Genomic DNA, 54,394 nt, shown 5'->3' with positions numbered 1-54,394 from the left:
GCCAGACCGCTCCGGCGTCCTCGCCGTGCAGCGCGCAGGCGGGCGTGTCCGCGCACCAGGTGACGAACTCCTCGAACTTCTTCTCCCAGACGGCCGAGATCCGGAGCGTCTGGTCGTCGTATCCGGCGGCCTGGTTGATCACCCCGTCGACGTACAGGGCCCGGATCCGCTGCGGGAAGAGCCGGGCATAGGCGATGGAGGCCACCCCGCCGTAGGAGTGGGCCAGGAGGCTCAGCCGTTCCTCGCCCAGCCCCACCCGGATCGCCTCCATGTCCCTGGCCATCGCCATGTTGTCCAGGTGGGCGAACAGTCCGGTGGTGTCCGCCTTCTGGCAGGCGAGGAACGCCTTGGCCATCGCGGCGGCCTGGGCGTCGAACCGCCTGCGGCTGCGGGGGTCCTCCAGCGTGACGCCGGCCTTCTTGCAGATCGTGGGCATCGTCGTGAACCAGAGGTTGGTGCGCGGACGGTAGAAGACGAGATCGAAGCGGCGGCCCAGTTCCTTGAGATTCCTCGCGGCGTACTTCAGATCGGGGATGCCGCTGTTTCCCGGTCCGCCGGGCACGCCCAGGACGCTGCCGATCCGGCGGGCGGGCTCGGTGGCGGGCAGCCGGGCCAGGTCGAGCCGGATCTTCCGCCCGCCGGGCTCGGCCCAGTTCACCGGCACCTCGATGGACGCGCACTCCGTGGGCGCGGGAAGTGTCGTGTCCGAGCACGCGCCCCAGGTCAGCCGCCCGGCCTCGGCCGCCGCCGCGACCGGCGCCGGTGCGAGCGCCGCGATGGCCGCCGTGGCGGCGAGGATCGCGAACGTCCTCTTCACCGCACCCACCCCGGCGCCACGGATCTCGTCGCCCCCATGGGGATGTCCAGGGGATCCTTGTGTGATCATGACTTTCATCCTCCGCCGATCGGGACCGGGTCTCGTCGTCCGCGCGGAGGATTGTCGTCTGGGAGCCCGCTCCCAGACGCACTCCGGTGCGTCCGCCTGTCCACGGGGCGTCTACCGGGTCGGCTTGGCCTCGTCGGCCGGTCCGGCTTGCCCGCCGCCGAACACCTTCGTGAGGAGGTTGTCCCGCGCCTTCGGGAAGGCCTCCGCCAGATCGGGCGCGGCGTCGCCGTAGGTGATCGAGGCGGCGAGGGTGGTCCTGCCGTCGGGCGTGCCGTACAGCACCGACACGTAGCCCCCCGCGGTGCTGCCGTTGTGATGGAGGACGGTGCCGCAGTCCGGGCCCAGGTCCTGCACGTAGGTCCCGAGGCCGTACCCGCCGAAGGGGCCGGCGCTCCTCGGGTCCGTCCTTCGCATCTCGGTCAGCAGTTCGGCAGGCAGGAGCTCGCCACGGTTCAGCGCGGAGAAGAACGTGGCCAGATCCTCGGTGGTCGAGATCATGTCACCGGCGGCGGCCGTCATGGAGGGGTTCTGGCGGGTGACGTCGATCACCTTCCCCTTCCCCGCGGCGTCCTGGTAGCGGAAGTAGCCGTGGGAGTACGGCCGGGGAAGCTCGGGCGAGGAGCCCGGCAGCACCGTGTCACGCAGCTTGAGCGGACCCAGGATCCGCAGTTTCATCTCCTCGGCGAGCGAGTGGCCGGTGACCTCCTCGATCAGCAGTTGTGCCAGCGTGTAGCCGGTGTTGGAGTAGCTCCACCTCTCGCCCGGCTCGAACCTCGGCCCCTTGGACAGTCCGAACCGCACCAGTTCTTCCGGCCGATAGGTCGTGAACCGGGCGTCCGCCCAATCCGCGCCCCCCGCCGGGATCCCCGGCTCGACCGACCCGTCAACGCGAAACTCGCCGGTGTAGCTGTACAGACCGCTGGTGTGCTGCAGCAGCATCCGCGCGGTGATCCCCCGGTCCAGCTCGAACGCGGGCAGGTAGTCGGCCACCGGGCCGTCCAGCTCGATCTTGCCCCTGGCCACCAGTTGCAGCACCAGGGTCGCGACGAACGGCTTGGTGCTGCTGCCGATCCGGAACCGTCCGTTCGCCGGCGGCTTGGCGTTCTGGCCGAGCTTGCGCCGCCCGGCGCTGCCGGCCCACTCGCCCTGCTCATCGTTCACGCGCGCCTGCACACCGAGAAATCCGGCGTCGACGATCGCCTGGATGGCCTGCTGCAGTTCCGGGCGGTCCTGTCCGGCAGTGGCCTTCGGCACGTCTTCGCCGCCCGCACCGGTCAGCGGCGCCGCCTTCGGCGTCCCGCCTCCGGTGTTCTTGGCGGTGGGGAGGGATTCACTCATCGCCGTTCCTCGATTCACGATAGTACTCGTCTTGTGGTGATCGAAAGCTACGTTGCATTCGACATTATGTCAATCCAAAGGAATGCATAAGCGCAGGTAAAAAGCCATATATTGGAGCAATGACGCTGAGCTCGAACGCAAGACTGTTGCATTGACTGGCGGCGAAGACAACACTGGCGATATGCCAGGAGGACGATTGACCCAGCAGGACCGCGAGCGCATCGCGTCCGGACTCGCCGACAAGCTCTCCTACGGCGAGATCGCCAGGCGGCTCGACCGGCCGACCTCGACGATCACCCGGGAGATCGCACGCAACGGAGGTCCTACCGGGTACCGGCCCCAGCACGCACATCAGGCGACGCTCCAGCGAGCCCGACGCAGCGCACCGGCGCCCCCGCGGGCGGACACACCGCCCGACGGCCTGATGGAAGAGGAACTCCTGGAGAGGGCGGTCAGAGCGGGGATGCCGCGGATCACCGCGCGCGTGCACCACGACCTGATGCTGTCCGAGGACGGCAAGCGCACCGCGGCCGAGCTGGCCCACAGGCTGAAGGTCAGCCCGGCCTCCATCTCGGTGGCCGTGAACTTCCTGCTCCAGCAGGGATTCATCCGGCGCGAGCGCGATCCGCGGCGGCGGCGCGACATCTACGTGATCGACGACGACGCCTGGTACCACGCGATCATGATCAGCGAGCGGCAGACGCTCGAGTCGGCGCGGGCCACGATGGCGGCGGCCGAGAGGTACGGGCTCGACAGCCCCGTAGGGCGACGGCTGGCCAAGGCAGCGACCTACCTGGAACGCGTCAGCCTGGACATCATGGATTCGGCAGGCCGCTGGCGCACCCTCCTGAGGTGACGGGATCCAGCGAACCATCCGGCTGGCCAGCGGAGCTTTCACCCGTGCGGAGCCGCGAGATCGCGGCCGCCAGTCACTTCGCCCATTTATGCCATGCTTAGGTGCCATTTGGGCGGTTTGACACGCCTGTGACCAGTGAGCGGCGGCGTGTCAGCGGCCGTGTCAGTACGGCGACGGCCCTGTGTCAACGTGGTCGGCGATCGTCTCCTTCATGAACAGCGCGGCGATCGCGGCCTCCGGGCCCGGCGCCTGGCGAATCGAACACTGAACGCAAGGGGATCGATGATGGAACACGGTAAGAGCGGCTTCTCCGAGGCGGGCCTGCGCCGGGTGCGTGAGGTACTGGAGCGGCATGTCGAGTCCGGGAAGATCCCCGGGCTGGTCGCCCTGGTCAGCCGCGGCGATGAGACGCACGTGGAGACGATCGGGACGATGCGCCATGACGGCGGGGCGCCGATGCGCCGGGACACGATCTTCCGGATGGCCTCCACCTCCAAGCCGGTCACGATCGCGGCGGCGATGGTCCTGCTGGACGAGTGCGGGCTGCGGCTCGACGACCTGGTCCAGGAATGGCTGCCTGAGCTGGCCGACCGGCAGGTGCTCAAGAGCATCGACAGCCAGCTGGACGACACCGTCCCGGCCCGGCGGCCGATCACCGTCCGCGACGTGCTCACCTCCACCTTCGGGCTCGGCATGGACATGACCGTCCTGGGCACCCCGATCATGGGCGCGATCTTCGAGCGGGGACTCACGCCCAACCTGCCGACGCCGGTGCCCGAGCAGGACGAGTGGATGCGCCGCCTGGGCGAACTTCCGCTGATGCACCAGCCCGGCGCGCGCTGGCAGTACCAGATCAGCAGCGACCTCGTCGGCGTGCTCGTCTCCCGGGTCAGCGGACGGTCGTTCGAGGACTTCCTGCGCGAGCGCGTCTTCGAGCCGCTGGGCATGAAGGACACCGGCTTCCACGTGCCCGCCGACCAGATCGACCGCCTGCCGACCCTGTACGCCCCCGACCCGCAGACCGGCGAGTTCCAGGTGTGGGACGAGGCCGAGGGCGGACGCTGGAGCCGGCCGCCGGCGTTCCAGGGCGGCGGTGGCGGCCTGGTCTCCACCGCCGACGACTTCCACGCCTACTTCCGCATGCTGCTCAACGGCGGCACGCACGACGGCCGGCGCATCCTGTCGCGGCCCGCCGTACAACTGATGACCACCAACAGCCTCGCGCCCGAGCAGCAGGCGGCCAGGCACGCCATGGCCACGGAGAACGTGCACATCTCCTTCGGCCAGGGCCAGCAGGGCGGCTGGGGGTACGGCATGGCCGTGCGCACCCACCGCAGCGACTTCGCCCCCATCGGCCAGTTCGGCTGGGACGGCGGCAGCGGCACCTCCACCTACGCCGACCCGGAGACCGGGATCACCGGCATCCTGCTCACCCAGGTCGGCTACACCGTCCCGGCTCCGGCGCGGCTGATGACCGACTTCTGGACCACCCTCTACCAGGCCATCGACTAACCGCCATGGCCCTCGCGGGGCTCCCCTCCCGGCGGAGCCCCGCTCCTTCTCACCTTCCACCCCGAGGGTGGTGCGCCGGCCCCGCGAGCTCCCACCTCCAGAACGGCCGTAGGGCGCGTCACACGACGGCGTTGACGCGCGTTCTCCCGGGGCTGGACACCTGAAAGGCGATTGCCGATCACCAGGCAGGCTGACACGATTCCGGCATGATCACTGCTGGGACGACGGACTGCCTGATCGTGACGGGAATGCCGGGGGCCGGGAAGTCGACGGTGACCAGGCTCGTCACTGAACGCCTGCGGCGCGCGGCGCGGCTCGACGGCGACTTCATCAGCAGGCTGATCGTCAGCGGTCGAGTCGGGGCGCTCGGCGAGCCCGCCGACGAGGCGGCGCGGCAGGTCGAGTTGTGCAACCGCAACCTGTGCACGCTGGCGAACAACTTCTCCGACGCCGGCTTCACGCCTGTGATCGACTGGGTGATCCCCAGCCGCGAGCAACTGGACTTCTTCGCCTCTCTCCTTCCAGCTCGGCAGGTCCTGTTCGTCGTTCTCGCACCGGGCATCGAGGTGTGCCGGTACCGCAACACCATCCGTGACCCACGGGAGCGGTTCTCCTTCGACGGATACGAAGATCTCGAGGCCGGCATGAAGCGAGAGCTCGGCGATGCCGGCTGGTGGTTCGACACCGCGGACCTTACTCCCGAGGAGAGCGCCGACCGCATCATCCGGGAAGCTCCCCATCGCGCCCTGGTGTCGCGTTCTTCCTCCTAGAGGCGCACTGGTAGCCAATACGGCAGGGAGCCGGATCCGCTCTCGATGACAAGCGCTAACCTCTGTTCGTTATGAAACGAGTGTTACTGGTGGCAGCGGTGCTCATGCTCGCGGCAAGCGCCTGTACGGACGCCACCAAGGAGGCTCCGCCCAGCAGCTCACAGGCCGCCCCGAAGCCGGCCACGAAGTTCACCACCGTCGCCGAAGGGTGTGAGCTCCTCGATCGGGAGACCCTCGCCAAGTACCTCCCCGCGACGTCCTGCTCGCTCAAGCTCCAGGACAACTCCCGGACCCAGAACGGAGATGGCGAGCCCATCCTGGACAGACGGGGGCGCTATGAACCCACGGGCTCCGCTGGCAAGAGCGGATTCCACGCCGTCGCCGAGGTCGGCCTGAAACTCAACCTGGACACCTACGCCGACAGCCAGAAGTCGGCGGCCATGGGGAATTCCGGTGCAGGCTCCAGCGACCGCGCGGTCGCTGGGGTCGGCGACCGCGCGCACCTCTACTACCAGGCAGGAACCGAGGCGTCGAACAATCTCACCATGACCACCGGAGTGCTCGTGTCCAGCTGGGGCAACGCCTCCCTCACGGTCTACTACTGGCACTACCAGGCCGCCGCCATCGGCAACGGCGCCGGCCTCAGCGAGCAGAAGATGGCCAAGGCTCTCATCGCCATCACCCGGGACGTCTACGACGACCTGAGCTAGAGCTGGTGCGGTGCCTGATCGGGCTCCATGTCCAGGCCTCTCTGTCACTGGACACCTTTGGCTGATGATCAACTCGCCAGGAAGTGGAGACGAGGGTGGTGCCGGCTACATGTGGGACGGGGGGTGGCCGGGGGTTTCGGTATCTGCCGGTGCCTGCTGAGGTGGTCCGGGCGGGGGCGCGGCGAGGGTGGCGAGGCGGGTGCCGCTGGTGGGGTCGGCGGGTGTGAGGACGACCAGGTATTGGTCGGGGTCCTGCATGACGGTCAGGACCTGCCAGTGCAGGTGGATCTCGCCTGCGGTGGGGTGGTGCAGGCGCTTGCGGCCGATGGCGTTCCTGGCGACCTGGTGGGTGGTCCACCAGTGCTGGAAGTGGGGTTCGCGGCGATTGAGGTCGTCGATGAGGGTGGCGAGGCGTTCGTCGGTGGGGTAGCGGCTGGCGTCCATGCGCAGGAAGGCGATGCATTCGCCGACGGTGCGTTCCCAGTCGATGAGGCGTTCGCGCATGTTCGGGTCGAGGATGGCCAGGCGCAGGTAGTTGCGCCGGGCGGGCGGGACGGCGCCGAAGTCGGTCAGCAGGTCGGCGGCCAGCGGGTTCCAGGCGAGAACGTCCATGAAGCGGCCGAGCACGAGGGCCGGGATGGCCGTCAGCGACGCCAGCAGGACCTGGACCGGCGCGGGCACGCTCTGGCGGCGATGCGGGCGATGCCGTGCCGGGGCGTGGCCGGCCAGCAGCCGCAGGTAGTCGCGCTGGTCGGCGTCCAGCAGCAGCGCGGTGGCCAGCGCGTCCAGGACGCGGCCGGAGGGTGCGGGCAGCCGGCCCTGTTCGAGGCGGGTGTAGTAGTCGCTGCTGATGCCCGCCCGGCCGGCGACCTCCTCTCGGCGCAGTCCGGGAACCCGGCGTGGGTGGTCGGCGGTGTGCAGTCCCACGTCCTGTGGCGCGAGCTCGGCGCGGCGGGCGCGCAGGAACGCGGCGAACTCGCGCCGCTGCTGGTTCATCGGTTCCACATCTCTCACTCTGGCAGATACGGCACCTGCCCTGACCTGGGAGGACATTTCATTCCTAGGAAGGATGCTCCCTTCCTCCCCGGCCGCTTACGAGGCCACCATGGAAGGACAGGAGCTGGAGCCCGTTGCGATTCGGCACGAGGGGTCGCGCTCAGGTGCCGGTGCCGCGACGGCGGCTCGCGTTCCGGTTCGGGGTGAGCCACGAGGGGCACCACCTCAAGGGGGAACACATAGAGTCACGGCCGTCACATACCGTTACGACGGCGGCCGGGATCACGAATCTGCGGTTTCGCCTTATGCCACAGCTGATCATCAGAGGGTGGGGATTATGCCCATGCCGGACGACATCACCTTGCAGGTCAATGAAGTCGAGCGAACGTTGAGCGTCGATCCGCGCGCCACGCTGCTGGACGTGCTGCGCGAACAGCTCGACCTGGCCGGCACCAAGAAGGGCTGCGATCAGGGACAGTGCGGGGCGTGCACGCTCCACGTCGACGGGCGCCGCGTGCTGGCCTGCCTGACGCTGGCCTGCCAGGCCGAAGGCCGGGACATCACCACGATCGAGGGCCTGGCCGGCCAGGACGGGAGCCTGCATCCGGTGCAGGCGGCGTTCGTGGAGCACGACGCCTTCCAGTGCGGCTACTGCACGCCCGGTCAGATCATGTCCGCGGTGGCGTGCATCCGGGAGGGCAACGCCGGCTCGGACGCGGAGGTGCGCGAGTTCATGAGCGGCAACCTGTGCCGGTGCGGCGCGTACCCGCACATCGTCGCCGCCGTACGCCAGGCCGCCGGGCAGGAGGCCGCATACGACGCCCAACAGCAGGAGCGGGAGACCGGTTATGCGCGCGCTTGACTACACCCGGGCCGATGGATTCGAGGCGGCGGTCGAGATCCTGCGCCACGATCCCGAGGCCGAGCCGCTGGGCGGCGGTACCACGCTGGTCGACCTCATGAAGTGCGGGGTGGCCCAGCCCTCCCGCCTGGTCGACCTCACGCACGTGCCCGGACATCGTGCCATCGAGGCGGACGAGTCCGCGCTGCGGATCGGCGCGCTGGCCACCATGAGCGAGGTGGCCGTCCATCCCGAGGTACGACGGCGCTGGCCGGCCGTATCGCAGGCGCTGTTGAAGGGGGCCTCGCAGCAGCTGCGCAACATGGCGACCATCGGCGGGAACCTGATGCAGCGCACCCGCTGCGGCTACTTCCGCGATCCGAGTTTCGCCGCGTGCAACAAACGCGACCCCGGCTCGGGCTGCGCCGCCATGGACGGGGAGAACCGCGGCCATGCCGTCCTGGGAGTCAGCGAGTCCTGTATAGCGATGTTCCCCGGCGACCTTCCGGTCGCCCTCACGGCCTTCGACGCGCTCGTGCACGTGCTGGGGCCGGACGGCCCTCGAAGCGTCCCGATCGATGATTTCTACCTGCTGCCCGGTGACACCCCGTGGCGCGAGCACCCGCTGGAGCGCGGTGAGCTGATCACCGGCGTGGAGGTGCCCGCCTCACCCGCCGCGGCGTACTCGCACTATCTGAAGGTGCGCGACCGGGTCAGCTACGAGTTCGCCGCCGCCTCGGCCGCCGTGGGGCTGGAGATCGCCGCCGACGGCACCATCACCGATGCCCGCGTGGCACTCGGCGGGGTGGCGACCAAACCCTGGCGTGAGCCCGCCGTGGAGGCCGAGCTCATCGGGCGGCCCGCCACGCCTGAGGTGTTCCGGCGGGCCGGCGCGCTGGCCGCCGCCGGCGCCCGGCCGCGTGCGCACAACGGCTACAAGGTCGAGCTGGTGCGCCGTACCGTCACCCGAGCTTTGACCGAGCTGACGGAAGAAGGGACGCAAGGATGAGTATCGACGACAGGCCGATCGAGCCGGCCCCAGGTTCGCCGATCGGGCGGCCCACCAGCCGCCGCGACGCCCGCGACAAGGTCACCGGGGCCGCGCGCTACGTGGCGGAGTTCCGTCCCGAGGGGATGCTGCACGCGGTCCTGGTGACCAGTACGGTGCCCGCCGGCACGATCGGCGCCGTCGACACCACGCGGGCCGAGGCCATGCCGGGCGTGCGCCTGGTGCTCACCCACCACAACTCCGCCGCGCTGGCGCCGCCGCCGCTGTATCCGTTCGGCGCGGCGTTCCAGAGCCTGCTGCCGCTGCAGGACGACAAGATCCGCTTCAGCGGCCAGGCGGTCGGCCTGGTCGTCGCCGACACCGTCGAACAGGCCACCGACGCGGCGGCCCGCGTCCGGGTCGACTACCACACCGCCGCGTTCGTCCCCGGCGCCTCCGCCCCGGGCACCACCTCCTATGGCGCCGAGGACTGCGGCCAGATCGCCGAGGCCGTCCCCAACTACGCCCGCGGCGACGCCGAAGCCGCGCTGGCCGCCGCGCCGGTCACGCTGGATCTCACGTACACCACCCCGCGCCACTACCACTGCGCGATGGAACTGCACTCCACCACCGCCCGCTGGGAAGACGACGGCACGCTGACCGTGTGGGAACCCACCCAGTGGACCGCCGGAACCCAGACCGTCTTCGCCGCCTGGTTCAAGCTGTCCCTGGAGCAGGTGCGCGTCATCTCCCCCTACGTCGGCGGCGGATTCGGCTCCAAGTGCGGCTCACACCCGCACGCCGCGCTGGCCGCCATGGCCGCCCGCGAACTGGGAGCGCCGGTCCAGCTCGTGCTGACCCGGCCCCAGCACTTCACCTGCGTCTCACCGCGCCCCGCCACCAGCAACCGGGTGCGCCTGGGCGCCGAGCGGGACGGCAAACTGACCGCGCTGACCTACGACAGCGTCAACGAGGTCTCCACCGACAACCTGTACGTCGAACCATCGGGCGGCCTGGCCACCCTGTACTACGACGTGCCCCACGTGCGGGTGGACTACCGGTTCGTGCCCGTCAACGCGGTCAGCCCGGCCAGCATGCGCGCCCCCGGCGAGGCCGTCGGCAGCTTCGCCCTGGAATCGGCCATGGACGAACTCGCCGCCGCCCTCGGCCTGGACCCGATCGAACTACGGCTGCGCAACTACACCGAACACGACCCCGTCACCGGCAAACCCTGGTCGGGCAAGAACCTGCGCCGAGCCTACGAGGCCGGCGCGCGGGCGTTCGGCTGGCACGATCGCGATCCCCGGCCCGGCAACATGCGCCGCGGCAGCGAACTGATCGGCTGGGGCATGGCCGGCGGCTCCTTCCCCACCTACGTCCACCCCTGCGCCGCCATGGTGCGCGTGCAGGCCGACGGCGGCGTGGAAGTCGTCAGCGGCGGCAGCGACCTGGGCACCGGCACCTACACCCTGCTCGCCCAGACCGTCGCCGACGTGTTCGGCGTCGACACCGACACGGTGCGGGTACGGCTCGGCGACAGCAGCTACCCCTATGCCGCGTGCAGCGGCGGATCGATGCTGGCCGGCTCCCTGACCCCGGTCGTCCACCAGGCCGCGACCCTCGCCCGCGACGAACTCCTCACCCTCGCCGCGGCCCTGACCGGCACCGACGCAGGCGACCTCGAAGTCAGCGGCGGCCGCGTCCAGCAGACCGCCCAGCCCGGCACCGGACTGAGCCTGGCCGAGGTTCTCGGCAGATCGGGCCGTACGGTCGTCGAGGGCGCCTACGACACCTTCACCGGAGTCTCCGCCGAGGATCAGGCGAAGTTCCACGGCACCCTCGGGCTGATCCGGCTGCCCACGGCCGGGCCGTACTCGGTGTACTCCTGGAGCGCGGTCTTCGCCGAGGTCGCCGTCGACGAAGATCTCGGCACGATCCGGCTCAAGCGCCTGGTCGGCGCCTACGACTGCGGCCGCGTCCTCAACCCGATCACCGCCCGCAGCCAGCTCATGGGCGCCATGGTCATGGCCACCGGCGCCGCCCTGCTCGAAGCCGGTGTCGTCGACCCCGGCCTGGGCCGCCTGGCCAACCCGAACCTGGCCGAGTACATGCTGCCCGTCAACGCCGACATCCCCGACATCGAGGTGCTGTTCGTCGGCGAACCCGACCCGCACGCCAACCCGCTCGGCGCACGCGGCATCGGCGAGATGGGCATGACCGCCACCATCGCCGCCATCGCCAACGCCGTCCACCACGCCACCGGCAAACGCGTCCGCGACCTGCCCATCCTCATGGAGAAGATGCTCTGACCCCGGCGGTCGCCGGGCGCGCCACACCAGCCCGCCCCGGGACGGGAACCATCCACACGCCCGCCGACCCCCAACGGCGGGCACACGAGCCTGGCCTGGCCTGGTCTGCTCTGGTCCGGTCTGGCCGAAGGAGGAAGCACCTACGGCCCGGCCATCGGTGACGGTGCCGGCGCGGTCACCGTGGTCTCCCGCCCCGGCGGGAATGCCTTGCCGAGGATTTCCCTGTCGCCTCGGACAGCCCCCAGGGAGAGAGCCTGGTCGATCGTGAGCCCACCGGCGGCGAGCCCAATGACGACCTCGGGCGCGGCGGTGAAGACCGTGTCCGGCCGCTGATCGGGCCGGATGATCGCGCTGGGCCCGTGCTCGTCGATGCGCAGCACCATGAGAAGTCCGTCCGTCTCGACGCCGAGTTCCACCGGAGGAGTCGCGGTGACTCCCCGGAGCAGGCCGGGGAGGGCGAGCGCCAGCCAGCGCGGCTGGAACGCATCGCCGTCACGCCCTGTCATCACCAGCGGCGCCCCCCATCGGCCGAGCGCCTCCATCGGCTCGCGGAGCCCCGCGCCCCAGGGCGTGAGCGCGTAGACGACACCCGCCTCCTCCAGGCGGCGCTCGACGATGCCATGCGACTCCAGGGCTCGTAGCCGCTCCGCCAGGAGGTTGGTCGCGATCCCCGCGAGCGAGGTTTTGAGCTCGGTGTAGCGCATCGGGCCAGGGAGCAGCTCGCGCACGATCAGGAGGGTCCAGCGCTCACCCACGAGGTCCAGGGCACGCGCGAGGGCGCAGAACTGCCCGTAGGAGCGAGATTGTCGCGACGTCTGCTTGATATTTTCCATCGCGGTTGATTTTATCAACTTCCCGGATTGGAGGGATCCACATGATGATGAGCATCAGCTGGCCGGCCGTGGTGGCCGCGATCGTGGCCGGGACGGCGATCGCCTGGGTGTGGTACGCCGATTGGGGGCTCTTCGGCACCATCTGGCGGAAGCTGACCGGAGTATCCAAGGAGGACTCGAAGCGGGCCGGCAAGCGCCCGTTCGCCGTCCTCGTGGCGTCGATCGTCGTCACGGCACTGGTGCTCGCCGTCGCGTGCTCCATCGCGTCGGGCTTTCACGGCAGCGACCCGCTCTGGCTCGATGTGGCCGTCGGGCTCGCGACCTGGCTCGGGTTCTCGCTGACAACCCTGACGCAGCACAACGCCTTCGAGCAGAAGCCGGTACGGCTCACCGTGATCAACAGCGCGTATCAGCTGACGTTGTTCTTGGGTATGGCACTCGCCGTCGGGTTGCTGCAGTGACAGCCAACGGCCGAAAACCTGCGCAGGACGAAGCCGTGCTCCCGCGAGCGACGACTCCGGCAACGCTGGTCAGCCCGCCTCACCCGCCGCATTCCCTGACACCGGAGAGGCGTTGCCGGATCGGATCGGAGGTTCCTACAGGGCTCTGGCTGGTCGAGTGGGATCCCATCAGCCGGCCACCGATCGGGGCGACGGGCGGAAAGCAGGGAAGGCGCGCGAGCGTGGCGAGTTCCTTGTTTTGAGCCACGGAACCCGGCCGGCACTCGGGGGCCGGAAGGTCACCCGCGAGGGGGAGCTGGGCTCCCCCGTGAGGGAGCCCGAGCGCGAAGCGCGAGGACCTTGCCGGTCAGTTCACACGGACGCTCTGCCGTACCCGGACCTGGGTGGCGTCGTCGCAGGTGGCGCGGGCGCAGAAGTACAGGAGCAGCATCGGTTTCGCCGGGCGGTCGACCACGTACCCGACGAAGCCCAGTCTCGATCCACCCCTCGGGTCCTGCAAGGTGCCGTGGAAGCTGCGGGCCTGGCTGCTGCCCGCCTGGTCCTCGACCGGGTTGCGCGGGATGGTCACCTGGCCGGGCAACAAGCCTTCCAGCGTCGACTTCATCTGGTCTGCCGTCGCGGTGCCGTCCAAGGTGTCGGAGAGCTGGACGTACACCCCGGACGCCGACTCCGGGTCCTCGGAGATGATCGGGGCCACTCTCGACCAGTCCGCGCTGGCCCCCGACACGAACAGCGACTCGAACTCGGCCGCCCTCGGCGACGCCACCGCGAACAGGTCACCGTGCGTGATGGCGGTCCAGCCTGACGGGTGGTCGAAGGTCAGCGGGGCCGCGGCCGTCTGCCGGTAGCCGGTCCACGCGTCGGAGCGCTGGTTCATGAGCAACAGCACCACCAGGACCAGCGCCGCCACCGCCGCCGTCAGGGCGGCCAGCACGATGGGCAGCCTGCCGCCCCGCCGTACCGGCCTCGGGTCCGCGCCGCCGCCTGAGACCGCGCGGCCGCGCGCGGCCGCGCGGAGGGCGGGTGGCTGCTGCCGCGGCGCGGTCTCCGAGACGTGGCCGCTGATCGCGTCGCGCAGCGCGGCCACGAACGCGGTGCAGCTCGGGTAGCGCTGTTCCGGGGCCTTGGCCAGGGCCCGCATCATCACCCCGTCCACCTCGAGCGGCAGATCGGGCCGTATCTGCGACAGCGGCGCCGGCTGCTCGGCCAGGTGCGCCCACAGCAGCGCGATGTCGTTGTCACGCTGGAACGGCAGCCGCCCCGCCAGCGCCTCATAGGCCACGCAGGCGAGGGCGTACTGGTCGCACCGCCCGTCCACCGTCTCCTTGTTGATCTGCTCGGGAGACATGTAGCGCGGCGTGCCGATGAACTGGTCGGTCTGCGTCAGCCCGGAGATCGAGGTGCGGTGCTTGGTGATGCCGAAGTCGGTCAGGTACACGTGGTCGGCGGCCAGCAGGATGTTGGCGGGTTTGACGTCGCGGTGGATCAGGTCGTGGGCGTGGGCGGCGTCGAGGGCGGCCGCCACCTGGGCGAGGATCGTGTTGACCTGGGCGACGGGCAGCGGGCCCCGGTCGTAGATGAGGCGGCGCAGGTCGGAGCCGTCGACGTAGCGCATGGCGATGTAGAGCACGCCGGAGGGGTCGGCGTTGGCCTCGTAGATCGGGATGATGTTGGGGTGTTCGATGCTGGCGACGGTGCGCGATTCCAGGATGAAGCGCTGGCGGAAGCGGTCGTCGACGCTGAGGATCGGGTTGAGGATCTTCAGGGCGACGCGCCGGCTCAGGCGCGGGTCGAGTGCCAGGTAGACGACGGCCATGCCGCCCTTGCCGACGATGTTCTCGATGAGGTACCCGGCGACCTCCTGCCCGATCAACGATCTGTCGTTCACGTCGGCAGCCCGCAGTAGCCGCAGAACCGGTGTCCGTGTCCGAGTCTCATGCCGCAGCCGGTGCAGTAGCGCTGTTCCGAGGCGGTGAGCACGGGGTTGGGCGCCGGTTGGAGCGCCTGGTCGCGGCGTACCACGACGGTCTCGGTGGAGCCTTCGTCGAGGCGGGGCCGTACCGCGGCGAGGCCGTCCGGCGGACGGGGCACGGGGGCGGGCCCGCGGCCGCGGCGCCACAGGAAGTACGCGCCCAGCAGGGCCGCCACGAACAGCACCCCGGCGGCGGCGATGAACGGCCACAGCGGGACGGAACTCCCCTGCCGCACCGGCGCCTGCTTGGTGCCGGCGTCCTCGGAGGTGCCCCGCTTGGCCAGCGAGGTCTTCAGGTGCGCCCCGGCGACGACGTGGCCGGGGTAGAGCTCCATCACGCGCTGGAAGCCGGGTGCGGCCTCGGTGTAGTACTTGGTGTGGAAGCGGGTGAGGGCGGCCTCGAAGGCGGAGTCGATCGCGCCGCGCCTGGGCGTGACGCCGGCCGCGGCCAGGGCGGTGGTGATCTCCCTGACGCCGATCATCCTGGCGTCCTTGCCGCCGCCGATGAGCATGCCGATGACGTGGCCGTCCTTGTCGCCGATGACGGGGGCGCCGATCATGCCGCGGTCGGCGAGGCCGCCGAGTTTGACGGGTTCGTCGACCTTCTTCTCCGGGTCGGCGAAGGGCCGTCCGCCCTGTCCGGAGCCGCCCTGGCCGAGGTGGGCGATCTCGACGGTGTGCTGGAGCTTGGCCGCGGGGCGGCCGAGGAATCCGGCGACGTTGGTCGGCGAGCCCGGCTTGTCGGGCACCTTGTCGGCCAGGGGCGCGGTGGGCATGCCGACGCTGCCGTCGGCGCGGCCGGTGGGGACGAGCACGGCGGGGGTGTCGGGGCCGGCGCCCGCCTTCACGACCTCGGCGGCGAAGCCTTTGGCGTCAGGCGGCGAGATGTTCGGAAATATCGTGATGCTGGTGCTGGCGTTGATGATGCACGTCGCGGTGGGCCGCTTGGGCGGGTAGCAGTCGCGCAGGTGCCGGTCGAGTTGCGGGTCGTCGAGCTTGTGCCGCTTGAAGTCGGCCGGGACCTTCACCTTGTGGTGCTCGGAGAAGACCTTGTTCGCGGCATAGATGCGCACGTCGTCGGGGCTCTGCACGATCCCGGTGAGCGTCACGATGGCGCCCTCGGGATTGACCACGATGCCGGTGCCCTTGCCGATCGGCAGATCGTAGGCACGTTCCACGTGGACGAGGTCGCCGATGTGGTCCAGCAGCGTGATCTCCACGTGCGCCGTCGCCTCGATCCTGACCACCGCCGGCGTCACCAGATCGGTGATGCCGCTCGGGTGTTCGTGAGCCAGCGCGGGCAGGCCGAGCACGACCACGGTCATCGCCGTGGCGCCCACCAGAGCCGTGAGACGCGACATTTCCGCTCCCTACGAAATGGATAGGAACAGCGTCCCAACCACCCGGCATAAGTCAAGGTCCCGACACATAGACAAGCGCTTGCTCGCCATCCTACGGTGAACCCGATGAGCTACGTGATCGCCGTCGACGTGGGCGGCACCTTCACCGATGTGGTGCGGCGCGGATCCGATGGCCGGACCGTGGTGGCCAAGGTACTCAGCACCCATGACGATCCGGTATCAGGCGTAACGGCGGGCATCCGCCGGGTCCTCACCGATCCGTCCGGAGTGACCAGGGTCGTCCACGCCACCACGCTGGCCACCAACGCCGTCCTGGAGCGCAAGGGCGCGCGCGTCGCCTTCGTCACCACCCGCGGATTCCGCTCGGTCATCCCCCTCGGCCGCTACGCCCGCGTCGAGGAGGACCGCTACGACCTGCGCTTCACCCCGCCCCCGCCGCCGGTCGCCGCCGAGGACTGCTTCGAGGTGGCCGAGCGCGTCTCCAGCCGCGGCGCCGTACTCACTCCCCTGGACCTTGAGTCGGTACGGCGGGCCGCCACCGCCATCGCCGCCCGGGGCATCACCTCTGCCGCCGTCTGCCTGCTGCACTCCTACGCCAACCCCGTCCACGAGCGCCAGGTCGCCGCGATCCTGCGCGAGAGCGTCCCCAACGTGGCCGTCTCCAGCGAGGTGTGGCCGGAGATCCGCGAGTACGAGCGCGCCACGACCACGATCATGTCCGCCTACATCGGCCCGCTCATGTCCGACTACCTCAGCCGCCTGCGCGGCAGCCTGCGTGAGCTGGGCATCGACGCCCCCGTGCACGTCATGGACTCCGCCGGCGGCGTCATCTCCGCCGAACTCGCCGCCCGCCGCGCGGTGGCCACGATCGAGTCGGGCCCGGCCGCCGGAGTCCTGGCCGCCGCGGCGAGCGGGCTGCCCGCGGTCATCTCCTTCGACATGGGCGGCACCACCGCCAAGGCCTGCCTGGTGCGCGACGGCGTCCCGGAACTGACCCGCGAGTTCCACGTCGGCGGCAAGGGCAGCTTCGGCGGGCGGCGCGCCGGCACCGGCGTACCGATCAAGACGCCCGCCATCGACCTGGCCGAGGTGGGAGCCGGCGGCGGCAGCGTCGCCTGGGTGGACGAGGCGGGTGCGCTGCGCGTGGGTCCCCGCTCGGCCGGCTCCTCCCCCGGGCCCGCCTGCTACGGCCTGGGCGGTTCCGACCCGACGGTCACCGACGCCAACCTCGTGCTCGGCCTTCTGTCCTCGGCGTCGATCCCGTTGTCGCGGGCTCTGGCGGTGAAGGCCATGGAACGGCTGGCGGTGCCGCTCGGGGTGTCGGCCGAGGAGGCGGCCGGGGCCGTACACGAGATCGTGTGCGCGTCGATGGCGTCGGCGGTGCACGTCGTCACCGTGCAGCGCGGCATCGACCCGCGCGGCTTCACGCTGGTGGCCTTCGGCGGGGCGGGGCCGATGCACGCCTGCCGGGTGGCCGAGCGTTTCGGCATCACGGACGTGCTGGTGCCCGCGCACTGCGGCGTGGCCTCGGCGGCGGGCCTGCTGACGGCGGTGCCCGCGACCGAACGCGTCCGCTCCGCCCTGGCCGCGCCCGGCCCCGCCCGGATCTTCGCCGAACTGGCCGAGGAGGCGGCGCACGACCTCGGCCTGCCCCTGTCCGAGCTGAAGGTCACACGGCTGGCCGACGTGCGCTTCACGGGCCAGGCGCACGACCTGACCGTGGAGTGGAGCGACGACCCCGCCACCCTATCCGCCCGCTTCTTCGCGCAATACACGCAGGTGTACGGCATAGCCCAGCAAGGCCCGACCGAGCACGTGAGCTACCGCGTGCGCGTGATCCACGAAGCCGAGGCCCCGATGCCGGGCACCATCCTCGCGGAGAGCCCCGCGGCGTCCCCGACGAGCAGGACCGTGTATCTGGGCGGTCCCGTCGAGGTCCCGGTGCACACCCGCGCCACCTTCACGGCCCTGGACGGCCCGGCCGTCATCGAGGACCCGGAGGCCACCATCGTCGTCCCGCCCGGCTGGAGCGCCCGCCTCGGCGGGGCGGGAGCCGTACACCTGGAGCGCGCGCCATGGACCTGACCGCCGAGGTGCTGCGCCACGCGCTGGTCGTGGCCGCGGAGGAGGCGAGCATCGTCGTCGTGCGCTCGGCCTACTCCACCTTCATCGTCGAGGGCTCCGACGCCTCCGCCGCGATCCTCGACGCCGGCGGCGCCCTGATCGCGCACTCCATGGCCACCACGCTCATGAACAGCATGGCGCTCAAGGTCGCCCTGCCCGAGGTGCGCAAGGACCACCCGGACATGCGCGACGGCGACGTCTACGTCACCAACGACGCCTACCGGGGCGGCGTCCACACCAACGACCTGCTCGTCTTCCGCCCCGTCTTCGTCGGCGGCGTCCCGCGCTACTTCACCGCCACCATGATCCACGTCTCCGACCTGGGCGGACTGTCGGCGGGCGGCATGGCGCCGCTGGCCACCGACATCTTCCTGGAAGGTCTGCAACTCCCCCCGATCCTCCTGGCCACCGACGAGGGCGTGGTGCCGGCGGTGGAGGCGGTGCTGCGCGCGAACAGCCGTACCCCGGACAAGGTCATGGGCGACGTCCGCGCGCTCGTGGCCGGGACCGCCGTCGCCGCAACCCGCCTGCGCGCCCTCATCCGGGAGTACGGCGAAGCCGGCCTGGCCCGCGGCATAGCCGGCTACCTGGACTACACCGAGGAAAGGACCCGGGCCGCCCTGGCCGGGCTGCCGCGTGGCCGCTTCACCGCCGCGTACCCCGTCGACGACGACGGCCTGGATCCCGGCACCCCGCACCACGTCCGGGTCGCGGTCACGCTGACGGGCCGCGGCGCCGTGCTCGACTTCGCCGGCACCGGACCGCAGGTGCCCGCCGCCATCAACGCCTCGGCGTCGCAGTCGCTGGCCGCGGCGGTGTTCGCGCTGCGCTGCTTCCTGGACCCGACGATCCCCATGAACGAGGGCTGCCTGCGCGCCCTGGACATCCGCCTGCCCGAGGGCTCCCTGCTGAACGCCCGCTCCCCCTACCCGTGCGGCGGCCGGTTCGTACCGATCTACGCGGCGATGGAGGCGGTCATCCAGGCGTTGTCCGAGGCGGTGCCGGAACGGGCGATCGCGGCCAGCGGGATTCTGCAGCCGTTCTCGATCGCCGCGGTGGACGCGCCGTACTGGATCCACCTTTCCTACGACTTCGGCGGCGTGGGCGCGCGGCGCGGCCTGGACGGCCCGGACGCGACCGGCGTGCACTTCGGCATCGGCCGCAACTCGGTGCCGCAGGCCGAACCGGTGGAGAGCCGGTGCCCGCTGGTGGTGGAGTCGGTGGAGACCATCCCGGACTCCGGCGGGCCCGGCCGCTGGCGAGGCGGCCTGGGCACGCGCACCGTCTACCGCTTCCTGACCGCCTGCCACGTCACCACCCGCGGCGACCGCCTGCGCATCCCGCCCCCTGGGCGCGAAGGCGGCGAGCCAGGCCGGCTGGGTGGCTTCTTCAAACGGTCGGCGGACGGCACGGTCGAGCGCCTGGCATCAAAGGTGAACAACGTCCTGTTCACGGAGGGCGAGGCGTTCATCGTCGAGACCACGGGCGGCGGCGGCCTCGGCCCGCCCGCCGACCGGCCCCGCGAGGAGATCGAGGCCGACCTGCGCTCGGGCCACATCACCGAACGCGGCGCCCACCGGGACTACGCCCCGCGCGGCCTGACCAGATCGCCGGGGTCGAACGCGACCTCATAGGGCGTGTTGAGCTGTGCGACCTCGCCCGCCTTGTAGACCTCGGGACCCTCGTAGCTGCCCTCGTCGAGGGTGTAGACGTAGAGAGCTTCGGGCTCGATCCGCCAGTAGGTGGGGATACCTGCCTCGGCGTACGCGGCGGGCTTGGCGGAGCGGTCACGCGCCCTCGTGCTCGGGCTGACGACTTCCACGGCGAGCAGGATGTCCGCCGGGGCGAACATCAGCTCATTGGCCTCCACCGCAGCCGTCGGCACAACCACCAGGTCAGGGATGAAGAAGTCCTTCTCGGTCACTCTGAGGTTCACTGTCGACAACGGCTCGAGCGTCGGTGGCGCGAACTCCTCAAGGATCCGCTCCAACCGCCGGATCGCACGCTGATGCAGAGGGAGGGGGGCAGGGCTCACCAGTAGGCTCCCGTTGAAGAGCTCGTAGCGGTTCCCGTCGTCGGGGAAGCGCAGCAGGTCATCGACGGTGAACGGCGGCTTTCCTGGAAGAACCGTGCTCGTCTCGGTCGGTTCGATCACTGCCATCGCGGTCACCCACCCAGTATCGCGATCGTTGCCCTGGCTCAGATGGTACTTCCCCGATCTCCATCACTTTCCGTCATAAGGTCGCCACCTTTCGGCGCCAAGACGGACCGCGGTGTGGACGGCGCGGGCCATGCGGGAGCCCCAGTCGGAGCGGGGGCCGCCGAAGAGTTCTTCCGGGCCCGAGGAGCGGACGGCCACGCAGACCGCGTCCGAGGCGGTGCCGGTGCACGGGAAGCCGGTTTCGGCGAGCGCCTGCGCCTTGGCCTCCGTCACCGTCATCACGGTGTTGACCAGGGCGGCGTCGGTCATGGCCACGGGTACGACCACGACGATGTTGATCGTGCCCACGCGGATCGGGGCGAGTTCCGGGTCCACCGCGTCCGGAGGCGCGGCGGCCCAGGTGGGAACGCGCAGGCCGACCGTGGCCCAGGCGGTCGCGCCCCCGTCGGTGGCGGTCTCGACGCGGTCGACGGAGGCGGCGGTCATCATGCCGACCCCGGAGCCGCCGGGGCCGAGCGCCGTGAGGTGGTCCACCGGGTCCATGCGTGAGTACCCGGCCACGACCTGGGCGTTCAGGATCCAGGAGCGGGGGCCGATGCCGCCGCCGAGCATGGCCGAGGAGATCGTCCGCCAGCCGGGCCCCAGTTCCCACAGCAGCGACCCGAGCCGGACGCCGTCCTCGGCGCGGTAGGAGAGGTTCACGGTCCTCCTCGGATCAGGTGGACGACGGGCCGCCCGTCCGGACCCGGTTCGATCTTGACATGAGCGTCGAAATGCTTGCCGACCAGCGCCCCGGTGAGCACCTGGACGGGCTTGCCGTGCGCGGCGGCGCGGCCTTCTGCGAGCAGGAGGAGGGTGTCGGCGTACTGCCCGGCGACGGTGAGGTCGTGCAGGGTGGAGACGACGGTGAGGCCGTCGGCCAGGCGCAGCCGGTCGACGAGTTCGAGCACCTGCTGCTGGTGGCCGAGGTCGAGGGCGGTGGTCGGCTCGTCGAGCAGCAGGACGGGCGCCTGCTGGGCCAGGGCTCTGGCCAGGACGACGCGCTGGCGCTCGCCGCCGGACAGTTCGCCCAGCCGGCGGCCGGCGAAGGCGCCCAGGTCGAGCCGTTCCAGGACGGACGCGGTGACCTCCCGGTCGTGGCGGCTCTCCCGCCCCAGATAGGGGATGTACGGCGTGCGGCCCAGCAGCGCGTACTCCGAGACGGTCATGTCGGGCGGCAGGGCCGGCGTCTGGGGGGCGTAGGCGACCAGGCGGGCCCTGGCCCTGGGCTTGAGCGAGGCGGCGGGACGCTGGTCGATCGACACCTCACCGCGGTGGCCGACGATGCCCATGACGGCCTTGAGCAGCGTCGACTTGCCGGCGCCGTTGGGGCCGATGACGGCCAGCCATTCGCCGCGCCGTACCTGGAGGGTGACGTCGGAGAGCACCTCGCGCTCGCCGAGCGTGACCGACAGGCCGTCGACGCCGATCATGTCGAGGTCCGGCGGGTCATGCGGAGCACGGCCACGAAGAACGGCGCGCCGATGAACATGGTCACCACGCCGATGGGGAGTTCGGCGGGGGCGATGACGGTCCGGGCGAGCAGGTCGGCCAGGACGAGGAAGGCGGCTCCGCCGACGAGCGAGAGCGGCAGCACGATCCGGTAGGAGCCGCCGGCGAGCCTGCGCACGACGTGCGGGACGACGATGCCGACGAAGCCGATCAGGCCGCTGACCGCTACGGCCGCGGCGGTGGCGAGGGAGGCGGCCAGCAGGACGGCCAGCCGTACGCGGGAGGCGCGCACCCCGAGCGCGGTCGCCTCGTCGTCGCCCACCGACAGCACGTCGAGCATGCGCCCGTGCACGAGCAGCGCGGCCGAGGAGACGGCGGCGTAGGGCAGGACGAGCCAGAACTGGTCCCAGCCGCCCCCGACGTCGCCGAGGATCCAGGAGTAGATGCGCTGCAGTTCCTCGACCTTGAACTGCTGCACGAACGTCTGGATGGCGGTGAGGAAGGAGGTGACGGCCACCCCGGCCAGCACCAGGGTGGCGGTGCCGCCTGAGCGCCCGGCGGTGTTGCCGAGCGCGAAGGCCAGCATGACGCCGCCGATCGCGCCGGCGAACGCGGCGACGGGGATGGTCAGGACCGGCGCCGGAACCATGACGATCACCAGGGTCGTGGTGAGCCCGGCGCCCGCGGCCGCGCCGAGCAGGTACGGGTCGGCCAGCGGGTTGCGGAAGACGCCCTGGTACCCGGCGCCCGCCATGGCGAGCAGGCCGCCGACCACGGCGGCGACCAGGACTCTGGGCAGGCGCAGCTCGTACAGCAGGCCCTTCTCGATCGGCGCGAGGCCGGAGTCGATCTCGACGAACGGCAGCCAGTCCAGTGCCTGGAGCACGACCTGCCACGGCGAGATGCCGGCGGCGCCGCCGAGCAGGCCGGCGACCATGCTGGCGGCGAGCACGACGAGCGCGCCCGCCACCCAGAGCGGCCGCGCCCGTGCGGGCCTGAGCTGCGTGTCGAGCACTACTTCGCGGCCGCCTTGTTCACCGCGTCGCCGATGGCCTTGGCCAGATCGACGACGCGCGGGCCCCAGCGGGAGGCGATGTCATCGTCGAGCAGGACGACCTGGTCGTTCTTGATGGCCGACAGGCCCTTCCAGCCGGGCCGCTTGGCCAGGGTGTCCTTGTTCTGCTGGCAGCACTTGACGTCGGCCAGGAAGATCAGGTCGGGGTCGGACTGGGCGACGAACTCGGCCGAGAGCTTGGGGTAGCCGCCGGCGGCGCCGGGGGCCTTGTCGGCGATGTTGGTCATGCCGAAGATCGAGTAGATCTGGCCGATGAAGGTGCTGGACGTCGCGGCGTAAGGGGTCTGGTCGAGCTCATGGTAATAGGTGAGCTTCTTGTCCTTGGGCGCGGCGGCGGCGAGCTTGTCCATCTCGGCCTTCATGCCGGTCACGACCTGGTCGGCCTTGTCCTTGTTGCCGGTGGCGGCGCCGAGGTCGGCGATCTCGTCGTAGGCCTCGTCGATCTTCGTGGGGGCCGGTTCGAGCAGGACGGGCACGTTCAGCTTGCCCAGCTCGGCGACGATCTTGTCCTGGTCGTTGGACAGCACGACGAGGTCGGGCTTCTTGGCGACGATGGCCTCGACGTTGGGCTTGAACCCGGACAGCTCGCTCTTGGGAGCTTCGGGCGGATAGTTCGACTGGTCGTCGGCGGCGATCACCTGCGGGCCGGCGCCGATCGCGAAGAGCGTCTCGGTGTGGGCGGCGGACAGCGAGATGATCCGCTCGGGCTTCTTCGCCAGCGTGACGGAGCCGTTGCCCGCCTCGATCGTGACGGGGAAGCCGGCGGCGGGGGCGGCGGAGGTGGGCGGGGCGGACGAGGTGGTGGTCGTGCCGGTCTGACCGCAGGCGGTCAGGACGAGCGTTCCCAGCAGCGCGCCCGCGAAGGCCGTGCGTACGGGCCTCACGAGAAGTCCTTTCAGATCGGAACCGAGAGACCCGCTTGTAAGCGACGGATCACCCTTTTCCACGAGGGTTGATGACGTCGGCGCGGTGGCAGGCGACCTGGCTTTGACAGTTGCGGGACAGCGCCGGACTCACACCGGACTTCGCTGCGACACTGCGCGTCGGACAAACGCTATCAATTCTCCGAAGCTGGTCGGAGTCAAGGGGTGGTGACTTGATTCTCCGCCTCGGAGATGATGCGCTGCAGCCGCAGTCCGTGGGCGGCGTCCAGGGGGTGCCCGCCGCCCTGCCTCACGGTCCGGGCGAACTCGGCGGCCACGACGTCCAGGGGGTCGTCGTCGAAGTGCGGGAGCGTCACGTTGCCCTTGCGGCCGTAGACGGCGAACGTCGAGGGCGGCAGGTCGCCGGCGCCGGCCATGCACAGGGAGATCTCGCTCACGGCGCCGCCCTCGTGGTCGAGCAGCAGCCCGACCCAGCCGAGCGGGTTTCCGTGCGCGCGTACGCCGGTCACCCGGCCGAGCGCGGCGTCGAGCAGGTCGATGACGTGCGGGCCGACGTCGAGCAGCGCGCCGCGCTGAAGCCGCCACGGGGTGCCGAACGGGTGCTCGCCGTTCAGCACGTCGCTCACGTTGACGGCGTGCCCGCCGAAGGGCTCGATCTCGGCGCACCGGGCCAGGAACTCGCGGGCCTGCGGGGCGTACCGCAGCGTGAGCAGCATCTGCGAGGGCACGCCCGCCTCGGCGACCGCGTCGGCCAGGCGCTGGGCGCCGTCCAGGGAGTCGGCGAGCGGCTTCTCCAGCAGCAGCGCCTTGCCCGCCCGCGCCGCCTTCACCCCCAGCTCAGCCTGTACGGCCGGCGGCACGCAAAAGCACACCGCCTCACACACGTCGAACAGGTCCTCGATCCGCTCGAACACCGGCGCCCCGAGCCGGGCGGCGGCCTCCGGCCGGCGGGCCCAGGCTCCGGCGAACTCGATCTCCGGGCTCTGGGCCAGCATCGGCGCGTGCGCCATCTCCGCCCACGGACCTGCCCCGACCAACCCGACCCTCACCGGTTCCATGTCACCATTTAACCGGCAATTCGGTCAGCCCTCGACCGACGATCGACCTGCGGTACACCACGGGCCCCGGAACCAGGCGCAGGCCGGGCAGCCGCCGTCCCAGCACCTCCAGCGCGGTACGCAGCTGCAGCCGCCCGAGCGCCGCCCCCACGCAGAAGTGGATGCCGTAGCCGAAGACCATGTGGGCGTCGGCGTTGGGCCGGTCGAGGTCGAAGGTGTCGGGATGGGCGAAGACGGCCTCGTCGTGGGCGGCCGAGTCGGTGGACAGCAGCACGAGCGACCCGGCCGGGATCGTCACCCCGTGCAGCGTGATGTCGGACGTGGCGTACCGGAAGGAACCCAGCGACGCCCCGTCGATGCGCATGCACTCCTCGACCGCGGCGGTCAGCTTCTCCGGCGGCACCGGCCAGATCCCCTCGCGCAGCAGCCGCAGCACGCTGTTGCCGAGCTGGTTGGGGACGGTGTCGTTGCCGCCGAGCAGGATCGTGGAGATCAGCTCGACGACCTCGCGATGCGACAGCTCCTTCCCGATCAGCCCGGTCATCAGGGAGGTGAAGTCGTCGCGCGGCTCGCGGGCGCGGGCGGCGACGAGGCGGTCCACGTAGTCCAGGTACTCCAGGAAGCTGTCGGCCAGCACGAGCTGCCGCTCCGGCGGCTGCGGCGACAGGAAGAGCTGGAACCAGTCCTTGACATGAGCCCGCACGAACGCCTCGTCCGCCTCCGGCACCCCGATGAAGCGGGCGGTCAGCTTGACCGACGGCTCGTGGCCGAGGTCGCGCACGAAGTCCGCCTCGCCCCTGGCCTCGATCCGGTCCAGCAGGTCCTCGTTGAGCCCGCGGAAGCGCTGCTCCAGCGCGGCGACCGCGCGCGGCGTGAACGCCCGCGAGACCGACCTGCGCAGCCGCGTGTGGTCCGGCGGGTCCACGTTCGCGACGAAGCTGGACAGGAACGAGCCGTGCTCCCCCAGCTTCTCGCGCGTCCGCCCGGTCAGGCTGCGCGAGATCGTCAGCGACCCCTCGGAGGAGAAGCGCCGGGGGTCGCCGTAGGCGGCGCGCACGTCGGCGTGCCTGGTCAGCACGTACGCGCCGAGGTGCTCGCTGCGGAAGACGGGGTGCTCGCGCCGCAGCCGCCTCAGGAAGCCGTAGGGGTCGGCGACGTGCCAGTCGGAGCTGACGTCGAAGTCCATCCAAAGATCCTTCGCGGGTTGTCGACCAGCATCTGGCGGATCTGGTCCTCGGTGACGCCGCGCTTGCGCAGCTCGGGCAGGACGTCGCGGGAGATGTGCAGAAGGTGGTAGTCGGGGTGGCGGCGCCGTACGACGTCGGCGTCGAAGCGGTCGTTGAAGCAGTAGGAGTCGTGCGACAGCACCATCCGCCCGGCGTGGCCCCGCTCGCAGAGCGCGGCCACGACCGCCACGCGGTCCTCGAACGTGCTGATGGTCGCGATGCCGAAGCGGTCCATGCCCAGGTAGGAGCCCGCGGCGAGGAGCTCTTCGAGGTAGCGCAGGTCGGTGGAGTCTCCCGCGTGCCCGATGACCACGCGCGTGAGGTCCACGCCGCAGGCGGCCAGCAGGCGCTGCTGGTCCAGGCCGCCCGGCTCGTGGCTGTGGGTGGTGATGGGCGCGCCGGTCTCCACGTGCGCCTCGGCGACCGCGCGGAAGACCCTCTCGCAGCCCGCGGTCATGCCGGGCCGGTCGGTGGCGCACTTGAGCATGGCGGCCTTCACGCCGGTACGCCCGATGCCCTCGGCGATGTCGCGCACGAAGAACTCCGCCAGCCGGTCGGGCCCGCCGAACAACGAGCCGGGGCCCCGGTTGCCGAAGTACGGCGGCAGCGCGTCATAGGTGTAGAGCCCGGTGGCGGCCACGATGTTGACCGAGGTCAGCTCGGCCACCCGCTGGACGGCCGGCACGTGGCGGCCCAGGCCGAGCACGGTCAGGTCGACGATCGAGTCGATGCCCTCGGCCTTCAGCGCGTCCAGCTTGGCCGCGGCCTCGCGGGCGCGGGCCTCCAGGTCCCAGCCTTCGGGGATGTCCGGCCAGTTCCAGAGGATCTCCGGGCTGAGACCGAAGACGTGCTCGTGCATCAGCGTCGCCCCGAGGTCGGCGACCGGCCCTCTCACGGTCTCGGGCACGACAACCTCACACGGGTCTCAGGCACGGGAACCTCACACGGGTCTCAGGCACGGGAACCTCTCACGGGTCTCAGGCACGGGAACCTCTTACGGCCTCAGGCACGGGAACCTCGGGTGGTCGAAGGGCTGGTTGACGGTCAGGCCGAGACCGTCGGTCTGCCCGTACGGCGCGCCGGTGTAGAGGGCGTCGGCGTCGAAGTAGGTGGCGGTGAACGACAGGCGGGCCGCCTCGCGCCGGTTGGCCGGTGCGCCGTGCACGGTCAGCGCGTGGTGCACGGTCGCGTCGCCGGCCTTGAGGTCGAGCGGCGGCGACAGCTCCAGCTCCTTCAGCCAGGGGTGCTGGCTGAGCTGGTCGTCGCCGGCGCCGACGAAGCTGCGGCCGAGCAGGCCGTGCCGGTGGGAGCCGGTGTAGAAGCGCAGCGCGCCCATGTCGGCGGGCACGTCCGCGAGCGCGAGCCAGACGGTGAGCATGGCGGAGCGGTCCATCGGCATCCACGGGAAGTCCTGGTGGAACACGGTGGAGCCGTGCTCGCCCGGCTCTTTGACCAGCAGGTTCGTGACCTGCACCCGCACGGCGGCGACGCCGTGGAGCATGGCGGCGGCACTGGCCGCGATGGCGGGGCTCCTGGCCAGCGCGCCGAAGGCGGCGTCGCGCTCGGCGATGTCGCGGGACTGGCCGAAGGCCTGGTCGACGGCGGTGGTTCCGGCCTTCGGGCGGGCGGCCAGGTGGGCTTGGGCGCGTTCGCGCAGCTCGGCCGCGCCGGCCGGGTCCACCAGGCGCGCCAGCCGTACCCACCCCTGGTCCTGGAAGGCGGTGATCTCGTCGGCGGTCGCCCGCCGTGCCTGGATGTCCATGTACCCGATATTGGTAGCAAGCGCTTGGTAAGTCTAGCCACTCTTGCTTCTCAGCCAAGCGCTTGTTTGGATTGCCGCATGCGTCCCTTCAGGTTCGGTGCGGTCGTACGGCACGCGGACTCGGCCAAGGCGTGGGCCGAGCAGGCCAGGAGGCTGGAGTCCTCGGGCTTCGACGTGATGCTCGTCCCGGACCACCTCGTCGGCGCGCGCTTCGCCCCGCTGCCCGCCCTCGCGGCGGCGGCCACGGCCACCACCCGGCTGCGGCTCGGCACGATGGTCCTGGCCAACGACTTCCGCCACCCGGCGGCGCTGGCCAAGGAACTGGCCACGCTCGACGTGCTCTCCGACGGCCGGGCGGAACCGGGCATCGGGACGGGCTGGCTGGCCGCCGACTACGCGGCGTCCGGGCGGGTCCTGGATCCGCCGGGTGTGCGGGTGGAGCGGCTGGCGGAGGCGCTGGCCGTACTGAAGGGACTGTGGGGCGAGGGGCCGTTCAGCCACGAGGGCGCCCACTACCGCGTGGACGCCCTCGATCTGCACCCGAAGCCGGTCCAGCGCCCGCACCCGCCGCTGCTGCTGGCCGGCGGCGGGCCGCGCCTGCTGCGCCTGGCCGCGCGCGAGGCCGGCTCGGTCAACCTGGCGACCCGCGTGCGCGCCGACGGCTCGGGACCCGACCCCGCCGACGGCGGCCTCGACGCCTTCCTGGCCAAGATCGCCATCGTCCGGCAGGCCGCCGCGTCGCGCCCGGTCGAGCTGGGCACGAGCATCCTGGAACTCGGCGAGGGCGGGCCGGAGGCGTGGAGCCACGCCGACACCTCGGCCATGGCCGAGACCCCGCAGGTGCTACGCGGGACCCGCCATGACATCCGCGACAAACTACGTCACTGGCGCGACGAGCACGGCCTCACCTACTTCGTCCTCCACCACGAGCGGGACCTCGACGCGTTCGCCCCCGTGGTGGAAGACCTGGCCTGACCTGGCGGGAAGTCAGCCGATGGCGTCCTGGTTTGATGGGTGCATGAGGGAACTACTGCTGCTCAGGCACGGCGAGACCGAGTGGAGCAAGAACGGCAGGCACACCGGCCGCACCGACCTTCCGCTGACCACGCACGGCGAGGGCCAGGCCGTGGCCCTGGCGCCGCTGGTGAAGGGCAACGGTTTCGACCTGGTACTGGTGAGCCCGGCGCGACGGGCCAGACGTACGGCCGAGCTTGCCGGATTGACCGACTACGAGGTGGATCCGGATCTGTGGGAGTGGGACTACGGCGGCTACGAGGGCATCACCACGGCCACGATCCGCGAGACCCGGCCCGGCTGGTACCTGTGGCGTGACGGCGTGATCCCCGGCGACGCCGGGCATCCCGGCGAGAGCGCCGCCCAGGTGGGCGCCCGCGCCGACCGGGTGATCGCACGGGCCAGGGCGGCCGACGGCGAGGTGGCCCTGGTGGCGCACGGCCACTTCCTGCGCGTGCTGGCCGCGCGCTGGCTCGGGCTCCCGCCCGAGGACGGGCGCCTGTTCCGCCTGGACACCGGCACCTACTCCAAGCTCGGCTTCGAGCACGCCGAGCCGGTGGTCCTCAACTGGAACGCGCCCGTGCTCAACTGACCGCGCCGCCCAAGGCCGACGCGCCGGTGCTCAACTGACCGTGCCGCCCAAGGCCGACGCGCCGGTGCTCAACTGACCGTGCTGCGCAGGGCCGACTCGTGCAGGCTCCTGGTGACCAGCCAGGCCCGCAGGGTGCCGTGGCGCGGGTCGTAGGAGCCCGGCCGCTCCCAGAGGGCGGCGAACACCTCTTCGGTGATCTCCTCCGCGGTCGCCGCGCTGCCGGTGACCCTGACGGCGACGCCGTACACGGAAGGGGCGTGCAGGTCGTAGGCGGCCTCCAGCGCGCGCAGGTCCCCGCACAGCAGCCGGGCGCGCAGATCCTCGTCCTCGGCCATCAGTCGCAGCCCAGCGTGGCCGCGGCGGCGACGAGGTCGCGGGCGAGGCCGGGGTCGCCCTCGGCTGCGTAGGGGAACTCGCGTGCCCGCCCCGCCAGCAGCGTGCAGAACCCGGCGGCCTCGGCCGACAGCAGGACCGCCACCCGCTCGGACGGCTCGGCCAGCGGCACCGTCCAGGTGCCGCCGCCGGGCCCGGTCAGCACGAACGTGGCCGAGACGTGCCGGCGCGGCCCCTTCAGCGCCCTCGGCAGCATGCCCAGCCCGAACTCCACGATCTGCCGCAGGTGCTCGCCGGCGGGCGGCGCGCCGCGGGGACGGCCGACGGCGGCCCTGATGTCCTCGGCGTGCGTCCAGGTCTCGAACGCCCGCTGCACCATCGCCTGGCGCAGCGACCCGCGCGAGGGACGCGTCCCGGCCAGCGCGACCTCGACGCCGAGCAGCGCGTGCGCGCCCCCGGCGACCCGTTCGAGCAGCGCGCCCGCCTGCTCGCGCCAGCGCCGGTGCACCGGCGCCTCCCGCGCCCGCACGCCCATGAACTGCGCCACCCGCGCGTCGTTGGCGGCCAGGTGCTCGACCATCGCGCGCACGGTGCCGTGCTTGAGCACCGGCGCGTCCCACTGGGGCACGCTCAGCTCGCCGAGCAGCTCGTCCATGAGCGCCACCTGCGTCGCATACGGTACGGCTACCGCCGCCACCTCCGCCGTCGCCGGCTGCCTGCGCCCCCGTGCCCTGGACAGCACGCGCTCGCGCAACCTGGCCGGCGGCGCCTGCGCGTGGCCGGGCCGCTCCACGAGCGCGATCGCCGCCGTGCACTCGGCGCACTCGGCCACGTGCTCGTCGGGACTGCGACCGTTGAAGAGGTACGGGTCCGTCATTGGCGACACCTCCGCAGCCCGACGCTACGTCCGCGCGCGCTCCGCGTCGAGTGCCAGCTTGCTACCGGGGAAGGGCGAGAGCACCGTCTCGCGCCAGGGCCCGTCCAGGAAGTCGCGGGCGCGCTTGCGCCAGCCGGGCAGCCGGTCGTCGGCCTCGGCCTCGTCGTCCAGGCCCAGCGCGGCGTCGTGGGCGCGCTGCGCGGCCAGGTGGGCGTCGAGCGACATGCCCCAGACGGTGACCGCCTCGGTGTCGCAGAACAGCACCTCGTAGAGCCCGACCAGGCGGTGGCCGTGGTCGGCGAGGATCGGGGCGCGCTCGGCGCGGACCGCCTCCAGGTAGTCGAGGGCGGCGCCGGGGCGTACGCGGGCGCTCTCGAACAGGTAGAACTCCGCCCCGTAGCCCTCCGTCACCAGGTCGGACAGGGCGGGCGAGCCGGGCGCGGCGCCGAGCGGGCGGGAGAAGGCGGAGAAGCGCAGGTCGTCGATGTCGGACAGGAAGAGCCGGTCGTCGACGCCCTGGTAGATCTCCATCATCTGCCGCCAGCCGCCGTCCCAGCCGCCGTGGCAGTCCCAGAGCGTGACGGCCTTGAACTGCGGGTGGCCGGTGATGCCGACCGCGTAGAACGCGCCGACCAGGTCGATCTCGCGTGACCTGATCGACATGCCCTCGGTCAGGGATGGCTCGCGCCTGCTCCGGTCCTCGCGCTTGTAGCGGGTCAGCCAGGTGAGGTACTCCATCGGCCTGCGGGAGTTCATGGGCCGGAAGTCGACCTCTTCGAGCAGGTAGATGCCACGCCGCACCACGCCACCTCGCCTCTGCCAAGCGTTTGCTTGGCAGACACGCTATCAGGCCGGGACCGGTTGCGGGCCGCGCCCGGTGAGCCATTCCAGGACACGCCGGTGACCCGAGGCCGCGTCCTCGAAGTGCCCCCAGTGCCAGTAGCGCGGCTGGTCGCGGATGCCGGTCACCCACGTGCGATAGGAGACGGAACCGTGGGCCGGGGCCACGCCGTACGTGCGGACGACGACCTTGCCGCCGGGCGCGAAGAGCACGTCGTCGGCGATCGGGTAAAGGGTCAGCTGGTCGAGCATGGAGCGATCCTCACAGCGCGCGAGGTCCGGACCATTACACCCCCGGCGCGCCGCCGTTACGCGGCGGCGCCGGAGGTAAAAATGACGTTAAACCAGGAGGCCGTCGAACTCTCCGTCCTTCACCCCGAGCATGAGCGCCCGGATCTCATCGCGGGTGTAGATCAGGGCCGGCCCGTCGGGGAAACGCGAGTTGCGCATGGCGATACCCCCGTCGGGGAGCTCGGCGAGCTCCACGCAGTTGCCCTGCGAGTTGCTGTAGCGGCTCTTGCGCCAGGCCACCTGCTTGAGGTCGGCCGCGGGCATGCCGTTATACGTGTGCTTCATCTAGATCTTTCTGAGAAGACCGCCGATGAGCTCCACGGTGCCCCCTGGCGTGGTGCTCTCCACGCACAACTGCTCCATAGCGGTGAGGTACGGGTCGACGTCCTCACGCTTGTCGAGGTACAGGGCACCCCAGAGCTGTTCGACGTATACGACGTCCGACAAATCGGACTCGGGAAACCGCAAGATGCTGAACGCGCCACCTTCAGCGGCGTGCATGCCGTACCTGAAGGGCATCACCTGAATGGTGATGTTGGGGAGGGCGGCGACCTCCAGCAGGTGCTGGAGCTGCTCGGCCATGATGTCTCTCCCGCCGATGGTCCTCATGAGCGTCGCTTCGTCGATGACCGCCCACAGACGCGGGCCGTCCTTCTGGGTGAAGCGCTCCTGCCGCTGTAAGCGCAGATGCACGCGGCTTTCTATCTCTTCGGAGGTTGCATCGGGGTTGCCGAGCCGGTAGACGGACCGCGCGTAGTTGGCCGTCTGCAGCAGACCGGGCACGTGCTGCACCTCGTAGGTGCGGATCACGCTCGCGGCCTCCTCCAGCCCCACATATGTGGTGAACCAACCGGGCAGGACGGAGGAGTACTTGTGCCACCATCCCGGGGTGTTGGCCTCGCGGACCATCTCCAGCAGCGCTCGCCGCTCGGCGTCGTCGCTGACGCCGTACAGCGTGAGCAGGTCTTCAACGTCACGTGTCTTGAACCCGACGCGGCCGAGCTCCATCCGGCTGATCTTGGACTCGGACGCCCGGATGTGGAAGCCGGCCTGGCCGCGGTCAAGTCCGCAATCCTCGCGCAGGCGCCTCAGGCTCGCCCCGAGCATGATGCGCCGAACTGTCGAAGCTGAACCCGGCGGATCGATGGACACGTGCTGCTCCTTGGTCGATTCCTTGTCACACAGTCTGTCACTTCACGGCCGAAAGATCATGGGCCGCGGACAAGATCCCCTTTCCCGCCGATTGACCATTTGATGGCCAACCGTAGCGCGCAGCGCGTGCTTCTGCACGTGCATTCGCTCTTGCACCTGCACGATAGTTTGCCCCAGAATGATCAACGTGCAATCCACCTTGGCGCACGGCCAATGGACCACGTTCGACTGGTGGCCCCCGGTCGGCTGGTGGCCGGAGGCGGCGCGTGATCTGCTGGTGTCCGGTCCCCACGCGAGCGCCACCTTCGTACTCCCGCCCGCCGCACCCTCCGTGCACTCCGCCCGCGTCTTCACCTCCGGCACGCTGAGCGGCTGGAGCCTGCCGGAACTGGCCGAGAACATGGAGCTGGTCGTCTCCGAGCTGGCGACCAACGCCCTGCGCCACGGCCTGCGGCTCAACGAGCCCCACCACAGGCGCCCCGTCCACATGTCCCTGGTACGGCGCGGCCCCCTGGTCACCTGCGCGTTCACCGACCCGGGCTCGTCGGTCCCGGTCCTGCGCTACCCGGGTCCCCTCGACGCCGGCGGCCTGGGCCTGCACATCGTCGACTCGCTCAGCATGCGCTGGGGATGGTCCGCCCTGGCCCCGCACGGGAAGATCGTCTGGGCAGTCCTGTCCTGACAGCCCCATCCCGGCGGGTCATCTGCACTACCGTGGTTGGTCATGGCTCACGGTGAGTCCCGCGCGACCCCCATGAGAGTGCTGACAGATGGATGATCACCTGCTCGGCTGGCTGCGAACACTCGACGAAGACAGGCTCGGCCGCGTCCTGGCCAACCGGCCCGACGCCATCGCTCCCCCATGGCCGCGCCGCCTCGACCTGCTGGCGCAGCGACTCGGCAACGGCTTCGCCGTCATGGAGTCGATGCGCGGCCTGCCCCTGCCCTGCCTCGAACTCGCCCAGGCCTGCCTGGTGGTCCACGCGCCCACGCCCAGCACCGTCTCCGCGCTGCTCGGCGCCCCCGTCGAGGAGACCACCCCCTGGCTCGACTGCCTCTACGACCACGCGCTGGCCTGGCCCGACGGCGAGGGCGTCATCCACCTGTCGGAGGCGGTCTCGCGCTGGTGGGCCGCCCCGCTCGGCCTGGGCGAGCCGCTCGACCACTACCTCAACTCCTGGACGATCAGCAACGACGCGCTGCGCGCCATGGCCCGCAGCCTGGGCGTGCCGCCCCACGGCAACAAGCGCCGCACGATCGTGCGGGCCACCGAGGTCCTGGCCGACCCGGCCCGCATGGAGGCCATGCTGGCCAACGCCCCCGAGGGCACCAGGCAGCTGCTGGAGTCCTTCGCCTGGGACGGCCCCGTCCGCGGCGTCGAGGGCGGCCGCTTCGTGCTGCCCGGCACCCCGGAGAAGTGGGCCGCCGACCACGGCCTGCTCTACCGCCCCCGCTGGGACCTGGCCGAGATGCCCCGCGAGGTGGCCCTGTGCCTGCGCGGCCCCGACTACCACCCGCCCTTCACCCCGCACCCGCCGGAAGTGGCCACCATCCCGATCGACCCCGCCGAGGTCGACCACCTGATGACGCTGGCCGCCCCCCACGTGGTCGAGCGCTGCGCCGCCATCCTCGACAACACCTCCAAGACGCCGCTGCCGCTGCTGAAGACCGGCGGCGTCGGCGTACGCGAGGTGCGCAGGGTGGCCAAGGAGACCGGCTGCGACGAGGACGAGACCCGGCTGCTGCTGGAGGTCTGCGCGGTCTCCAGGCTGCTGGCCTGGGACGAGCAGCTGGGCGGCATGGTCCCCACCGACCGCTTCGACCGCTGGCGCCTCGACGAGGGCTCGGCCCGGCTGCGGGTGCTGCTGTCGGCCTGGTGGCGGATGGAACGCTCGTCGCTGCGCAAGATCGACGGCAAGTACGGCACGGTGCTCGGCGACGACCAGTCCGGCTCCTCCGTGGCGAGGGTACGCAGGGCCGTGCTGACCGGCCTGGCCCACCTGCCCTCCGGCACCGCGTTCGCCGACCGGGGCAGCCTGGTGCGCAACGTGCACTGGCACGCGCCCCTGCTCGACCAGGCGCTGCTGGCCGAGTGCGCGGCCGGGGTGATCGACGAGGCGCGGCTGCTCGGCCTGCTGGCCAACGACGGCCTGACCGACCTCGGCCGGGCCCTGGCCGGCCTGGCCGCCCAGGCCGGGGACGAGAACGACGACTCCGTCCCGCTGGTGGAGCACGATCCGGTGCTGGTCGGCGCGTCCACGCGGGCCCTGGCCAGCGTGCGCAGGAGCGCGCTGTTCGGCCCCGACCTCACCGCGGTGGTGACCGGCCCGCCCTCCTCGGAGCTGGCCGCGCTGCTCGACCGGGTCGCCGAACGGGAGTCCAGGGGCGCCGCCTCGGTGTGGCGCTTCACCACCGAGAGCGTGCGCCGCGCGCTCGACGACGGCTACGAGGCCGACGAACTGCTGGAGGAGCTGAGCGGCGTGGGCTCCATCCCGCAGCCGCTGGAGTACATGGTCCGCGACGTGGCCAGACGCCACGGCGAGGTGACGGTGACCTCGGTCGGCTGCATCGTGCAGGCCGGCGACCCGGCGCTGCTGGCCGAGATCGCCGGCCACCGCCGCCTGGCCAGGCTGGGGCTGCGGCTGCTCGCGCCCACCGTGCTGGTCAGCTCGGAGCCGGCCGAGCGCACCCTGGCCGTGCTGCGCGAGCACGGCTACTCGCCCGTGCCGGTGGCCGACACCGGCGAGATCGCCATCCGGCGCACCCGCGTCGAGGAGCGCCAGGGCGGCAAGCTCATCCTGCTGCCCGGCGGCCAGGTCGCCGAACTGTCGGAGATGGACGACCCGGCCCACCTCATCCCCGAGCCGGGGCCCGACCCCCACGAGCACGCCAGGCGGCTGGTCGCCTCCTCCTCGCAGACCGGCCAGGCCGGGCGGACGTGGGCGGTCATCGGCCGGATGGCCTCGCGGCTGCCCACCGCGCAGCAGTCGCTGCTCGGCTTCGTGGTCGACCGCGGGGTGCGGGCCGGGATCACGCTCACCGACGGGCTGACCGCCACGATCAGCCACGGAGAACTGCGCGGCAGCGCGCTCGACGCGTGGTGCGAGGAGGCCGGCGACTACCTGGAGTTCCCGCTGGCCGAGATCGTCGAGGTCAGGGCGACGTACTAGCCAGGGATCCGGCCAGTTCCAGGGCCGCCTGGCGGGCGCGGGCCTCGCCGTACTCCTGCTTGAGCACGTGGGCCAGTTCGCCGCCGACGGCGGCGAGCATGAGGTGGGACAGGGCCTCGGCGTCGGCGCCGGGTCGGGCCTCGGCCAGCAGGATGACGACGTGGCGGTGCCAGAAGCGGTAGGCGCCGATGCGGTAGCGGGCGCCGGGGCTGGCGGTCTCCGACATGCGCACCAGGTCGAGGTGGGCGAACAGGTAGTCCAGGTAGGCGGCGGTGAAGGCGGCCAGGCGCTCGGCGGCGGGCGCGCCGGGACCCAGGGGCGGCGGGCCCGACAGGATGCGCTCCTGCAATTCCTGCTCCCGCCGGTCGAGCAGCGCCACGGCCAGGCCGGACTTGTCGCCGAACCGGCGGAACAACGTGCCCTTTCCCACGCCCGCCTCCGCGGCGATCGTGTCCATGGAGACCGCCTCGACGCCCTTCTCCGCGAACAGGCGGGCCGCGGCCTTGAGGACCTTCTCCCTGTTCCTGGCCGCGTCGGCGCGTTCCGCGACCGGGCGCGTACGCAGGATCTCCAGCGTCTCACTTGACGAAGCGGACTGCGGTCCGCTAGTTTTCGAGCCATCCACAAAGCGGACTGTAGTCCATTTACTCTGGAGGTCGCAATGACCGCGCTCATTTCCCGCGAGGAGCTCAAGACCGCGATCGAGGACGGCACCGTGACCGTGCTCGACGCGCTGGGCGGGCAGTACTACGAGCAGCAGCACCTGCCCGGCGCGATCGCGCTGGTCGAGGCCGAGGTGAACGAGCGCGCGGCCGGGCTGCTGCCCGACCGCGACGCCGCGATCGTCACCTACTGCTCCAACCCGGCCTGCCCCAACAGCCAGGCCGTCGCCAACCGGCTGGAAGCGCTCGGCTACACCAACGTCCGCAAGTACCGCGAGGGCATCCAGGACTGGGTCGAGGCCGGGCTCCCGGTCGAGTCAGGGGTGCTCGCCTGACACGAAGGCACGCCTGATTCAGAGCGCGCCGCAGCGGCGCAGGGTGAGCAGGGCCAGGGCGCGCGTCACCTCGCGCACCTCGGCCAGCTCGACCTGCTCCCTCGGCGCGTGCGCGAAGGCCACGTCGCCCGGCCCGTAGTGGAGCGAGGGGATCCCGCCGCCGTTGTACAGGCGCAGATCGCTCCCGTACGGCGCCGCCGTCTCCGCGGGCCCGGCCCCGCGCACGGCGGCCACGGCGGAGGAGACCTCGGCCGTCAGCGGGTGGCCCGCCGGCAGCCGCCCGCTGGCGAACTGCCCGCCGGGCCAGGTGACGACGGGCGCGTTGGCCCGCAGCCACGGGTCGGCCGCGCCCAGCACCGCCTCCTCGAACGCCTCGCGCGCCTCGGCCGGATCCTCGTCCAGCCGCACGCCCATCCGGCCCTCGGCCACCAGCAGGTCCGGCACGCTGCTGGCCCAGTCGCCGGCCCGCACCGTCCCGACCTCGATCGGGTACGGCATGCGGTTGCCGTCGAAGATGACCGGCAGGTTCCGGTTCCGCTCGGCCTCCAGGCGCCGGATCGCCTGGAACACCGGCCAGAACACCTCGATCGCGCTGACCCCCTCGTACCGGGTGGCCCCGTGGGCGGCGCGACCGGCCAGTTCCAGCCGGAAGGTGAGCGCGCCGGCGTTGGCCGTGATCACCGCGCCGCTGGTCGGCTCGGTGATCACCGCGGCCTCGCCGGTGTGGCCCCTGGCCAGGGTGGCGAAGGCGCCCAGGCCGCCGTCCTCCTCGCTGACCACGCAGTGGACGGCCAGCGGCCTGGCCAGCCGTACCCCCGAGCGGTGGAGCGCCCGGACCACGGCCAGGTTGACGGCCACGCCCGCCTTCATGTCGCAGGCGCCGCGGCCGTGCAGGGTGTCGCCGGTGATGCGGGCGGCGAAGGGGTCGCTGCCCGCCCACTTGGCCAGGTCGCCCGTGGGGACGACGTCCGCGTGACCCTGCAGGATCAGCGCGGGCGGGCCCTCGCCCGAGGTGGTGCCCACGACGCCGTAGCCCTCGGCGCGCGGTGCCTCGGTGCCGGGGAAGCCGTCGCGAGCGCGCAGGTCGTCCAGATCGAGCTTCCAGACGTCGACGTCCATGTCCGCTTCGGTGAGCAGGCGGGCGAAGCGGTGCTGCAGGTCGGACTCGGCGTCGGTGCCGGTGACGCTCGGGATCCTGACCGCCTCGGCCAGCAGGTTCACGGTGTCCGCGTCGTCGATGGCGTCCAGGACGCGGGCTTCCACATCACGCATACGGTGAACCGTATCCGGCTTGTCCGGCAATACAGCCATGTGATGTGGATTCTGGTGATTCCCTTCGCGGGGTGGGCGGTGTTGCGAGTGGCCGGAGTGGTACCCGCCTGGCCGTGGGTGCCGCTGGTGGCGTTCACCCCGTACGTGGCGATCGCGTCGGTCGTGCCGCTGGCGCTGGCCGCCGCGCGACGACGGTGGGCGGCGGCCGGAGTGGCCGCGGTGACCTGCCTGGCCCTCGCCGGGAGCGTGCTGCCCCGTCAGCTGCCCGAGGCCAACCCGCCCGCCGCGGGCGCGCGGTTGCGGGTGCTGTCGGTCAACCTCCGCGTCGGCCAGGCCGAGCCCGAGGCCCTCGTCGCGCTGGTACGGCGGCTGCGTCCCGACGTGCTGACGCTGCAGGAGTTCACGGCGCGCTCCCGCGAGCGGACCGACGCGCTGGGGCTGAGCCGGCTGCTGCCGTACCGGGTGGACCGCTCCGCGCCGGGGGCGAGCGGGTCGGCCGTGTACGCCCGGTATCCGGTGACCGAGCTGCCGATGATCGCGCACGGGAACTTCCGGCAGACCCGGGCGGCGCTGACCGTTTCGGGCGTTCCGGTCGAGGTGGTGTCGGTGCATCCGTGCGCGCCCCGGTACGACGGCCGGGTCACCTGCTGGCGCCAGGGCCTCGACGCGCTGCCGCGGGCCGGAGGCGGGCTGCGGGTGCTGGCCGGCGACTTCAACGCCACCCTCGACCATCCGCCCATGCGCGCCCTGCTCACCTCCGGCTACCGCGACGCGGCCGACGTGACCGGGCAGGGGTTCACGCACACGTGGCCGGTGGTGGGGTGGACGTTCCTGCCGGGAGTGCAGATCGACCACATCCTGGCCTCGCGGGAGATCGCGGTGACGGAGTTCGGCATCCACGACCTGCCCGGCACCGACCACCGGCCCGTCTTCGCCGGCCTCAGGCTCCCGTGACCCGTGGCGACGCGCAGCCGGTCAGGCCGCGGCGACGCGGACGTCGGTGAAGCGGAGCGGGAAGCCCTTGCCCACCGGGGCGGCGGCCATCGCGCCGGCCATGACCGGGGCCTCGGGCGGGAAGTAGGCCACGCGTAACAGGTGCTCGGGAGGTTCGCCGGCCAGGCCGTACCGGATGCTGACCGCGTCGCCCACCCGGTCCAGCTCGAAGGTGACCCCGTCCGGGCTCTCGTGCAACGGGAGCATCGAGGCGTCGGAGTAGTCGCGGGTCACCACCGTGGCCAGGCAGAACGCGCCGTCGGTGAACTCCACCCCCGCCTTGATCCAGGTCGTCTCGTCGATCCGCAGGACGGCGCCGGCCTGGTCGTGCTGCTCGGCGTACTCGCCGGTGAACGTCACCGACAGCCGCAGGTCGCCGCTCTGGGTGCGGCCGAACACATGGGCGTTGTCGAAGGTGTAGCCGTAGCGGGTGCGCCGCCACAGATCCGTGCCGCCGTCGCAGAACAGGGTCAGGCCGTCGTCGGCGGTCCACTCCCGGGGAGGGTTCAGCCACTGCCAGCCCGTGGCGCCGAAGGCCATGATCATGGATTTATCCTGCCACGATCCTCCGACCGTAGTAAGCGGGCAGGTCTGTCCAACCGGGGCCGTCGCTGAGGTGGACCGTTCCCGCCAGCCTGGCCGCCTTCCGCAACGTCGCCACGCGGACGCGTTCGCCCACCCCGTGGATCAGGTGACAGAAGCGGCCCCGCGCCAGCGCCCTCGCCCAGGCGGGCTCCCTGATCGCGCGGTAGGCGGCCAGCGGGCCCTCGAACGTCACCAGGACGTCCGCCAGCGCCGCGTAGCCGGGGTCGGGGTAGACGCCCGGGTTGAGGACGATCGTGCCGCGGACGCCGTCGACGATCTCGCGGTAGTGCTCCAGGCGGTCGGCGTCGGCGGCGACCTGGTCGAGGAAGACGCCGCGCAGGCCGTACCAGGACCTGATTCTGCGCAGGTCGGCGCGGACGTCGGCGGCGGCGCGCAGCCCGAAGTCCGTGTCCACCCGCGCCAGCACCTCGCTGCCCGCCGCGACGAGCCTGGCCACGATCGGCGCGTAGGCGGCCTCGCGCTCCTCACCGAGGTCGAGCACCACCAGCCTCGGCGGTACGGCCAGCAGCCGCCGCCACGTGTCCGCCGCCTCCCCAGGGTTGAAGTAGGCCGGCACACAGGCCCCGACCAGTGCCTCCCCGACCTCCAGCAAGCGCACCTCCTCCTGCTCGCGCACCCGTCCGCCACCTCTCCCCAGAACCGGCGTGCTTCTCCTCACGCCGGACCCGGCCTGAGGCTCCGGCCGGATCTCGACCGGCCCGCGCGCGTGAGACCACGGCGTCGCGTGCACACCCGGTGTCGGGTGCACGCCCGGCTTCACGTGCACGCCGGGCTTCACATGCGCGTCCGGCAGCACGTGCGCGTCCGGGCCGCCGGGGGTCATCGGTGTCGCGGGCCTCTGGTGGCCGTGTGCCGGGTCGCCCGGTGTCCAGTCCCGTGCCGCGTTCCCGCTCATGGTGTCGTGCCACTCTCCACCGGCCGGGCCGGCGCGTTCAGGGCCGACCACAGGGCCTGGAGCGAGTCGCGCAGCGTCGTGCGCGGCCGCCAGCCCAGGGAGTCGGCCGCGCGGGTGATGTCGGCGCACTGCCACGGAACGGCGGGCGATCCCTGCCCGCCGGACAGCACGCGCGCGCCGGGCCTGGCGACCTCCACGAGGGTGGAGACCAGGTCGTGCACCGGGGTGGCGCGCCCGCTGCCGATGTTGAGCACCGGGGGCAGCGGCCCGTCGGCCCTGGCGGCCATCGCCACCGCCTCGGCGACGTCGCGTACGTCCACGAAGTCGCGGTAGACGTCCTGCCCGCCGGCGACCAGGTCGCCGCCGTCGCGCAGGGCGAGGGCGAGCCGGGTGGGCAGCGAGCCGGGCGGCGCGCCCGGTCCGATGACGTTGAAGACGCGCAGGACCGAGGCGTCGAGGCCGTCGGCGGCCGCCGCGCGGACGAGTTCGGTCCCGGCCAACTTGGCCAGGCCGTAGGCGCCGAGGGGGTCGCAGGCGTCGTCCTCGGAGATGGGCGGGCCCATGGGCACCCGGCCGTACTCGGCGCCGCTGCCCACCTGAACGTACTTGGCCCGCGGGGCGGCGACGGCGAGCGTGGCCAGCAGGCGGGCGACGGCGACGACGTTGTCCTTGGCCAGGGTGGCGGGGTCGCCGCCGGTGGCCCCGGCGCAGTTGATCACGACGTCGGGGGCGATCTCGTACATGAGCCCCGTGAGCTCGGCGTGCCCTGAGGCTGCCAGATCGATGCGGCCGCGCGGGACGGCGACGACGTTCCGCTCCCCCAGCGCGGCCCGTACGTGCCGGCCGATGAAGCCGGCGGCGCCGAACATCACGATCACCGTGAGCCGCTCCCCATATCACCACAGCCACGTGCCCCCCTTGACACCGCGGCTGAGCAAGTTATAGCCGAGCCCCGGGAAGGCCCGCCGGATGTTCCCGCAAACAACGCTCTGACCTGCGCTAACACCATCCACCGACATTTCCGCAAATTTCGCGCGAAAGGCCTGACGCGTCGAATGTCCCCCGGCCGGAGCGCCCGGCCATCCGGGGCATGCGGGCGGGCCGAGGTTCCCGATGGACGTAAACTGCGCATGTGGCAGAACCGAAGTTCGAGATCCAGATGCTCCACGACCGGGTGCTGATCCGGCTGGAGCGCGAGGCCGAAGAGCGGCGCAGCGGAGCGGGGATCGTCATCCCGGCGACGGTCAAGCTCGCCAACCGGCTGTCCTGGGGCCAGGTCTGCGGCGTGGGCGCGAGCGCGCGCACGGTCAAGGTCGGCGACAAGGTCCTGCTCAACCCGGAGGAGCAGTTCGAGGTCGAACTGCACGCCCAGACCTACCTGGTCATGCGCGAGCGCGACCTGCACGCCGTGGCCACCACCGAGACCGACCACGGCACCGGCCTCTACCTGTAGGCACGCCTCACTGATCGCGTACGAAGTGCAGCCAGAGTCCCCCGCGCCACGTCTTGGCCGGGACCCCGGCGAGCACGCGCTTGGTCTTGCCCGTCAGATCCAGGACCACCAGCCGGTACGCGCCCTGCCACGCCGTGACCGCGATCACGTGGCTCTCGTCCCACCACCCGAACAGCGCCTCGGGCTCGGCCCGCACCCGCCGGACGATCTTCCCGCTGGCGGGGTCGACGACGCACAGCTGCTCGGTGAACGACGACGGGCACCACATGGCCAGCTGCCTGCCCGACGGTGAGAAGGCGTCCTCGGGGCCGGTCGGCAGCCCGATCGAGGGGAACGTCCGCACCACCTTGCCGTCGGCCGGGTTGTAGACGCGCAGGCCCTTGCCGTACTCGGCGATGAGGTTGCCGTCGGGCGTCCACCAGAAGCCCGCGCGGGCCGCGGTGCCGGTCACCGTGACCGTGCGGGCGGTGGAGGCGAGCGCGTCGACGACGGTGAACCCGGTCGTGCGCCACTTGCCGCCCACCTTCTTCTCCACGGTCAGCACGACCTTGGTGCCGTCGCGCGACCACGAGGCGTAGGAGGCGGTGAGCGGCTTCCTGACCGTGCGGACGCGGGCGGGCTTGCCGGCGACCCGGTCGGTGACGACCACCGAGTCCCAGCCGGAGCGGTAGGCGTCGGGCACCGCGGCGACCCGGCGGCCGTCGGGTGAGAGCGCGGCCTCGGAGAAGCCCTTCTGCCGGACGAAGGTGTCGCCGGTCAGCGCCCTCAGGTAGGTGCGCTTGGTGCCGAACCCGTAGGAGCTGAGGCGTACCGGATCGTTGGCCTGCTCTTGGACGGTCACGCCCGTGCCGGGCAGGGGCACGTTGGCGGCCACGCCCGCAGGGGCGAGCAGCGCGATCACCGCGAGGACGCTTTTGACGAGCACGCCCGCAGATTAGACACTCCTGGGGACGAAGTCCCGCGTGATGCCGAACGGGTCTAGAGGTAGTCCTCGGCCATCTGCAGGAGGTCGACGCCGAGGGTCCTGAGGCCGAAGTAGACGATCACGCCGGCGGCGGCGACGGTCACGACGGCGACCACGATGCGGACCGTCCAGCCCTGGCGCTTGTACCACTGGGTCCAGGCGTGCAGCGTGCGCTTGCCGAACTCCAGCACCTTGTGCGCCCAGTGGAACTCGGTGGCCAGCACCGCGAGGCCGGCGAAGACGACCAGCCAGCCCGGCCCGGGGAAGGGCACCATGATGAGGCCGCCGATGACCATGACGGATCCGATGACCCCGATGACGATCTTCAGCGTGAGCGCGCCGGAGCGGGTCGACCTGACTCCGTCCAGCCACCCGTGTATGCCGGACCTGCGCGCCGCCTCGTCCTTGAGCTTGTCGGCGTCGCCGGTCTCGGAGTTCTGGATAGGCACGATCCCCCCGCGACTGTTCGGTGTGCGAACCACGATACCGGTGCCGCTTTCATTTTCCTTGCAGGTAGATCTTCGCCCCAAAACAGGCATTGAGCGGCAAATATCGGTTAATGTCTGGCATGCCCGAGGTCATGCTTCGCACCGTCACCGGCCCCATACGCGCGGCCGCGATCACCGGTGCCGTTCTCCCCCATGAGCACCTGCGCAACGACATGCGCTGGGCGGTCGGCGTCGACTCCGACCCGCACCGCTGGCTCGACGAGGAGCGTCCCGTCACCGAGGAACTGCGCTCGCTGCGCCAGCAGGACGGGCTCGGCCTCGTGGTCGAGCTCACCTGCATGGGCATGGGCCGCGACGCCGCCTCCCTGGCCAGGATCGCCGCCGGCAGCCGGGTCCCGGTCGTCGCCGCCACCGGCCTGTACGCCGAGCCGTTCGCCGACGCCCGCGACGCGAGCGTCGAGGAGCTGACCGGCCGGCTGATGAGCGAGATCACCTCCGGTCTCGACGGCACCGGCGTCTTCCCCGGCGTCATCGGCGCCGTCGGCTGCTGGGGCGAGGAGCCGACCGCGGTCGAGGAGCGCTGCCTGGTCGCCGCCGCCCGCGCCTCGCAGTCCTCGCGCCTGCCGGTCGCCACCCACGGCCAGGACCCCACCGGCGTCCTGGAGATCATGCTCGGCCAGGGCCTGCCCGCGCAGCGTGTCAGCGTCGGCTACACCGGCACCGACCTGGGAGCCGCCCGCAAGATCGCCGAGGCGGGCGCGTACGTCGGCCTGTCCTCCCTCGCCCAGGGCCCCGAGCAGGCCGCGCGCCTCGTGCTCGGCCTCATCGAGGACGGCCACGCCGAGCGGATCCTGCTCGGCTCCGGCATGAGCCGCGTGGCCCAGCTCCAGCGCTACGAGGGTCCCGGCTACGCGCACCTGTTCCACGCGCTGCTGCCCCGGCTGTGCGAGGCGGGCGTGCCCGACGAGACGCGCCGCCTCCTCACGCACACCAACCCGCTGCGCTGGCTCACCGGGACCGGCTGAGGACTGGTTAGGATCGTGGGGTGAGCAAGCTCCCCCGCCTGTCCAAGCTGAGCGACCTGCCCGCGGTCGTCGTGCTGGCGTGGGCGGGCTGGCTGGCCGTCCCCTGGTCCTTCAGCGGCCTCGCACAGGCGCAGGCCGCCGCCGCGGAGGCCGCCGCCCAGACCGTCCCCCACGATCCCGCCCGTGTCGCCGCCGAGATCCGCACTCCGCCCGAGGTGCGTGCTCCGGGCGTGGAGGGGCACGAGGCCGCTCCTGCCGACGATCCGGTACGGCCGACCGAAACGGTCCGCCAGGCGGGGCCGTACAAGACGTGGGGCATGGCGGCGCGGCGCGACGCGGTCGCGATGGAGCGGGCCAGGATCGCCGGAGAGGTGCACGACGCGGCGGGCCACGGCCTCGCGGCGATCGCCATGCAGGCGGGGCTGGCCCTGGTCACCCTCGACGAGAACCCCGAGCAGGCACGCGCCTCGCTGCTGGCCATCAAGGAGACCAGCACCCAGGCGCTGGCCCACCTGCGCGCCGCGCTGGACGGCATCGAGGCCGAGGGCGACCTGCCGGGGCTGATCGACGGCGTGCGGGCGGCCGGGCTGCCGGTGGACGTCGAGCCCGCCGAGCCGAAGGTGCCCGCCGACCTGAGCGGCGCCGTCTACAAGGTGGTGCGGGAGTCGCTGACGAACGTGCTGCGCCACGCGGGCCCGACCCGGGCGCTGGTGCGGCTGTCGGCGGACCCGGGGGTGTACGTGGTGGAGGTGGCCGACCGGGGCGCGGGCTGGTCGGGCGCGGCGGAGGGCCGCGGGCTGACCGGGATGCGCGCGCGGGTGCGGTCCGCGGGCGGGCAGTTCACCGCGGGTCCGCGTGAGGGCGGCGGCTTCCGGGTGATCGCCCGCTTCCCGCGCACCGGCGACACCGCGTGAACAGAGGCGGCGCGTGATCAGGGTCGCCGTGGCCGACGACCAGGCGGTCGTGCGGATGGGGCTGCGGGCGCTGATCGAGCGCGAGGGCGACCTGGAGTGCGTGGGCGAGGCCGCCGACGGCGCTCAGGCGCTCAGGCTGCTGCGCGACACCCGCCCCGACGTGCTGCTGCTGGACATCCGCATGCCCGGGATGGACGGCGTCGAGACGCTCAGGGCCATCGCCGCCGACCCGGGCCTGAGCGGCACGCGGATCGTGGTGGTGACCACGTTCGCGGTCGACGAGTACGTCTTCGCCGCCCTGCAGGCGGGCGCGAGCGGCTTCGTGCTGAAGGACAGCGCCCCCGACGAGCTGGTCGGCGCGATCCGGGTGGTGGCGGCGGGCGAGGCGCTGCTGTCGCCGTCCATCACGCGCAAGGTCATCGGCCTGTTCGGCCGCCACGCGGGCGCCGAGCCGGTCGCGGGCGTGGAGACGCTGACCCCGCGCGAGCGGGAGCTGGTGGCGTGGGTGGCGACCGGGCGCTCGAACGAGGAGATCGCCGGGGAGCTGGTGATCAGCCCGGACACGGTCCGCACCCACGTGAGCCGGGCGATGGTGAAGCTGCACGCCCGCGACCGCGCCCAGCTGGTGGTGTTCGCGATGCGGGCGGGCCTGGTCCTGCCTACCTGAGCAGCCCCTCGTAGGTGCGCTGCTGCAGCTGGGCCTCGATCTGCTTCACGGTGTCGAGGCCGACGCCGACCATGATGAGCACGCTGGCGCCGCCGAAGGGGAAGTTCTGCTGCGTGGACGGGTCGCGCAGCAGCGCGAAGGCGACCAGCGGCAGCAGGGCGAGCACGCCGAGGTAGACGGCGCCGGGCGCGGTGAGCCGCGACAGCACGTACGACAGGTATCCGGCGGTCGGCTTGCCTGGGCGGATGCCGGGGACGAAGCCCCCGAAGCGCCGCATGTTGTCGGCCACCTCGACGGCGTTGAAGGTGATCGACACGTAGAAGTAGGCGAAGGCCACGATGAGCGCGAAGTATCCGGCCATGTAGAGCGGATGGTCGCCTTCGAGGTACGGCGCCAGCCACGGCACCTGGCCGGCGAAGAGCGTCGGGATGTAGAGCAGCGAGGAGGTGAAGATGACCGGCACGATGCCCGCCTGGTTGACCTTCAGCGGGATGTAGGTGCTGGTGCCGCCGTAGGTTCTGCGGCCGACCATGCGCTTGGCGTACTGCACGGGGACGCGCCGCTGCGCCTGCTCCATGAAGACGACCGCCGCCACCAGGAAGACGCCGGAGACGAGGATGACGACGGCGGCGAAGCCGTTCATCGTGAAGATCGTCGACATGTAGGACGGGAAGACCGCGACGACCTGCGTGAACATCAGGATCGACATGCCGTTGCCGATCCCCCGGTCGGTGATCAGCTCGCCCAGCCACATGACCGCGCAGGTGCCCGCGACCATGACGCTGACCAGCACGGCGATGCTGAGCAGGCCGTCGTCGCGCAGCACCGGCTCCTGGCAGCCGGGGAACAGCTGCCCGCTCCTGGCCAGCGCCACCACGGTGGTGGCGTTGAGCACGGCCAGCGCGACCGTGAGGTAGCGGGTGTACTGGGTGATCTTCTGCTGTTTGCCCTCCTTGCGCAGCGCGTCCAGCCGCGGGATGAGCACCGCCATGAGCTGCATGATGATGCTGGCCGTGATGTACGGCATGACACCGAGCGCGAACACCGACAGCTTCAGCATCGCCCCGCCGCTGAACAGCTGCACCATCTCGGCCAGCCCGCCTTTGACGCTGCCGAGGCACCGCTGCACGGCGACCACGTCCACGCCCGGCGAGGGCAGGATCTGGCCCAGCCGGAACAGGACGATGAGGCCGAGCGTGAACAGCAGCTTCCGGCGCAGATCCGCGATGCGGAACGCGCGCACGAACAGGGTGAGCATGCGCCGAGTCTGGCCACGCGCCGCGCGAAGGGCGTCCGACGGCAGGAGGCTGTCGGGTACGCAAATCCGCGTAGGCTCTGACCTCGTGGTTCCTGTCTGGGTGATCAGCGGTCCGCCGGGCGCGGGCAAGTCCACCGTCGCCGCCGCGCTGCTGGCCCGCCTGACGCCGGTCCCGGCGCTGCTGGACAAGGACACCGTCTACGGCGGCTTCGTCACCGAGACCCTCCGGGCGTACGGCCGGCCGCCCGGCGAGCGCGAGGGCCCCTGGTACGACGAGCACGTCAAGCGGCACGAGTACGGCGGCCTGACCGGGCTGGCCCGCACGATCAGGAGCCACGGCTGCCCGGTGATGCTGGACGGCCCGTTCACCTCGCAGGTGCACTCGGCCGAGCTGTGGGCGCGCTGGGTGGAGGAACTCGGCGGCGGCCCGGCGCGGCTGGTGTGGGTGCGCTCCGACGGGCCGACGCTGCGCGAGCGGCTGGTGGCGCGGGGGCTTGAGCGGGACGCGGGCAAGCTGGGCGCGTTCGAGGACTACCTGGCGGCGATCCGGGTGGACGAGCCGCCGGCCGTAGCGCACCTGGAGATCGACAACCGGCGGGGCGCGCGCGGCGTCGGCGACCAGCTCACCGCGGCGGGTATGCCCCCGCGAACACCTGGGGCAGTCGCGGGACCAGGCGCATGAAGACGCCGTCGTCGTAGGAGGCTCCGGGCTGGTTGGCGAGCTGCTGGGAGACGACTCCGGCGATCAGGCTCGCGGCCAGGGCGAGGCCCTCCTCCTCCGCGGCCTCCGGGGCGACCTCGCCGCGGGCGACCGCGCCCTCGATCAGGGTGGCGAAGTGCCCGCGGATGGCGAGGGCCGGGGCGTAGGCCTGCTCCGAAGGGGTGAACCCGGGCACCGGGCGCCAGAACAGGAGCTGGGCGAGGATCTGGTTGGCCATGATCCAGCGGGCTCCGGCCTCCAGGGAGGCGCCCATGGCGGCCAGGCCCGGTTCCAGGCCTTCGGCGGCCTGCCGTACGGCGTCGAGGTAGCCCTTCTGACCGCGCTCGAAGAGCGCGTCGTAGACCGCGGCCCGCGACGGGAAGTACTTGTACAGCGAGGGCGGCTGGATGCCGAGCCGCCGGGCGACGGTGGTCATGCTCAGCGCGGCCACGCCGTCGGCGGCCATCACCTCCAGGGAGATCCGCAGGATCTCCTCCTGGGTCTCCGTCCGGCGGCGGGCTCGGCGATCTGTCACAGCCATAGCATAAGCTATAGGTAGTAGCTAAAGCTATGAGGAGTGCCCGTGGACATCATTCTGGCCGGACTGAAGCAGAACAACCTCAAGGACATCTCGCTGAGCCTGCCCAAGGAGCGCCTGACCGTCTTCACCGGCGTGTCGGGCTCGGGCAAGTCGTCGGTGGTGTTCGGCACGATCGCCACCGAGTCGCAGCGGCAGATGAACGCGACCTACAACGCGTTCATCCGCAACCGGCTGCCCAAGTTCGAACGGCCGCGCGCCGAACGGCTGGCCCACCTGACGCCCGCCGTCGTCGTCGACCAGAAGCCCGTCGGCGGCAACGCGCGCTCGACCGTCGGCACCATGACGGAGATCCACCCCATCCTGCGCGTGCTCTTCTCCCGGTACGGCCGGCCGTCCGCCGGCCCGGCGAGCGCCTACTCCTTCAACGACCCGCAGGGCATGTGCCCCGAGTGCGACGGCCTGGGCAAGACCGTCCAGCTCGACCTGGACCTGGCCATCGACAAGACCCTGTCGCTCAACGAGGGCGCGCTGCGGCTGTGGTCGGTGGGGTCGTGGACCTGGAAGCTGTATGAGCAGTCCGGCCTGTTCGACATGGACAAGCCGGTCGGCGCGTTCACGCCCGAGGAGACGCGCCAGCTGCTCCACGGCGAGAGCTTCAAGATGGAGCGCGGCACCTACGAGGGAGTGGCCGACCGCTTCGACCGCCTCTACCTCAAGCGCGACAAGGAGCTGGTGTCGGCGAAGAGGATGCTGGCCGAGGGCCCGTGCCGGACCTGCGGCGGCGCCCGGCTCAACCGGGCCGCGCTGGCCTCGCGCATCGGCGCGCACAACATCGCCGACTACGCCGCGATGGAGGTCGCCGACCTGATCGTCGTGCTGGAGGGCCTCGGCAACCCGGTCGCGGGCCCTGCCGTGGCGGCGCTGCGCCGCATCGAGGCGGTCGGCCTCGGCTACCTCAGCCTCGACCGGCAGACCAGCACGCTGAGCGGTGGCGAGGCGCAGCGGCTGAAGACCGTGCGCCACCTGGGCAGCTCGCTGAGCGGGCTCACCTACATCTTCGACGAGCCGAGCGTCGGCCTGCACCCGCGCGACGTGCACCTGCTCGGGGAGCTGCTGCTGGAACTGCGCGACAGCGGCAACACGGTGATCGTGGTCGAGCACGACCGCGACATCATCGAGTTGGCCGACCACGTGGTGGACATGGGCCCGCGCGCCGGCGCGTCCGGCGGCGAGGTCGTCTACGAGGGCGGCGTGGCGGGCCTGCGCGCCGCGAAGACGCTCACCGGCCGCATGCTGCGCCGCACCACCGGGCTCAAGCCGGAGGTGCGCGCGCCGTCGGACTGGATGACGATCGCGGGCGCCTCCCGCCACAACCTCCACGACGTCTCGGTACGCGTCCCGCTGGGCGTGCTGACGGCGGTCACCGGCGTGGCCGGATCGGGCAAGAGCACGCTCATGGCCTTCGCCGACGGCATCGCGATCGACCAGTCGCAGATCGGCGGCTCGATCCGCTCCACGCCCGCCACCTACCTCAACGCCATGGACTCCATCCGCAAACTCTTCGCCACGGCCAACGGCGTGGAGCCCGGCTGGTTCAGCTTCAACGCGCTGGGCGCCTGCCCGGCCTGCGAGGGCAAGGGCGTGATCAAGACCGACCTCGCCTTCATGGACCCGGTCACGTCGGTCTGCGACGCCTGCGGCGGCAGCCGCTACAACCCGGCGGCCCTGTCCTACCGCTACGAGGGCCGCACGATCGCCGACGTGCTGGCCATGACGGCGGAGGAGGCCGACGGCGTGTTCGGCATGTTCGGCGCGCTGAGCGAGCTCGGCCTCGGGTACCTGACCGTCGGGCAGCCGCTGAGCACGCTGTCGGGCGGCGAGCGGCAGCGGCTCAAGCTGGCCCACCGGCTGCGCGAGAGCGGCAACGTGTACGTCTTCGACGAGCCGACGACCGGGCTGCACATGGCCGACGTGGACACGCTGCTGACGCTGCTGGACCGGCTGGTCGACGGCGGTAACACGGTGGTCGTGGTCGAGCACGACCTGAACGTGGTCAAGCACGCCGACTGGGTGATCGACATGGGGCCGGAGGCTGGCCAGCACGGCGGCCGCGTGGTGTTCACGGGCACGCCGGCCGAGCTGGCCGACGCCTCCACCCATACGGCGAAATATCTCGCTAAGTCACTCGAAAATCCTCATCGCGGGCATCGATGATCGCCATGTGCCCCGGGAGGTGGCCGATGGCGAAGTCCACGGCGCCGATCGCGAGCTGAGGCGTCACCCCGCACGCCCAGAACACCGGCACCTCCCCCGGGCCCACCGGCACCCGATCCCCGAAGTCCGGATTTTTCAGGTCTTGGATACCCAAGGCCGCCGGATCCCCCACGTGGACCGGCGCGCCGTGGACCGCCGGGTAGCGGCCGGTGATCTCCCGCGCGAGGTCCACGAGCTCTTCGGGAACGGGCCGCATCGAGACGACCAGCGGCCCCGCGAAGACGCCGGCCGGCTCGCAGGCCACCGCGGTGCGGTACATCGGCACGTTCACGCCCAGCTCCACATGCCTGACCGGGACGCCCGCCGCCATGAGCGCCGCCTCGAAGGTGAAGCTGCAGCCGAGCAGGAAGGCGACCAGATCCTCACGCCAGTCGGCCACCACGTCCGCGGCGTCCTTGACCGGGCGGCCGCCTCGGTAGACCCGGTAGCCGGGCAGGTCGGTACGCAGGTCGCCGGGGAACAACCGGGTGGCGGCGGCGCCGGGCTCACCGGCGTCCAGGATGGGGCAGGGCTTCGGGTTGCGCTCGGCGAACCGGCGGAAGTCGGCGGCGTACGCGGCGGGCAGCGCGATGAGGTTCGCCTGCGTCCAGCCCGCGCACCAGCCCGCCGTGGGCGCCCGCTCCCCCTGCCTGAACCTGGCCCGCGCCTGCGCCGGGTCGAGCGCCGATTCCCGCATGTCATCTCCCCTGGGCTTTTCGGTCGGGCGCGAGTAGAAAGTGACTCGTGCCCCCAACGGACTGGAACCACGCCGAGACCCGCCTCTGGCACTCCTTCCGCCAGGGCGCCGAGCTCGACCTCGGCGCCCTGGACGAGGCCGAGCGCAAGGTCCGCGCGGACGTCATCGCCGAACTCCTCCTGCACGGCCCGGACGCGCTGCCCGGCAGGGTCGCCGCGCTGAAGCTCACCGGAGCCGAGATCCAGGGCCGCCTCGACCTGGAGGGCGCCGTCATCGAGCCCGCGCTGGCCCTGGTGGGCTGCACGTTCGAGCACGGCGTGAACCTGACCACGGCGACCGCGGGCGCGATCTGCCTCAACGACTCCCACCTCCCGGAGCTGTCGGCGGAGCTGCTCAGGGCCCGGACGTTCATGATGCGCGACGCCGTGCTCGACGGGAACCTCTGGATCCAGGGCGCGCGTGTCGACATCGACATCGACCTGGACCGCACCCGCGTCGCCGGGTTCCTCAACGCCAACCTCGCCGTCACCGGCGGCTGGCTCAACGGCCGCGGCTCCCCGCGCCACGACGACGCAGGACCCGGCCTCACGATCGGCGGCGAGCTCGACCTCGTGGGCGCCCAGCTCGGCGGTCTCGACCTGCACGGCGCCAGAATCGGCGACGGCGTGTGGGCCAGGGGCGCCGTCATCGGCTACGCCTGCCTCGCCACGGCCGAGATCGGCGGCCCGCTCAGCCTGCGCGCCGCCCGGATCACCGGGGAACTCGACCTCGACGCCGTCCTCATCCGCCCCTCGTCCGACCCCACCATGATCGACCTCGCGGACGCGGAGGTGGCCACCGCCGTCGTCACCCCCGCGCCGGGCGGTTCCGGCCGCGTCTCGCTGCGCAACGCCCGCATCACCGCGTACGCCGACCAGCCCGGAGCCGGCCACGAGACCGACCTGGACGGCTTCGCCTACCAGCGGCTCGACCCCCTGTCACCGGAGCGCGCCGACGAGCGCCTGGCCTGGCTGGAACGCGGGGCGGCGCCGGGCACGCCGCAGCCCTACGAGCAGCTCGCCGCCGCCTACCGCGCGGCCGGGCTGCACCGGGAGGCGGGGCGCGTGCTGCGGGAGAAGCTGCGCCGTACCTCGCGGGCGCGGGGCGGTCTCGCGCGGGCGTGGGGCGCGCTGCAGGACCTCGTGCTCGGGTACGGCTACCAGCCGTGGCGGGCCGTCGTGGCGTTCGTGGCGGTCCTGGCGGCGGGTACGGTCTACTTCGCCACGGTCAGCTGCCCGTCCCTGTGCCCGATCAAGGCCGGTGAGCATCCGGCCTGGGACCCGTTCCTCTACACCCTCGACCTGCTGATCCCGCTCGCCAACCTGGGCCACGACGGCGTCTGGAACCCGCTGGGCCTGGCCAAGGCGGTCAGCCTGGTGGTGATCGTGGCCGGATGGGCCCTGGTGACCACCATCGCCGCCGCGGCCGCCCGCGCCCTGACCCGGCCGTGAGAATCTGTCGGTGACGGCGGGTTCGACGGCGAACCACGGAACATCGGAAGGGCGCCCTGAGCGCGGCGGTCAGGCGCGGCCGCTGGCCTTCTGGCTGCGGCGGCTGACCGAGTCGATGACCACGGCGGCCAGCAGTACCGCTCCGGTCACGATGAACTGGATCGCGTTGCTCACCCCCTGCAGGGCCATGCCCGAGGCGATCGACTGGATGACCAGCATGCCGAGCAACGCCGAGTAGGCGCTGCCCCGGCCGCCGAACAGCGAGGTGCCGCCGATGACGGCCGCCGCGATGGCCATCATGAGCACGTTGCTCTGCCCGGTGGCCTGGCTGGCGCTGGAGATGCGGGAGGCGGCGAAGATGCCGCCCAGCGCGGCGAAGGCGCCGGAGATGGCGAAGACGGACATGCGGATGAAGGCCACGTTGATGCCGGCCCGCCGGGCGGCTTCGATGTTGCCGCCGACCGCGAAGATGCTGCGGCCGTACTTGGTGCGCCGCTGGACGAAGTCGGTGACGACCACGACGGCCAGGAAGATCAGCAGGGCGAGCGGCAGGCCGCGGTAGAGGTTGAGGACGTAGGCGACGCCGAACGCCACGACGGCCAGCACCGCCGTGCGGAAGACGATGTCGCCGACCGTGCGGGAGGGGACGCCGGCGGCGCGGCGGCGGGCGTTGCCCACGAGCGAGACGAGCAGAAACCCGGCGGTCGCGGCGGCGGCCAGGCCGTAGGCGGCGATGACGTAGGCGAAGTAGGTGTCGGTGAGGCTGGAGATCAGGCCGTCGGGCAGGTTGATGGTGCCGTTCGGGCCGAGTACCCAGAGCTGGAAGCCGGTCCAGGCGAGCATGCCGGCCAGCGTGACCACGAAGGAGGGCACGCCGATCTTGGCGAAGAAGAAGCCGTGGAACAGGCCCATCGCGCCGCCGACCGCGACCGCGACGATCATCGACAGCAGCGGGTCCCAGCCCTGGCCGACGCTGAGCACGGCCAGCACGGCCGCGCAGGCGCCGCTGACCGCGCCCGCCGACAGGTCGATCTCGCCCAGGAGCAGCACGAAGACGATGCCGACCGAGATCAGGCCGGTGGCGACGATGTCGACGCTGAGGTTCGACAGGTTCTGCGGCGACAGGAAGCGGTCGTTGAGCGTCTGGAAGACGAGCCAGATGACGACCAGCCCGATGATCACGGGGAGCGGGCCGAGCTCGCCGCCCTTGATCCGGCGCCTGAACTCGCCGAGGTAGCCGGCGAAACCCTTCTCGCGCACCAGCAGCCGTGGGTCCACCTGCGCCTCGGCCGCGGGGCCCGCCGGCTTCTCCTGCGTCATTCGCCCTCCTCGGAACG

The 54,394-nt window shown here is 71.6% G+C and carries 56 protein-coding genes (2 of these 56 only partly in view); 23 read left to right on the top strand and 33 right to left on the bottom strand.

Annotated features, from left to right (window positions below; translation table 11 throughout):
• Nucleotides 1-817, bottom strand: partial view of an alpha/beta hydrolase gene (locus ACIBHY_RS00565; RefSeq protein WP_397305508.1) — the 5' portion only. The gene continues 623 nt to the left of window position 1, outside the view; only the first 817 of its 1,440 coding nucleotides appear in the window; its start codon is at nucleotides 815-817; its stop codon lies beyond the left edge, outside the window.
• Between the two features lie 180 nt (nucleotides 818-997).
• A complete protein-coding gene (locus ACIBHY_RS00560; RefSeq protein WP_397305507.1) occupies nucleotides 998-2,224 on the bottom strand; it encodes a serine hydrolase domain-containing protein in 1,227 nt (408 codons plus the stop codon).
• Between the two features lie 196 nt (nucleotides 2,225-2,420).
• Between ACIBHY_RS00560 and ACIBHY_RS00555 the strand changes: the two genes are divergently transcribed.
• The 4 genes from ACIBHY_RS00555 (at nucleotide 2,421) to ACIBHY_RS00540 (ending at nucleotide 6,072) form a co-directional block, all read left to right on the top strand.
• A complete protein-coding gene (locus ACIBHY_RS00555) occupies nucleotides 2,421-3,080 on the top strand; it encodes a helix-turn-helix domain-containing protein (RefSeq protein WP_397305506.1) in 660 nt (219 codons plus the stop codon).
• Between the two features lie 285 nt (nucleotides 3,081-3,365).
• On the top strand, nucleotides 3,366-4,592 hold the full coding sequence (locus ACIBHY_RS00550) for a serine hydrolase domain-containing protein (protein WP_397246765.1): 1,227 nt from the start codon (nucleotides 3,366-3,368) through the stop codon (nucleotides 4,590-4,592).
• A 206-nt stretch (nucleotides 4,593-4,798) separates the two neighbouring features.
• Nucleotides 4,799-5,362, top strand: coding sequence for an AAA family ATPase (locus tag ACIBHY_RS00545; protein ID WP_397305505.1), 564 nt, complete (start codon nucleotides 4,799-4,801; stop codon nucleotides 5,360-5,362).
• 71 nt (nucleotides 5,363-5,433) lie between these two features.
• Nucleotides 5,434-6,072 (top strand): hypothetical protein, encoded by a 639-nt coding sequence (locus tag ACIBHY_RS00540; RefSeq protein WP_397305504.1) that lies wholly within the window; start codon nucleotides 5,434-5,436, stop codon nucleotides 6,070-6,072.
• Between the two features lie 105 nt (nucleotides 6,073-6,177).
• Here the strand turns inward: ACIBHY_RS00540 and ACIBHY_RS00535 are convergent, their stop codons facing one another.
• On the bottom strand, nucleotides 6,178-7,068 hold the full coding sequence (locus tag ACIBHY_RS00535; RefSeq protein ID WP_397246763.1) for a helix-turn-helix domain-containing protein: 891 nt from the start codon (nucleotides 7,066-7,068) through the stop codon (nucleotides 6,178-6,180).
• A 343-nt stretch (nucleotides 7,069-7,411) separates the two neighbouring features.
• Here ACIBHY_RS00535 and ACIBHY_RS00530 point away from each other — a divergent pair, with 343 nt between their 5' ends.
• The 3 genes from ACIBHY_RS00530 to ACIBHY_RS00520 are packed head-to-tail and all read left to right on the top strand — an operon-like array spanning nucleotide 7,412 to nucleotide 11,206.
• Nucleotides 7,412-7,930 carry a (2Fe-2S)-binding protein gene (locus tag ACIBHY_RS00530; protein WP_397305503.1) on the top strand — a complete coding sequence of 173 codons (519 nt, stop codon included), beginning with the start codon at nucleotides 7,412-7,414 and terminating at the stop codon, nucleotides 7,928-7,930.
• Complete coding sequence (locus ACIBHY_RS00525) at nucleotides 7,917-8,918, top strand: FAD binding domain-containing protein (protein WP_397305502.1); 1,002 nt, start codon at nucleotides 7,917-7,919, stop codon at nucleotides 8,916-8,918. Before ACIBHY_RS00530 ends, ACIBHY_RS00525 begins: the two co-directional genes overlap by 14 nt.
• Nucleotides 8,915-11,206 carry a xanthine dehydrogenase family protein molybdopterin-binding subunit gene (locus tag ACIBHY_RS00520; RefSeq protein WP_397305501.1) on the top strand — a complete coding sequence of 764 codons (2,292 nt, stop codon included), beginning with the start codon at nucleotides 8,915-8,917 and terminating at the stop codon, nucleotides 11,204-11,206. The genes ACIBHY_RS00525 and ACIBHY_RS00520 overlap by 4 nt, the downstream gene beginning before the upstream one ends.
• 140 nt (nucleotides 11,207-11,346) lie before the next feature.
• Here ACIBHY_RS00520 and ACIBHY_RS00515 read toward each other — a convergent pair whose 3' ends face one another.
• Nucleotides 11,347-12,039, bottom strand: coding sequence for a winged helix-turn-helix transcriptional regulator (locus ACIBHY_RS00515; RefSeq protein WP_397305500.1), 693 nt, complete (start codon nucleotides 12,037-12,039; stop codon nucleotides 11,347-11,349).
• A gap of 41 nt (nucleotides 12,040-12,080) precedes the next feature.
• Here ACIBHY_RS00515 and ACIBHY_RS00510 point away from each other — a divergent pair, with 41 nt between their 5' ends.
• Complete coding sequence (locus ACIBHY_RS00510) at nucleotides 12,081-12,500, top strand: DUF1761 domain-containing protein (RefSeq protein ID WP_397305499.1); 420 nt, start codon at nucleotides 12,081-12,083, stop codon at nucleotides 12,498-12,500.
• A gap of 346 nt (nucleotides 12,501-12,846) precedes the next feature.
• Here ACIBHY_RS00510 and ACIBHY_RS00505 read toward each other — a convergent pair whose 3' ends face one another.
• On the bottom strand, nucleotides 12,847-14,388 hold the full coding sequence (locus tag ACIBHY_RS00505) for a serine/threonine protein kinase (protein ID WP_397305498.1): 1,542 nt from the start codon (nucleotides 14,386-14,388) through the stop codon (nucleotides 12,847-12,849).
• Nucleotides 14,385-15,833 carry a hypothetical protein gene (locus tag ACIBHY_RS00500; protein WP_397245418.1) on the bottom strand — a complete coding sequence of 483 codons (1,449 nt, stop codon included), beginning with the start codon at nucleotides 15,831-15,833 and terminating at the stop codon, nucleotides 14,385-14,387. Before ACIBHY_RS00500 ends, ACIBHY_RS00505 begins: the two co-directional genes overlap by 4 nt.
• A 105-nt stretch (nucleotides 15,834-15,938) precedes the next feature.
• Here ACIBHY_RS00500 and ACIBHY_RS00495 point away from each other — a divergent pair, with 105 nt between their 5' ends.
• Entirely contained in the window at nucleotides 15,939-17,918 is a 1,980-nt protein-coding gene (locus ACIBHY_RS00495; protein WP_397245416.1) for a hydantoinase/oxoprolinase family protein, read from the top strand.
• A complete protein-coding gene (locus ACIBHY_RS00490) occupies nucleotides 17,909-19,591 on the top strand; it encodes a hydantoinase B/oxoprolinase family protein (RefSeq protein ID WP_397305497.1) in 1,683 nt (560 codons plus the stop codon). The genes ACIBHY_RS00495 and ACIBHY_RS00490 overlap by 10 nt, the downstream gene beginning before the upstream one ends.
• On the opposite strand, the gene ACIBHY_RS00485 is transcribed toward ACIBHY_RS00490, so the two are convergent.
• From ACIBHY_RS00485 to ACIBHY_RS00445, 9 genes are all read right to left on the bottom strand, one after another.
• A complete protein-coding gene (locus ACIBHY_RS00485; protein WP_397305948.1) occupies nucleotides 19,540-20,118 on the bottom strand; it encodes a Uma2 family endonuclease in 579 nt (192 codons plus the stop codon). The genes ACIBHY_RS00490 and ACIBHY_RS00485 overlap by 52 nt on opposite strands.
• A 63-nt stretch (nucleotides 20,119-20,181) precedes the next feature.
• On the bottom strand, nucleotides 20,182-20,820 hold the full coding sequence (locus ACIBHY_RS00480) for an adenosylcobinamide amidohydrolase (RefSeq protein ID WP_397305496.1): 639 nt from the start codon (nucleotides 20,818-20,820) through the stop codon (nucleotides 20,182-20,184).
• Nucleotides 20,817-21,590, bottom strand: a complete 774-nt coding sequence (locus ACIBHY_RS00475; protein WP_397245407.1) for an ABC transporter ATP-binding protein — start codon at nucleotides 21,588-21,590, stop codon at nucleotides 20,817-20,819. The genes ACIBHY_RS00480 and ACIBHY_RS00475 overlap by 4 nt, the downstream gene beginning before the upstream one ends.
• Nucleotides 21,587-22,624, bottom strand: coding sequence for a FecCD family ABC transporter permease (locus ACIBHY_RS00470; RefSeq protein ID WP_397305495.1), 1,038 nt, complete (start codon nucleotides 22,622-22,624; stop codon nucleotides 21,587-21,589). The genes ACIBHY_RS00475 and ACIBHY_RS00470 overlap by 4 nt, the downstream gene beginning before the upstream one ends.
• A complete protein-coding gene (locus tag ACIBHY_RS00465; protein WP_397305494.1) occupies nucleotides 22,624-23,568 on the bottom strand; it encodes an ABC transporter substrate-binding protein in 945 nt (314 codons plus the stop codon). Before ACIBHY_RS00465 ends, ACIBHY_RS00470 begins: the two co-directional genes overlap by 1 nt.
• A 197-nt stretch (nucleotides 23,569-23,765) precedes the next feature.
• Entirely contained in the window at nucleotides 23,766-24,626 is an 861-nt protein-coding gene (locus ACIBHY_RS00460) for a Gfo/Idh/MocA family protein (RefSeq protein ID WP_397305493.1), read from the bottom strand.
• A 1-nt stretch (nucleotide 24,627) separates the two neighbouring features.
• A complete protein-coding gene (locus ACIBHY_RS00455) occupies nucleotides 24,628-25,812 on the bottom strand; it encodes a cytochrome P450 (RefSeq protein WP_397245399.1) in 1,185 nt (394 codons plus the stop codon).
• Nucleotides 25,758-26,759, bottom strand: coding sequence for a phosphotriesterase (locus ACIBHY_RS00450; protein ID WP_397245397.1), 1,002 nt, complete (start codon nucleotides 26,757-26,759; stop codon nucleotides 25,758-25,760). Before ACIBHY_RS00450 ends, ACIBHY_RS00455 begins: the two co-directional genes overlap by 55 nt.
• An 87-nt stretch (nucleotides 26,760-26,846) precedes the next feature.
• Complete coding sequence (locus tag ACIBHY_RS00445) at nucleotides 26,847-27,614, bottom strand: phytanoyl-CoA dioxygenase family protein (protein ID WP_397245395.1); 768 nt, start codon at nucleotides 27,612-27,614, stop codon at nucleotides 26,847-26,849.
• 78 nt (nucleotides 27,615-27,692) lie between these two features.
• Here ACIBHY_RS00445 and ACIBHY_RS00440 point away from each other — a divergent pair, with 78 nt between their 5' ends.
• Both ACIBHY_RS00440 and ACIBHY_RS00435 read left to right on the top strand, forming a co-directional pair.
• Nucleotides 27,693-28,589 (top strand): TIGR03621 family F420-dependent LLM class oxidoreductase, encoded by an 897-nt coding sequence (locus tag ACIBHY_RS00440; RefSeq protein WP_397305492.1) that lies wholly within the window; start codon nucleotides 27,693-27,695, stop codon nucleotides 28,587-28,589.
• Between the two features lie 43 nt (nucleotides 28,590-28,632).
• Nucleotides 28,633-29,220, top strand: a complete 588-nt coding sequence (locus tag ACIBHY_RS00435; protein ID WP_397245391.1) for a histidine phosphatase family protein — start codon at nucleotides 28,633-28,635, stop codon at nucleotides 29,218-29,220.
• Between the two features lie 68 nt (nucleotides 29,221-29,288).
• Here the strand turns inward: ACIBHY_RS00435 and ACIBHY_RS00430 are convergent, their stop codons facing one another.
• The 6 genes from ACIBHY_RS00430 to ACIBHY_RS00405 form a co-directional block, all read right to left on the bottom strand.
• Nucleotides 29,289-29,555 (bottom strand): sigma factor, encoded by a 267-nt coding sequence (locus ACIBHY_RS00430; RefSeq protein ID WP_379626756.1) that lies wholly within the window; start codon nucleotides 29,553-29,555, stop codon nucleotides 29,289-29,291.
• The gene (locus tag ACIBHY_RS00425) at nucleotides 29,555-30,430 is read right to left on the bottom strand and encodes a maleylpyruvate isomerase family mycothiol-dependent enzyme (protein WP_397245389.1); all 876 of its coding nucleotides are present in this window, start codon (nucleotides 30,428-30,430) and stop codon (nucleotides 29,555-29,557) included. The genes ACIBHY_RS00430 and ACIBHY_RS00425 overlap by 1 nt, the downstream gene beginning before the upstream one ends.
• 24 nt (nucleotides 30,431-30,454) lie before the next feature.
• Nucleotides 30,455-31,231 carry a hypothetical protein gene (locus tag ACIBHY_RS00420; RefSeq protein ID WP_397305491.1) on the bottom strand — a complete coding sequence of 259 codons (777 nt, stop codon included), beginning with the start codon at nucleotides 31,229-31,231 and terminating at the stop codon, nucleotides 30,455-30,457.
• A 45-nt stretch (nucleotides 31,232-31,276) separates the two neighbouring features.
• Nucleotides 31,277-31,522: a hypothetical protein gene (locus tag ACIBHY_RS00415; RefSeq protein ID WP_379626762.1), complete on the bottom strand. Its 246-nt coding sequence runs from the start codon at nucleotides 31,520-31,522 to the stop codon at nucleotides 31,277-31,279.
• An 87-nt stretch (nucleotides 31,523-31,609) separates the two neighbouring features.
• Complete coding sequence (locus ACIBHY_RS00410; protein WP_184970552.1) at nucleotides 31,610-31,846, bottom strand: DUF397 domain-containing protein; 237 nt, start codon at nucleotides 31,844-31,846, stop codon at nucleotides 31,610-31,612.
• Complete coding sequence (locus ACIBHY_RS00405) at nucleotides 31,847-32,668, bottom strand: helix-turn-helix transcriptional regulator (RefSeq protein ID WP_184970964.1); 822 nt, start codon at nucleotides 32,666-32,668, stop codon at nucleotides 31,847-31,849.
• A 223-nt stretch (nucleotides 32,669-32,891) separates the two neighbouring features.
• Here ACIBHY_RS00405 and ACIBHY_RS00400 point away from each other — a divergent pair, with 223 nt between their 5' ends.
• The gene (locus ACIBHY_RS00400) at nucleotides 32,892-33,395 is read left to right on the top strand and encodes an ATP-binding protein (RefSeq protein ID WP_397245385.1); all 504 of its coding nucleotides are present in this window, start codon (nucleotides 32,892-32,894) and stop codon (nucleotides 33,393-33,395) included.
• 88 nt (nucleotides 33,396-33,483) lie between these two features.
• Nucleotides 33,484-35,883, top strand: a complete 2,400-nt coding sequence (locus tag ACIBHY_RS00395; RefSeq protein WP_397245383.1) for a helicase-associated domain-containing protein — start codon at nucleotides 33,484-33,486, stop codon at nucleotides 35,881-35,883.
• Here the strand turns inward: ACIBHY_RS00395 and ACIBHY_RS00390 are convergent.
• A complete protein-coding gene (locus ACIBHY_RS00390) occupies nucleotides 35,867-36,508 on the bottom strand; it encodes a TetR/AcrR family transcriptional regulator (protein WP_397245382.1) in 642 nt (213 codons plus the stop codon). The genes ACIBHY_RS00395 and ACIBHY_RS00390 overlap by 17 nt on opposite strands.
• Nucleotides 36,509-36,544: 36 nt before the next feature.
• Between ACIBHY_RS00390 and ACIBHY_RS00385 the strand changes: the two genes are divergently transcribed.
• Nucleotides 36,545-36,880, top strand: coding sequence for a rhodanese-like domain-containing protein (locus ACIBHY_RS00385; protein WP_397245380.1), 336 nt, complete (start codon nucleotides 36,545-36,547; stop codon nucleotides 36,878-36,880).
• Nucleotides 36,881-36,898: 18 nt separating this feature from the next.
• On the opposite strand, the gene ACIBHY_RS00380 is transcribed toward ACIBHY_RS00385, so the two are convergent.
• On the bottom strand, nucleotides 36,899-38,152 hold the full coding sequence (locus tag ACIBHY_RS00380; RefSeq protein ID WP_397305490.1) for an ArgE/DapE family deacylase: 1,254 nt from the start codon (nucleotides 38,150-38,152) through the stop codon (nucleotides 36,899-36,901).
• 42 nt (nucleotides 38,153-38,194) lie between these two features.
• Here ACIBHY_RS00380 and ACIBHY_RS00375 point away from each other — a divergent pair, with 42 nt between their 5' ends.
• Nucleotides 38,195-39,106 carry an endonuclease/exonuclease/phosphatase family protein gene (locus tag ACIBHY_RS00375; RefSeq protein ID WP_397305489.1) on the top strand — a complete coding sequence of 304 codons (912 nt, stop codon included), beginning with the start codon at nucleotides 38,195-38,197 and terminating at the stop codon, nucleotides 39,104-39,106.
• Between the two features lie 21 nt (nucleotides 39,107-39,127).
• Here the strand turns inward: ACIBHY_RS00375 and ACIBHY_RS00370 are convergent, their stop codons facing one another.
• From ACIBHY_RS00370 to ACIBHY_RS00360, 3 genes are read right to left on the bottom strand one after another with little or no spacing between them, the layout of a single operon-like run.
• On the bottom strand, nucleotides 39,128-39,691 hold the full coding sequence (locus ACIBHY_RS00370) for a DUF1349 domain-containing protein (RefSeq protein ID WP_397305488.1): 564 nt from the start codon (nucleotides 39,689-39,691) through the stop codon (nucleotides 39,128-39,130).
• 4 nt (nucleotides 39,692-39,695) lie between these two features.
• Nucleotides 39,696-40,646, bottom strand: a complete 951-nt coding sequence (locus ACIBHY_RS00365) for a spherulation-specific family 4 protein (protein ID WP_397245372.1) — start codon at nucleotides 40,644-40,646, stop codon at nucleotides 39,696-39,698.
• Nucleotides 40,643-41,515: an NAD-dependent epimerase/dehydratase family protein gene (locus ACIBHY_RS00360; RefSeq protein ID WP_397305947.1), complete on the bottom strand. Its 873-nt coding sequence runs from the start codon at nucleotides 41,513-41,515 to the stop codon at nucleotides 40,643-40,645. Before ACIBHY_RS00360 ends, ACIBHY_RS00365 begins: the two co-directional genes overlap by 4 nt.
• Nucleotides 41,516-41,778: 263 nt before the next feature.
• On the opposite strand from ACIBHY_RS00360, the gene ACIBHY_RS00355 reads away from it, so the two are divergent.
• Nucleotides 41,779-42,099: a GroES family chaperonin gene (locus ACIBHY_RS00355; protein ID WP_379625626.1), complete on the top strand. Its 321-nt coding sequence runs from the start codon at nucleotides 41,779-41,781 to the stop codon at nucleotides 42,097-42,099.
• Nucleotides 42,100-42,106: 7 nt separating this feature from the next.
• Here the strand turns inward: ACIBHY_RS00355 and ACIBHY_RS00350 are convergent, their stop codons facing one another.
• Nucleotides 42,107-43,024, bottom strand: coding sequence for a hypothetical protein (locus ACIBHY_RS00350; protein WP_397305487.1), 918 nt, complete (start codon nucleotides 43,022-43,024; stop codon nucleotides 42,107-42,109).
• Nucleotides 43,025-43,077: 53 nt separating this feature from the next.
• Nucleotides 43,078-43,512, bottom strand: a complete 435-nt coding sequence (locus ACIBHY_RS00345; RefSeq protein WP_397305486.1) for a TIGR02611 family protein — start codon at nucleotides 43,510-43,512, stop codon at nucleotides 43,078-43,080.
• Nucleotides 43,513-43,631: 119 nt separating this feature from the next.
• Between ACIBHY_RS00345 and ACIBHY_RS00340 the strand changes: the two genes are divergently transcribed.
• The 3 genes from ACIBHY_RS00340 to ACIBHY_RS00330 are packed head-to-tail and all read left to right on the top strand — an operon-like array spanning nucleotide 43,632 to nucleotide 46,118.
• Nucleotides 43,632-44,537, top strand: coding sequence for a phosphotriesterase (locus ACIBHY_RS00340; RefSeq protein WP_397245363.1), 906 nt, complete (start codon nucleotides 43,632-43,634; stop codon nucleotides 44,535-44,537).
• 20 nt (nucleotides 44,538-44,557) lie between these two features.
• Nucleotides 44,558-45,451, top strand: a complete 894-nt coding sequence (locus tag ACIBHY_RS00335; RefSeq protein ID WP_397305485.1) for a sensor histidine kinase — start codon at nucleotides 44,558-44,560, stop codon at nucleotides 45,449-45,451.
• Between the two features lie 13 nt (nucleotides 45,452-45,464).
• Nucleotides 45,465-46,118, top strand: coding sequence for a response regulator (locus ACIBHY_RS00330; protein WP_397245359.1), 654 nt, complete (start codon nucleotides 45,465-45,467; stop codon nucleotides 46,116-46,118).
• Here the strand turns inward: ACIBHY_RS00330 and secY are convergent.
• A complete protein-coding gene (gene secY, locus ACIBHY_RS00325; protein ID WP_397245357.1) occupies nucleotides 46,111-47,376 on the bottom strand; it encodes a preprotein translocase subunit SecY in 1,266 nt (421 codons plus the stop codon). The genes ACIBHY_RS00330 and secY overlap by 8 nt on opposite strands.
• 85 nt (nucleotides 47,377-47,461) lie before the next feature.
• On the opposite strand from secY, the gene ACIBHY_RS00320 reads away from it, so the two are divergent.
• Nucleotides 47,462-48,058, top strand: a complete 597-nt coding sequence (locus ACIBHY_RS00320; RefSeq protein ID WP_397305484.1) for an AAA family ATPase — start codon at nucleotides 47,462-47,464, stop codon at nucleotides 48,056-48,058.
• On the opposite strand, the gene ACIBHY_RS00315 is transcribed toward ACIBHY_RS00320, so the two are convergent.
• A complete protein-coding gene (locus ACIBHY_RS00315) occupies nucleotides 48,000-48,611 on the bottom strand; it encodes a TetR/AcrR family transcriptional regulator (RefSeq protein WP_397245353.1) in 612 nt (203 codons plus the stop codon). The genes ACIBHY_RS00320 and ACIBHY_RS00315 overlap by 59 nt on opposite strands.
• Before the next feature lie 48 nt (nucleotides 48,612-48,659).
• On the opposite strand from ACIBHY_RS00315, the gene ACIBHY_RS00310 reads away from it, so the two are divergent.
• Complete coding sequence (locus ACIBHY_RS00310; RefSeq protein ID WP_397305482.1) at nucleotides 48,660-50,831, top strand: excinuclease ABC subunit UvrA; 2,172 nt, start codon at nucleotides 48,660-48,662, stop codon at nucleotides 50,829-50,831.
• On the opposite strand, the gene ACIBHY_RS00305 is transcribed toward ACIBHY_RS00310, so the two are convergent.
• Nucleotides 50,794-51,567: a putative hydro-lyase gene (locus tag ACIBHY_RS00305; RefSeq protein ID WP_397305481.1), complete on the bottom strand. Its 774-nt coding sequence runs from the start codon at nucleotides 51,565-51,567 to the stop codon at nucleotides 50,794-50,796. The two genes, ACIBHY_RS00310 and ACIBHY_RS00305, sit on opposite strands and share 38 nt — an antisense overlap.
• Nucleotides 51,568-51,614: 47 nt before the next feature.
• On the opposite strand from ACIBHY_RS00305, the gene ACIBHY_RS00300 reads away from it, so the two are divergent.
• Nucleotides 51,615-53,057 (top strand): hypothetical protein, encoded by a 1,443-nt coding sequence (locus ACIBHY_RS00300; protein ID WP_397245347.1) that lies wholly within the window; start codon nucleotides 51,615-51,617, stop codon nucleotides 53,055-53,057.
• 69 nt (nucleotides 53,058-53,126) lie between these two features.
• Here ACIBHY_RS00300 and ACIBHY_RS00295 read toward each other — a convergent pair whose 3' ends face one another.
• The gene (locus tag ACIBHY_RS00295; RefSeq protein ID WP_397245345.1) at nucleotides 53,127-54,377 is read right to left on the bottom strand and encodes a sugar ABC transporter permease; all 1,251 of its coding nucleotides are present in this window, start codon (nucleotides 54,375-54,377) and stop codon (nucleotides 53,127-53,129) included.
• A protein-coding gene (locus tag ACIBHY_RS00290; RefSeq protein WP_397245343.1) for an ATP-binding cassette domain-containing protein crosses the window boundary here: on the bottom strand, nucleotides 54,374-54,394 show its end. 750 nt of this gene lie beyond the right edge of the window; 21 of the gene's 771 nt are visible here — the last part of the coding sequence; its start codon lies off the right edge, out of view; it ends in the stop codon at nucleotides 54,374-54,376. Before ACIBHY_RS00290 ends, ACIBHY_RS00295 begins: the two co-directional genes overlap by 4 nt.

Origin of the sequence: Nonomuraea sp. NPDC050547 (assembly GCF_044457345.1) — a bacterium.
Lineage (GTDB): Bacteria > Actinomycetota > Actinomycetes > Streptosporangiales > Streptosporangiaceae > Nonomuraea.
Note: the sequence above shows the minus strand (reverse complement) of the source record. Positions and strands in the feature narration are given on the sequence as shown.

Excerpts from the sequence above, each read along its gene's own strand:
- ACIBHY_RS00560 (WP_397305507.1), bottom strand. The coding sequence starts at position 2,224 with ATGAGTGAATCCCTCCCCACCGCCAAGAACACCGGAGGCGGGACGCCG.
- ACIBHY_RS00550 (WP_397246765.1), top strand. The coding sequence starts at position 3,366 with ATGGAACACGGTAAGAGCGGCTTCTCCGAGGCGGGCCTGCGCCGGGTG.
- ACIBHY_RS00545 (WP_397305505.1), top strand. The coding sequence starts at position 4,799 with ATGATCACTGCTGGGACGACGGACTGCCTGATCGTGACGGGAATGCCG.
- ACIBHY_RS00540 (WP_397305504.1), top strand. The coding sequence starts at position 5,434 with ATGAAACGAGTGTTACTGGTGGCAGCGGTGCTCATGCTCGCGGCAAGC.
- ACIBHY_RS00535 (WP_397246763.1), bottom strand. The coding sequence starts at position 7,068 with ATGAACCAGCAGCGGCGCGAGTTCGCCGCGTTCCTGCGCGCCCGCCGC.
- ACIBHY_RS00530 (WP_397305503.1), top strand. The coding sequence starts at position 7,412 with ATGCCGGACGACATCACCTTGCAGGTCAATGAAGTCGAGCGAACGTTG.
- ACIBHY_RS00525 (WP_397305502.1), top strand. The coding sequence starts at position 7,917 with ATGCGCGCGCTTGACTACACCCGGGCCGATGGATTCGAGGCGGCGGTC.
- ACIBHY_RS00520 (WP_397305501.1), top strand. The coding sequence starts at position 8,915 with ATGAGTATCGACGACAGGCCGATCGAGCCGGCCCCAGGTTCGCCGATC.
- ACIBHY_RS00515 (WP_397305500.1), bottom strand. The coding sequence starts at position 12,039 with ATGGAAAATATCAAGCAGACGTCGCGACAATCTCGCTCCTACGGGCAG.
- ACIBHY_RS00510 (WP_397305499.1), top strand. The coding sequence starts at position 12,081 with ATGATGATGAGCATCAGCTGGCCGGCCGTGGTGGCCGCGATCGTGGCC.
- ACIBHY_RS00500 (WP_397245418.1), bottom strand. The coding sequence starts at position 15,833 with ATGTCGCGTCTCACGGCTCTGGTGGGCGCCACGGCGATGACCGTGGTC.
- ACIBHY_RS00495 (WP_397245416.1), top strand. The coding sequence starts at position 15,939 with ATGAGCTACGTGATCGCCGTCGACGTGGGCGGCACCTTCACCGATGTG.
- ACIBHY_RS00490 (WP_397305497.1), top strand. The coding sequence starts at position 17,909 with ATGGACCTGACCGCCGAGGTGCTGCGCCACGCGCTGGTCGTGGCCGCG.
- ACIBHY_RS00485 (WP_397305948.1), bottom strand. The coding sequence starts at position 20,118 with ATGGCAGTGATCGAACCGACCGAGACGAGCACGGTTCTTCCAGGAAAG.
- ACIBHY_RS00475 (WP_397245407.1), bottom strand. The coding sequence starts at position 21,590 with ATGATCGGCGTCGACGGCCTGTCGGTCACGCTCGGCGAGCGCGAGGTG.
- ACIBHY_RS00460 (WP_397305493.1), bottom strand. The coding sequence starts at position 24,626 with ATGGAACCGGTGAGGGTCGGGTTGGTCGGGGCAGGTCCGTGGGCGGAG.
- ACIBHY_RS00455 (WP_397245399.1), bottom strand. The coding sequence starts at position 25,812 with ATGGACTTCGACGTCAGCTCCGACTGGCACGTCGCCGACCCCTACGGC.
- ACIBHY_RS00445 (WP_397245395.1), bottom strand. The coding sequence starts at position 27,614 with ATGGACATCCAGGCACGGCGGGCGACCGCCGACGAGATCACCGCCTTC.
- ACIBHY_RS00440 (WP_397305492.1), top strand. The coding sequence starts at position 27,693 with ATGCGTCCCTTCAGGTTCGGTGCGGTCGTACGGCACGCGGACTCGGCC.
- ACIBHY_RS00435 (WP_397245391.1), top strand. The coding sequence starts at position 28,633 with ATGAGGGAACTACTGCTGCTCAGGCACGGCGAGACCGAGTGGAGCAAG.
- ACIBHY_RS00430 (WP_379626756.1), bottom strand. The coding sequence starts at position 29,555 with ATGGCCGAGGACGAGGATCTGCGCGCCCGGCTGCTGTGCGGGGACCTG.
- ACIBHY_RS00425 (WP_397245389.1), bottom strand. The coding sequence starts at position 30,430 with ATGACGGACCCGTACCTCTTCAACGGTCGCAGTCCCGACGAGCACGTG.
- ACIBHY_RS00415 (WP_379626762.1), bottom strand. The coding sequence starts at position 31,522 with ATGCTCGACCAGCTGACCCTTTACCCGATCGCCGACGACGTGCTCTTC.
- ACIBHY_RS00410 (WP_184970552.1), bottom strand. The coding sequence starts at position 31,846 with ATGAAGCACACGTATAACGGCATGCCCGCGGCCGACCTCAAGCAGGTG.
- ACIBHY_RS00405 (WP_184970964.1), bottom strand. The coding sequence starts at position 32,668 with ATGCTCGGGGCGAGCCTGAGGCGCCTGCGCGAGGATTGCGGACTTGAC.
- ACIBHY_RS00400 (WP_397245385.1), top strand. The coding sequence starts at position 32,892 with ATGATCAACGTGCAATCCACCTTGGCGCACGGCCAATGGACCACGTTC.
- ACIBHY_RS00395 (WP_397245383.1), top strand. The coding sequence starts at position 33,484 with ATGGATGATCACCTGCTCGGCTGGCTGCGAACACTCGACGAAGACAGG.
- ACIBHY_RS00385 (WP_397245380.1), top strand. The coding sequence starts at position 36,545 with ATGACCGCGCTCATTTCCCGCGAGGAGCTCAAGACCGCGATCGAGGAC.
- ACIBHY_RS00380 (WP_397305490.1), bottom strand. The coding sequence starts at position 38,152 with ATGCGTGATGTGGAAGCCCGCGTCCTGGACGCCATCGACGACGCGGAC.
- ACIBHY_RS00375 (WP_397305489.1), top strand. The coding sequence starts at position 38,195 with ATGTGGATTCTGGTGATTCCCTTCGCGGGGTGGGCGGTGTTGCGAGTG.
- ACIBHY_RS00370 (WP_397305488.1), bottom strand. The coding sequence starts at position 39,691 with ATGATCATGGCCTTCGGCGCCACGGGCTGGCAGTGGCTGAACCCTCCC.
- ACIBHY_RS00365 (WP_397245372.1), bottom strand. The coding sequence starts at position 40,646 with ATGAGCGGGAACGCGGCACGGGACTGGACACCGGGCGACCCGGCACAC.
- ACIBHY_RS00360 (WP_397305947.1), bottom strand. The coding sequence starts at position 41,515 with ATGTTCGGCGCCGCCGGCTTCATCGGCCGGCACGTACGGGCCGCGCTG.
- ACIBHY_RS00340 (WP_397245363.1), top strand. The coding sequence starts at position 43,632 with ATGCCCGAGGTCATGCTTCGCACCGTCACCGGCCCCATACGCGCGGCC.
- secY (WP_397245357.1), bottom strand. The coding sequence starts at position 47,376 with ATGCTCACCCTGTTCGTGCGCGCGTTCCGCATCGCGGATCTGCGCCGG.
- ACIBHY_RS00305 (WP_397305481.1), bottom strand. The coding sequence starts at position 51,567 with ATGCGGGAATCGGCGCTCGACCCGGCGCAGGCGCGGGCCAGGTTCAGG.
- ACIBHY_RS00295 (WP_397245345.1), bottom strand. The coding sequence starts at position 54,377 with ATGACGCAGGAGAAGCCGGCGGGCCCCGCGGCCGAGGCGCAGGTGGAC.